This is a genomic window from uncultured Parabacteroides sp. (assembly GCF_947855115.1).
Lineage (GTDB): Bacteria > Bacteroidota > Bacteroidia > Bacteroidales > Tannerellaceae > Parabacteroides.
On record NZ_CANTZW010000011.1, the window covers coordinates 57,672 to 115,342 of the forward strand.

At 45.3% G+C, this 57,671-nt stretch carries 49 protein-coding genes, 1 tRNA gene and 1 pseudogene (2 of these 51 cut by a window edge); 17 read left to right on the forward strand and 34 right to left on the reverse strand.

Features of this window, described 5'->3' with window-relative positions; translation table 11 throughout:
• The 4 genes from Q0110_RS08740 to Q0110_RS08755 all read left to right on the forward strand — a co-directional run.
• Positions 1-452, forward strand: the 3' portion of a protein-coding gene (locus tag Q0110_RS08740) for an outer membrane beta-barrel protein (protein WP_297905793.1). It extends 226 nt beyond the left edge of the window; the window shows 452 of its 678 coding nt (coding positions 227-678); its start codon lies beyond the left edge, outside the window; its stop codon occupies positions 450-452.
• Between the two features lie 169 nt (positions 453-621).
• On the forward strand, positions 622-1,599 hold the full coding sequence (locus Q0110_RS08745) for a BamA/TamA family outer membrane protein (RefSeq protein WP_297905794.1): 978 nt from the start codon (positions 622-624) through the stop codon (positions 1,597-1,599).
• Positions 1,600-2,082: 483 nt separating this feature from the next.
• Positions 2,083-3,306: a site-specific integrase gene (locus Q0110_RS08750; RefSeq protein ID WP_032589089.1), complete on the forward strand. Its 1,224-nt coding sequence runs from the start codon at positions 2,083-2,085 to the stop codon at positions 3,304-3,306.
• Between the two features lie 25 nt (positions 3,307-3,331).
• Entirely contained in the window at positions 3,332-4,471 is a 1,140-nt protein-coding gene (locus Q0110_RS08755) for a PDDEXK nuclease domain-containing protein (RefSeq protein ID WP_032589091.1), read from the forward strand.
• Between the two features lie 168 nt (positions 4,472-4,639).
• On the opposite strand, the gene Q0110_RS08760 is transcribed toward Q0110_RS08755, so the two are convergent.
• From Q0110_RS08760 to Q0110_RS08810, 11 genes are all read right to left on the reverse strand, one after another.
• Positions 4,640-4,924, reverse strand: coding sequence for a hypothetical protein (locus Q0110_RS08760; protein ID WP_032589092.1), 285 nt, complete (start codon positions 4,922-4,924; stop codon positions 4,640-4,642).
• A 35-nt stretch (positions 4,925-4,959) separates the two neighbouring features.
• Positions 4,960-5,787 (reverse strand): RES domain-containing protein, encoded by an 828-nt coding sequence (locus tag Q0110_RS08765; protein WP_032589094.1) that lies wholly within the window; start codon positions 5,785-5,787, stop codon positions 4,960-4,962.
• 1 nt (position 5,788) lies between these two features.
• Positions 5,789-7,042 carry a retropepsin-like aspartic protease gene (locus Q0110_RS08770; protein ID WP_297905795.1) on the reverse strand — a complete coding sequence of 418 codons (1,254 nt, stop codon included), beginning with the start codon at positions 7,040-7,042 and terminating at the stop codon, positions 5,789-5,791.
• A gap of 368 nt (positions 7,043-7,410) precedes the next feature.
• Positions 7,411-8,130 carry a hypothetical protein gene (locus Q0110_RS08775; protein WP_032589096.1) on the reverse strand — a complete coding sequence of 240 codons (720 nt, stop codon included), beginning with the start codon at positions 8,128-8,130 and terminating at the stop codon, positions 7,411-7,413.
• Positions 8,131-8,134: 4 nt separating this feature from the next.
• Positions 8,135-9,061, reverse strand: coding sequence for a relaxase/mobilization nuclease domain-containing protein (locus Q0110_RS08780; RefSeq protein WP_032589098.1), 927 nt, complete (start codon positions 9,059-9,061; stop codon positions 8,135-8,137).
• Complete coding sequence (locus tag Q0110_RS08785; RefSeq protein ID WP_032589100.1) at positions 9,027-9,410, reverse strand: MobC family plasmid mobilization relaxosome protein; 384 nt, start codon at positions 9,408-9,410, stop codon at positions 9,027-9,029. The genes Q0110_RS08780 and Q0110_RS08785 overlap by 35 nt, the downstream gene beginning before the upstream one ends.
• Positions 9,411-9,557: 147 nt before the next feature.
• A complete protein-coding gene (locus Q0110_RS08790) occupies positions 9,558-10,523 on the reverse strand; it encodes a toprim domain-containing protein (protein ID WP_032589101.1) in 966 nt (321 codons plus the stop codon).
• A gap of 163 nt (positions 10,524-10,686) precedes the next feature.
• Positions 10,687-11,760, reverse strand: coding sequence for an AAA family ATPase (locus Q0110_RS08795; protein ID WP_007479977.1), 1,074 nt, complete (start codon positions 11,758-11,760; stop codon positions 10,687-10,689).
• Between the two features lie 5 nt (positions 11,761-11,765).
• Positions 11,766-12,053, reverse strand: a complete 288-nt coding sequence (locus Q0110_RS08800) for a helix-turn-helix domain-containing protein (RefSeq protein ID WP_032589103.1) — start codon at positions 12,051-12,053, stop codon at positions 11,766-11,768.
• Between the two features lie 124 nt (positions 12,054-12,177).
• Positions 12,178-13,086, reverse strand: a complete 909-nt coding sequence (locus tag Q0110_RS08805; protein WP_007479974.1) for a hypothetical protein — start codon at positions 13,084-13,086, stop codon at positions 12,178-12,180.
• 236 nt (positions 13,087-13,322) lie between these two features.
• Positions 13,323-13,406: transfer RNA gene (locus Q0110_RS08810), tRNA-Leu, on the reverse strand.
• A gap of 203 nt (positions 13,407-13,609) precedes the next feature.
• Between Q0110_RS08810 and Q0110_RS08815 the strand changes: the two genes are divergently transcribed.
• The gene (locus tag Q0110_RS08815; RefSeq protein WP_297905796.1) at positions 13,610-14,692 is read left to right on the forward strand and encodes a mannose-1-phosphate guanylyltransferase; all 1,083 of its coding nucleotides are present in this window, start codon (positions 13,610-13,612) and stop codon (positions 14,690-14,692) included.
• A 53-nt stretch (positions 14,693-14,745) separates the two neighbouring features.
• Here Q0110_RS08815 and Q0110_RS08820 read toward each other — a convergent pair whose 3' ends face one another.
• From Q0110_RS08820 to aroQ, 5 genes are read right to left on the reverse strand one after another with little or no spacing between them, the layout of a single operon-like run.
• On the reverse strand, positions 14,746-15,975 hold the full coding sequence (locus Q0110_RS08820; protein WP_297905797.1) for an FtsX-like permease family protein: 1,230 nt from the start codon (positions 15,973-15,975) through the stop codon (positions 14,746-14,748).
• A 12-nt stretch (positions 15,976-15,987) separates the two neighbouring features.
• On the reverse strand, positions 15,988-16,323 hold the full coding sequence (rbfA, locus tag Q0110_RS08825; RefSeq protein WP_297905798.1) for a 30S ribosome-binding factor RbfA: 336 nt from the start codon (positions 16,321-16,323) through the stop codon (positions 15,988-15,990).
• Positions 16,324-16,335: 12 nt separating this feature from the next.
• The gene (locus Q0110_RS08830; RefSeq protein ID WP_297905799.1) at positions 16,336-16,971 is read right to left on the reverse strand and encodes an O-methyltransferase; all 636 of its coding nucleotides are present in this window, start codon (positions 16,969-16,971) and stop codon (positions 16,336-16,338) included.
• A gap of 6 nt (positions 16,972-16,977) precedes the next feature.
• A complete protein-coding gene (gene pyk / locus Q0110_RS08835) occupies positions 16,978-18,435 on the reverse strand; it encodes a pyruvate kinase (RefSeq protein WP_297905800.1) in 1,458 nt (485 codons plus the stop codon).
• 57 nt (positions 18,436-18,492) lie between these two features.
• Positions 18,493-18,912 carry a type II 3-dehydroquinate dehydratase gene (gene aroQ / locus Q0110_RS08840; RefSeq protein ID WP_297905801.1) on the reverse strand — a complete coding sequence of 140 codons (420 nt, stop codon included), beginning with the start codon at positions 18,910-18,912 and terminating at the stop codon, positions 18,493-18,495.
• 100 nt (positions 18,913-19,012) lie between these two features.
• Between aroQ and xerD the strand changes: the two genes are divergently transcribed.
• Positions 19,013-19,918, forward strand: coding sequence for a site-specific tyrosine recombinase XerD (gene xerD / locus Q0110_RS08845; RefSeq protein ID WP_297905802.1), 906 nt, complete (start codon positions 19,013-19,015; stop codon positions 19,916-19,918).
• A gap of 48 nt (positions 19,919-19,966) precedes the next feature.
• Here xerD and Q0110_RS08850 read toward each other — a convergent pair whose 3' ends face one another.
• The 4 genes from Q0110_RS08850 to hflX form a co-directional block, all read right to left on the reverse strand.
• Positions 19,967-20,146 (reverse strand): hypothetical protein, encoded by a 180-nt coding sequence (locus Q0110_RS08850; protein WP_297905803.1) that lies wholly within the window; start codon positions 20,144-20,146, stop codon positions 19,967-19,969.
• Between the two features lie 10 nt (positions 20,147-20,156).
• Positions 20,157-21,416 (reverse strand): cellulase-like family protein, encoded by a 1,260-nt coding sequence (locus Q0110_RS08855; RefSeq protein WP_297905804.1) that lies wholly within the window; start codon positions 21,414-21,416, stop codon positions 20,157-20,159.
• 164 nt (positions 21,417-21,580) lie between these two features.
• Positions 21,581-23,569, reverse strand: a complete 1,989-nt coding sequence (locus Q0110_RS08860) for a DUF4954 family protein (protein ID WP_297905805.1) — start codon at positions 23,567-23,569, stop codon at positions 21,581-21,583.
• A gap of 21 nt (positions 23,570-23,590) precedes the next feature.
• A complete protein-coding gene (hflX, locus tag Q0110_RS08865; RefSeq protein ID WP_297905806.1) occupies positions 23,591-24,802 on the reverse strand; it encodes a GTPase HflX in 1,212 nt (403 codons plus the stop codon).
• 72 nt (positions 24,803-24,874) lie between these two features.
• Here hflX and Q0110_RS08870 point away from each other — a divergent pair, with 72 nt between their 5' ends.
• Positions 24,875-26,677: a T9SS C-terminal target domain-containing protein gene (locus Q0110_RS08870; protein ID WP_297905807.1), complete on the forward strand. Its 1,803-nt coding sequence runs from the start codon at positions 24,875-24,877 to the stop codon at positions 26,675-26,677.
• Positions 26,678-26,726: 49 nt separating this feature from the next.
• Entirely contained in the window at positions 26,727-26,942 is a 216-nt protein-coding gene (locus tag Q0110_RS08875; protein ID WP_297905808.1) for a hypothetical protein, read from the forward strand.
• A 563-nt stretch (positions 26,943-27,505) separates the two neighbouring features.
• On the opposite strand, the gene uvrA is transcribed toward Q0110_RS08875, so the two are convergent.
• On the reverse strand, positions 27,506-30,298 hold the full coding sequence (gene uvrA, locus Q0110_RS08880; RefSeq protein ID WP_297905809.1) for an excinuclease ABC subunit UvrA: 2,793 nt from the start codon (positions 30,296-30,298) through the stop codon (positions 27,506-27,508).
• Positions 30,299-30,677: 379 nt separating this feature from the next.
• Between uvrA and Q0110_RS08885 the strand changes: the two genes are divergently transcribed.
• From Q0110_RS08885 to Q0110_RS08910, 6 genes are all read left to right on the forward strand, one after another.
• Positions 30,678-32,207, forward strand: a complete 1,530-nt coding sequence (locus Q0110_RS08885; RefSeq protein WP_297905810.1) for a family 10 glycosylhydrolase — start codon at positions 30,678-30,680, stop codon at positions 32,205-32,207.
• A gap of 13 nt (positions 32,208-32,220) precedes the next feature.
• Positions 32,221-33,075: a helix-turn-helix transcriptional regulator gene (locus Q0110_RS08890; protein ID WP_297905811.1), complete on the forward strand. Its 855-nt coding sequence runs from the start codon at positions 32,221-32,223 to the stop codon at positions 33,073-33,075.
• A 132-nt stretch (positions 33,076-33,207) separates the two neighbouring features.
• Entirely contained in the window at positions 33,208-33,756 is a 549-nt protein-coding gene (locus Q0110_RS08895; RefSeq protein ID WP_297905812.1) for a DUF5119 domain-containing protein, read from the forward strand.
• A 16-nt stretch (positions 33,757-33,772) separates the two neighbouring features.
• Entirely contained in the window at positions 33,773-34,804 is a 1,032-nt protein-coding gene (locus Q0110_RS08900) for a DUF5119 domain-containing protein (protein WP_297905813.1), read from the forward strand.
• Between the two features lie 46 nt (positions 34,805-34,850).
• Positions 34,851-35,906: a hypothetical protein gene (locus Q0110_RS08905; RefSeq protein ID WP_297905814.1), complete on the forward strand. Its 1,056-nt coding sequence runs from the start codon at positions 34,851-34,853 to the stop codon at positions 35,904-35,906.
• Between the two features lie 938 nt (positions 35,907-36,844).
• Positions 36,845-37,981 carry a clostripain-related cysteine peptidase gene (locus Q0110_RS08910; RefSeq protein WP_297905815.1) on the forward strand — a complete coding sequence of 379 codons (1,137 nt, stop codon included), beginning with the start codon at positions 36,845-36,847 and terminating at the stop codon, positions 37,979-37,981.
• 29 nt (positions 37,982-38,010) lie between these two features.
• On the opposite strand, the gene Q0110_RS08915 is transcribed toward Q0110_RS08910, so the two are convergent.
• Positions 38,011-40,365, reverse strand: coding sequence for a lamin tail domain-containing protein (locus Q0110_RS08915; protein ID WP_297905816.1), 2,355 nt, complete (start codon positions 40,363-40,365; stop codon positions 38,011-38,013).
• A 153-nt stretch (positions 40,366-40,518) separates the two neighbouring features.
• Here Q0110_RS08915 and Q0110_RS08920 point away from each other — a divergent pair, with 153 nt between their 5' ends.
• A complete protein-coding gene (locus tag Q0110_RS08920; RefSeq protein WP_297905817.1) occupies positions 40,519-41,529 on the forward strand; it encodes an aspartate-semialdehyde dehydrogenase in 1,011 nt (336 codons plus the stop codon).
• Positions 41,530-41,615: 86 nt separating this feature from the next.
• Here the strand turns inward: Q0110_RS08920 and Q0110_RS08925 are convergent, their stop codons facing one another.
• Positions 41,616-42,836, reverse strand: a complete 1,221-nt coding sequence (locus Q0110_RS08925; protein ID WP_297905818.1) for a DcaP family trimeric outer membrane transporter — start codon at positions 42,834-42,836, stop codon at positions 41,616-41,618.
• Between the two features lie 22 nt (positions 42,837-42,858).
• A complete protein-coding gene (locus tag Q0110_RS08930) occupies positions 42,859-44,088 on the reverse strand; it encodes a DcaP family trimeric outer membrane transporter (protein ID WP_297905819.1) in 1,230 nt (409 codons plus the stop codon).
• A gap of 159 nt (positions 44,089-44,247) precedes the next feature.
• On the opposite strand from Q0110_RS08930, the gene Q0110_RS08935 reads away from it, so the two are divergent.
• Complete coding sequence (locus Q0110_RS08935; protein WP_297905820.1) at positions 44,248-45,612, forward strand: TrpB-like pyridoxal phosphate-dependent enzyme; 1,365 nt, start codon at positions 44,248-44,250, stop codon at positions 45,610-45,612.
• Between the two features lie 75 nt (positions 45,613-45,687).
• Here the strand turns inward: Q0110_RS08935 and Q0110_RS08940 are convergent, their stop codons facing one another.
• Positions 45,688-46,098 (reverse strand): DUF3836 domain-containing protein, encoded by a 411-nt coding sequence (locus Q0110_RS08940; RefSeq protein ID WP_297905821.1) that lies wholly within the window; start codon positions 46,096-46,098, stop codon positions 45,688-45,690.
• 353 nt (positions 46,099-46,451) lie between these two features.
• Between Q0110_RS08940 and Q0110_RS08945 the strand changes: the two genes are divergently transcribed.
• A complete protein-coding gene (locus tag Q0110_RS08945; protein WP_297905822.1) occupies positions 46,452-47,600 on the forward strand; it encodes a BPL-N domain-containing protein in 1,149 nt (382 codons plus the stop codon).
• A gap of 12 nt (positions 47,601-47,612) precedes the next feature.
• Here the strand turns inward: Q0110_RS08945 and Q0110_RS08950 are convergent, their stop codons facing one another.
• The 9 genes and pseudogenes from Q0110_RS08950 to Q0110_RS08990 all read right to left on the reverse strand — a co-directional run.
• Positions 47,613-48,284: a DUF2461 domain-containing protein gene (locus Q0110_RS08950; RefSeq protein WP_297905823.1), complete on the reverse strand. Its 672-nt coding sequence runs from the start codon at positions 48,282-48,284 to the stop codon at positions 47,613-47,615.
• Between the two features lie 37 nt (positions 48,285-48,321).
• Positions 48,322-50,526, reverse strand: a complete 2,205-nt coding sequence (locus Q0110_RS08955; protein ID WP_297905824.1) for a patatin-like phospholipase family protein — start codon at positions 50,524-50,526, stop codon at positions 48,322-48,324.
• 92 nt (positions 50,527-50,618) lie between these two features.
• Positions 50,619-51,452: a helix-turn-helix domain-containing protein gene (locus tag Q0110_RS08960; RefSeq protein ID WP_297905825.1), complete on the reverse strand. Its 834-nt coding sequence runs from the start codon at positions 51,450-51,452 to the stop codon at positions 50,619-50,621.
• Positions 51,453-51,501: 49 nt separating this feature from the next.
• Complete coding sequence (locus Q0110_RS08965; protein ID WP_297905826.1) at positions 51,502-52,485, reverse strand: aldo/keto reductase; 984 nt, start codon at positions 52,483-52,485, stop codon at positions 51,502-51,504.
• A 274-nt stretch (positions 52,486-52,759) separates the two neighbouring features.
• A pseudogene (locus tag Q0110_RS08970) lies at positions 52,760-52,978 on the reverse strand (6-bladed beta-propeller); the annotation flags it as partial.
• A 31-nt stretch (positions 52,979-53,009) separates the two neighbouring features.
• The gene (locus Q0110_RS08975) at positions 53,010-54,875 is read right to left on the reverse strand and encodes a tetratricopeptide repeat protein (RefSeq protein WP_297905827.1); all 1,866 of its coding nucleotides are present in this window, start codon (positions 54,873-54,875) and stop codon (positions 53,010-53,012) included.
• A 56-nt stretch (positions 54,876-54,931) separates the two neighbouring features.
• On the reverse strand, positions 54,932-56,755 hold the full coding sequence (locus Q0110_RS08980) for a M56 family metallopeptidase (protein WP_297905828.1): 1,824 nt from the start codon (positions 56,753-56,755) through the stop codon (positions 54,932-54,934).
• Positions 56,756-56,772: 17 nt separating this feature from the next.
• Entirely contained in the window at positions 56,773-57,135 is a 363-nt protein-coding gene (locus tag Q0110_RS08985) for a BlaI/MecI/CopY family transcriptional regulator (RefSeq protein ID WP_297905829.1), read from the reverse strand.
• Positions 57,136-57,229: 94 nt separating this feature from the next.
• On the reverse strand, positions 57,230-57,671 hold the 3' portion of the coding sequence (locus Q0110_RS08990) for an energy transducer TonB (RefSeq protein ID WP_297905830.1). 44 nt of this gene lie beyond the right edge of the window; only the last 442 of its 486 coding nucleotides appear in the window; the start codon falls outside the window, past its right edge; the stop codon is at positions 57,230-57,232.

Sequence of the window (57,671 nt, forward strand, 5' to 3'; positions counted from 1 at the left end):
TGAACTTGGGTATCGTACAGTCTTTCTCTGTGCAAGGAGAAATGTTATTCCATTACAAGAACTCTGATTTTGAATGGGACAATCAAAAAGGGGATTTCTCCTATTGGGGAATAGAAATCCCTATCTATGCCATGTATCACTACACCTACTCAAAAGGGAATCGTTTGCAAATCGGGATAGGCCCTTATACGGAGTTCGGCTTTGACGCAAAATTCAAGCACGGGGAAACGAAAGCAGACCTTTATCAAAAAGATGGAAGTACAGGATTACCGGCTTTACAAGACTCAAACACCGGATTCGGAGTAAAAATCGGATATGAATTTATTTCAGGCTTTCAAATTAACGCAAGCTATAAGGCAAGTATAAGCAATTTGCTCGACGCAAACAGCAGCCGAATAAAAATGCACCCTCATGCCATAAGTATCGGAGTTGCTTACCGCTTTGGGAAATAATATACTAAACCTTATAAAAATGACGAAGCAAATTTTGATTACAACCGTTTTACTATTGAGTAGTATATCTTGTTTATCTTCACAAGAAGCAGAAAATAAGAGATTCAAGAAATATTGGAATAGTCTCGTAAATGGAAATGTTGACAGAACCTTCAAAAAGAAAATAGACATGAGTTATATTATAGCTCCCTGCTATACCCGTGAAGGGAGTTTCGGGGTCGGTGGAGCCGCGACAGGGTTATACCGTCTAGACCGTAAAGATTCCATTATGCAACCGTCTGATATATCCCTATCCGGTAGTGCCACTATCAAAGGTTTTTATGGAATAACTGTCAGAGGAAACAATAACTTTAAAGGAAACAAAAGCCGCTTATCCTATCATCTACAATTCCAAAATAAAAATCTGGATTTTTGGGGAGTATCGTATGACGCATGCAACCAGAATCCCATTTCGGGTTATAAACGGCAGATGATAAAATGGGAATCGGATTATGTATATAAACTGACTAAAAACCTCCATTTAGGAGCCGCTCTTAACCTGAATTATACCAAAGCCTCAAACATAATAACCCCAACATATTTAGAAGGACAAAAAGATTCCTATTTTTTTACAGGAATCGGGGTTTCTGTATCATACGATACTCGTGATTTTATACTGAATCCGAAACGTGGTGTTTATTTCATGGTAAAAGAAGTATATTACCCGAATTTTGCAAGCACACACGACAAAGATATATTTGGTACGACTGTGATCTTCGACTGTTATCAAAAAGCATGGAACGGCAGCGTATTTGCCTTCGACCTGTATGGTCAGTTTAATGGTGATGTACCTTGGGCTTTGCGTGAGGAATTAGGAAGCGGAACTAGCCGTATGCGCGGATATTACGTAGGGCGTTACATTGATAATAATCAAATTTCCGCGCAACTGGAACTTAGGCAACATATTTACAGCCGTATCGGATGTGTGGTATGGGCTGGTGGCGGAACAGTATTTCCTTCCCTCGACAAACTAAAATGGAAGAATATCTTGCCCAATTATGGTTTAGGATTAAGAATTGAATTTAAACATAACGTGAATATTCGTATTGATTATGGATTCGGAAAGGAAACCGCAGGATTTGTATTCCAGTTCGCAGAAGCATTTTAATTGAAAACTAAATGGAAAGAACACATTGGTATCGGATGGGCAGTTTATGCATGGTTACAGATGGCACATGGCCACGGGTGTCAACTGAGCCACCACAATAGATGTACCTATCAATTAAGCGATTATCTGTAAAATTCTTTAGTCATTCCGTTTTTACATTGACCCGGAATAATTTTTGAGAAAAGAAAAAGTCCTAATAATCATATGATTACTAGGACCTTTAAGTACCCAGACCCGGTACAAGCCATAGAAATCATAGGAAAATAAAAGAATTTATCTTCCTTATTATCAACTATTTGAATATTTCCTATTTTCTCTATTTTTGCCATATTTTGCCCATTTTCCGTTATTCAGTACACTTTTAGTACACTTTGAAATATCATTTTCTTTTGTACCTTTGCAATATCGGAAAACAAAAGAAAATCAACTATTTAGCGTAATCACCCGGTTATGGTACCTAAATCGGGATAAAACCTCTAAACAATGGCAAAGTTAGAAAATAAAACGAAAGAAAACCCCAAGTTAGAGCAAAATAAGCTCTCGGATGGTAGAATTAGCCTTTACTTAGAGTATTATTTAGGTAGAGAGGAAAAGCCCGTATTAGATGAAAACGGCAATCAAGTGTACTATGATAATGGAAAGATGCAAGGTAGGCCCAAGTTTGCAGTAAAGCACAACAGACGAAAAGAAAACCTTAGTCTGTATCTGATAGATAAGCCCCGCACCCCAGCGGAACGCCAGCAGAACAAAGAAACGTTGGAGCTTGCCACAAAGATACGTGCGGAACGTGAACAGGAATTTAAAGAAAGCATGTTGGGCTATCGGTTGAAAAAAGATAGAACGGTCAATTTCTTAGATTATTTCCAAGCCTATATCAACAGTTATACCAAGAAAGATATTCGCATGGTACAAATTGCGCTTAGCCGTTTTAAGGACTTCTTAAAAGAGCAATACCCCATGAATGAGTTTAGTATCAAACCGGAACTTATCACCAAAGAAATGATGGAGCAGTTTGTAGCCTATCTGCAATCCCGAAGTGTGGGTGAGGGTGCTAAAAGCATTTACCAGCGTTTCAAGAAAGTTATTCGATATGCGATTGACCACGATGTAATGTTGAAAGACCCATGCAAAAGTGTTGTCTGCAAAGTGGATAGCCAAATGCTTCGGAAAGATGTTCTTTCTCCCGAAGAAATCCAAAAGTTGGCGGCTTGCCATTATGACAACGAGAACCCGAATGTCAGACGGGCTTTTATCTTCTGCTTATACAGTGGTTTGCGTTTCTGTGATGTAAAAGACCTTACCTATAAGAATGTGGATTACGCTAATCGGTTATTGAAGTTTGAGCAAAGCAAGACAAAGGGACATTCTGCCAGTAGCGGTGTGGTTATCCCTCTGAATGACGGTCTGCTATCTATTATTGGTGAAGCTCCGGCAGACAAAGATTGCTTGATATTCGATTTGCCCTCATACGAAAGCTGCTGCAAGTCGGTAAAGCGTTGGGTAAAAAGAGCTGGGATAGACAAACATATAAGCTGGCATTGCGCCCGGCACTCGTTTGCCGTGAACATCCTGAACAATGGGGCAAATATCAAAACCGTAGCCAGTCTTTTAGGACATAGCGGATTGAAGCATACAGAAAAATACACCCGTGCGGTGGATAAATTGAAAGAGGAAGCAATAAACAGCCTACCCGAACTAAAGTTTTAACCACAAAAGACTTATCTTTGTAACTATGAACTTTGAAGCATTAGTAAAACATATCAGTACGATACAGAACACGTTGCAGGCACAAGCCGCACACGCTGTAAACCTTGCCCTTACTTCCCGTAACTGGCTTATGGGGTGCTATATCGTAGAATTTGAGCAGAACGGAGAAGACCGTGCCGCCTACGGTGAACAACTGTTGAAGAAGCTGGAACAACAACTGAAAACAAAAGGTCTGAATGAACGTAGATTCCGTGAATTTAGGCGGTTGTACCTTATTTATCCACAACTAAAAGAACCTGTTACACAATATATTGCATCACAAATTCAAATTCGGCAGTCATTGACCGCCGAATTCACAGAACCAATTCGGCGGTTAGTGACCGCCGAATCTGAAAATGGCGTTTGGAAACTATCAACAGAATACCCACAAACCGAAACATGGATGATTCCGGCTGATAGATTATTCAACAGATTATCTTCCACCCATTTAAACACTATATCGGGAATTGAGAACCCGGTAAAACGTGCTTTCTATGAAATGGAAACTATTCGTGGCTGCTGGTCTGTAAAGGAGTTGGAGCGACAAATCGCATCTTTATATTACGAACGTAGCGGACTATCCAAAAACAAAGAAGCCCTCTCCGCTTTAGTCCAGCAACAAGCAACCTTATTACAACCTAAAGATGTTATCAATACCCCTGTTACTTTGGAATTCTTAGGGTTGAATGAACGTGCATTAGTGACGGAAAACGATTTGGAACAATCCATTCTTGACAACTTGCAACGCTTCCTATTGGAAATGGGACATGGCTTCTGCTTTGAAGCCCGGCAAAAACGCATCTTGATTGATGAAGATTATTTCTTTGCCGACCTTGTGTTCTATCACCGTATTTTGAAATGTCATGTTATTGTGGAATTGAAGATAGACAAGTTTCGCCATGAATATGCTTCGCAACTAAATATGTATCTGAACTATTTTAAAGCAGAAGTGATGCAGCCGGATGATAATCCGCCTATCGGCATTTTGCTGTGTACCGAAAAGGGAGATACATTAGTTAAGTATGCCACTGCCGGATTAGACCCGAATATTTTTGTACAGAAATACATGATAGAACTTCCAAGTGAGGAAGAGTTAAAGAAATTCATTTCCTCCTCAAACTATTAAAGACTAAAAATGTTAAAAAACAAAACTAGCGAAAAGAGGAAATCGATCCCTCTTTTCGCTAGTAAATATGGAGATCTTTGAAAATAAGTTTAGTACATTTTGGCTATATAGACAAAAGCATAAACCAAACCAAATTCTACAATCTTTAATTTATATTCCTTTTTTAATTTACCAACTATCTACTGGTAACATATATCCAAAAGGAAAAACAGAATGTGTTCCCATTTTTGTTGTTACTTGATTATAGCCATTTATTTGATGAATATTCACATCTACTGTATTGTCTATGCTTACAGAACCTGAAACATCTGCTTTTATGGTATTTGCTACATTTGCATCCACTTCGTTCACAACCCGAACTTTTTGAATATTAGGTATTAACCCTAAATTTTGAAAAACAAGTGTCCAAACGCCTATAGCAATCGCACTTAAAATTAATTTTAATGTCTTCATCCTATATAATATTATATTAATTAACCATCACACTATTACCACAGAATATTATCTCCATCAAAACGACAAGTAGAATATTGTTTTATTATGATTGGATATTTTGTTATATCACTTTCATCAAAAACAACTTTATATTCCGACACTTCTTCCAACTGTAAACTATTATCTTCAAATAATTGTGGTGATAAAGCGTAATTAAATCCTTTGTATAAATAACGAATACTAGGATAAATAATACCTTTGATTTCTGTCTTATGAAGTATTTGATTAGAATATCGTGCTGTTATATAATAATCCATATCACTTGAAATTTCTTTAGCAAATTGCTCTGCTATAAATTTAGTTTTCAAGTACCATGTTCTGTACATTTTTTTAGGCAATATTGCTTTTCGTTTTGATCTACACCTTTCATAATACAAACTTAAATCAGTTCCTGCACTTTGAGCCAAAGAACTACTATTGATAATTTGAACTGAGATTTTTTTTTGAATTTTCCATTTAGATACAGTCAATTCAAAAGTCCGTTTATTTGTCGCTTTTAATTTATCATGACAAGCTTCTATTAATGCAATATCATAATCACAAGCATAATATGCAACAGCCTGCCCTTTAAGATTTGCCCTAGAAATATATTGAGGATTTGGATTGAATGCAATTCTACTTATTTTCTCATAATGAGAATCTGGATTATTTATTACAGCTCTATAAACATAATTAGTTGAAGTTGGTTCTAAATCAAATACCTCAAAAGGAATTCTATTAAGTATTTTTATTTGATTAAAATATCCTTTTTTATACTTAGAAAAGTCCAAAGTACTTAGCCGCTTCAAAACTTTAGCCAAATATTTATTACTCTTTTTCATACTATCTGATAATTGTTAATGTAGAATTATTATAATCTATTTGTATTTTTCCCAATTTACTTAATGCACTTTGTCCTAATAAAAGAGGTGCATTATCATTGTTTATAATTGAGGCATTAACATTATATAAGACTAAGCCACTAATTTCAATTTTCTTCAGTTTAACAATAGTTCCCACAGCTATATTTCCATCAGCTGTTTGAAATGATGCTTGCCCAATAATATCATCAGTAGATAAATATCCATTACTTAACATAAATGCAGCTTCCTTTTTAGATAATGTAACAGAAGAAGCCCCAGTATCAAAGATAAAATTAAGGGGCAAACCATTAACTTTACAAGCTATTAAATATGTCTCTCCTGCCATTTTCTTCATTTGAATAACTTTACGCCCTTTTTCATTATTAGTACCTCCTGAATTAATAGATAAGCTTGTAGTTTTTACGTAATTCTTATATATCAGCTCAACCTTAAAAGAATGCTTCTTGTTTTCTATATTAGAAGACGCTTTTATAGGAATATTTACATCTGTTTCTGTATAAGATGAAATTTTATCCACATTTACAACCTGATCATAATATAAATTATCAGATCTAGCACCTATTTCTGTTAAAAGTACTTTGATACCATACGCATCATTTGTAGAATTATTCTTTATACGTACTTTTATACAACCAGTTTCATTTTTATCAAGTTGATGATTTGAATTAGGTTCAGTGAAACTTACTGCAATTAAAGTAATTTCTGCATTATCTAATGGATGTACAGGTGTAGGAGCTATTTTTTGTTCTTTTATCGCTGCTTGAATAGCCAAAAAGCCATTGATTAAACGATCAGTTAAAGTTACATTGCCCGTTTCCAAAGACCAATATGATAACATTTCCTTTTTAGGAGTCCCATATACTCTTCCATCTTCCCAATATGAATTTTCTAGATAATCTATTCCTGTTTTCGAATAAATCGACAATTTACGTGCATCAGAAAAATATCGTTCAAATTGACATTTCTGAACATCAAAAGATACAGAACATTTCCTTAATACACTTCCCGGTTTTATCTCATAATAAATATTTAGCTTTGTACCATTTATTGCTACTTTCATATTCTTTACTGACGTAAAAGAGTTTCCATAATTGAGCGCTTTAAAACTAGAATATGAATTAAATAAAGAATTCATATCTGTAATATTTGTTTGTACTTGTGCGTTTGCAACTAGAGTAACCACAAAAAAAATTAAAAACAACACGTACTTCATAAGCATTCTCATATTTTCTATCAGTATATACCTCAAAAATAATAAAGCGTGGAACATTCCCTACGCTTCTGAGGCTTTGGCGAGCCTGTACTGCAAATAAGGAAAGCCCACGCTATAGCGCAGGCGTTCACTTAAATTCATTGCAGTACTTAAAATCGCCAAATTTCAGAAGCAAGAATAAAAGCTAACGCTTTAATATATAACATTTATAGACTTCAAAAACTCAAAGTCTATGCAAAAATAAGAATTTTTGGATTTAAATTCGTAATAAATGATTTTTTTCTTTTCGCCCTAAATATTTTTCTAAGTTAGACTAAATATAACCAGCCGAAGCAATGAATGTTATTCATCGCTCCGGTTTTGTACGCTTATGGTTTACTTAGCTTATCAACTTCCTTTCTCAACTGTTCAGCTTGTTCATTGAGTAGCCTTGCACGTTCCAGTGCTTCCGCCTGCTTTTGGCTGCGGTATTCAAAATCTATCACTGAATCGGTCAGACTTCGGATAAAACCGTTATCCCGTTGCCACCTGAACTTGTTTTCCAGCATATCAAAAGTTTCCCCGTCTGCCTGTCCTTGCATCAGCAAATAGCGGTATTTCATATCGTTGTCCTGCAACTGCTGCATACGTTCAGCCAAACGGACATTCAAGAATATGGAAACGGAACAGATAACCAGCACTGCCGAAAAAAGGAACAATCCCGGACGAATCCAAGAAGCGACTTTGTTGTAAATCCGTTGATAGAGCGGTAAGGGCGCAGCTTCCTCTTTATCCGTTTTGCAAGAGCCCAAAGCGTCAATCATAACCTTGAAACAACGATAGGTTTCCAATACTATTTTCTTGGTGTCCTCGATATGTTTCTGCTGACCCTGCATCCTGTTCCTTATCTCGTCAAGCTGGCTTCGGATAGCCTGCAAATCCTTTTCGGGAGCAGCCGGGTTGCTGTGCAGTTCCGACAATGCCTGTTCGATTGCGTTCAGCCTTTCAAGAGTTTCCTCCCGACTGGCTGGCGTTACCTGTGCTTCCTGCTTCTCTTTCAGTTCTGTAACCATTGAGAGAAGCCCCTCTAAAATCAAATTTTCCTCCATACGCTTATAACTTTAGTTGTTTTTTCTTTTTTTTCTTCTTCTTTCTCAAAAAGGAATCATCGGGCATTTCATCAGCCGGAGAGGATGAAGCGGAGAACAGACCGCCCAAGCCTGCCAGTAACGGATTGTCGGCTTTGCCCGGTGTCTGCGCTGGCTCCTGAACAGGTACGGAAACTGTCTGTCGGTAGTTTCCGGCAGTATTCAGTCCTGCATCCCCGAAACATTTATCCAGTTTGGAGAAACTGAAACTGCGGTCTATCTCCGAACCCTTGAACGTGTATTCACCTTTGGAAAAGGATATGCCCTGCACTTCGTTTGTCTGCCCTTTGTACTTGAACCGGATAGTAATACCCTTTTCCGCTAACCGCCCCTGTAACTGCTGCCAGTTTCGGGATTTTCCGATTTCATTCTTTACAGCGTGGTAAATCTCGTATTTCGATTTGTCCGGCTCTTTCAAGCGGTGCTGCTTTACCTGTTCTTTCCCACCAGCGAAATAAAGCCCGTGTTTGGCTTTCAGCTTCTTGCATACCTGCTCGTTGCGGTACATATCGTTTTTGTCCGAAATGGTCTTGCCATTGTTGTCTATACGGTTGAACACGATATGCACGTGCGGATGCTCCCGGTCTTGATGGCGCACGATGATATACTGCGTATCGGTGATTTTCATCTCACGCATATATTCCTGCGCAAGCTGTATCATCTTCTCGTCTGTCAATTTGGGCGCATCCACTGCCGAATAACTTAGCGCAATATGTCCGACTGGCTTTTTCAAGTCAGGGTTCATCCCGGTCTGCATACAGAAGCTGCGGATTATATCTCCCCGGCTTTCTGTCAGTACCCCTTCCGCATGGAGCAAAGCCGCCTGTTCCTTGCCCAGCACATAGTTCACGCAGCCCTTAAACCCGCTTCCCTTTTTTATTTTTCCAATCATCCGACAACTGGTTTATAATTTCGACAATCCTGTTTTTGAGTTTCACCAGTTCCACCGCCACCAGTGTGAAACCTCCGGCATTTGCCCGATGCGCCAACTGGTTGATGTTGTTGGCTTCCCCTGCCAGTTTGCGGATGGTGTCCACATCCTGCCTGTTCAGCCGGGGTATGACCTCCGCCGAAACAACCGCCTGCCGGACATACTCACTGACACGCAACCCGGCTTCCCCGGCTCGCTTCCTGATGGCGTAATACTGCAACTCGGTCAGCTTCGTGCTGACTACCCGTTGCTGCTTCTCTATCCGTTTCTTTGCCGGACGTCCTCCCGGCTTATCCTTTATATTCGTCATAGGTTTTTACGTTTAAATGGTGTCTTAAAAATTGCGACCAACGGGAGAAATTTTCTTTGCTGTCAAGCAAAGCAAGGTAGTTTCGGTTTACCGAAACATAACCTTGCTCTCCAAATCAAACCGCCTGCCGCTGGTAATCCTGCCGGACTAAATACCCCTGCCCCTTTTCTGTCTTGGGGCGGCACGTTGTCCGGTTTCCTGCTTTATCTCCTGCGCTTGGCTGGTGCTGTTCTTCTGTTCCTGCTTCCTGCCGCACAGGTAATCGTTCAAGTCCGAATACCCCCTGTAATTGCCCGAGAAGTCACGCACACGGTAGGAGTATTCCAATTCGATAGCCCGTGTCGCTTCATATCCTGCCTTGTCATTGTCAAGCATACAGTGGATGCGTTCATACGGGTACAGCACGTCAATAGCTTTCGGCACATTGACAGTAGAGTTGAGTATAACATAATCCTGCCTGTCAAGGTCGGGCATGGTCGGGCAGTTCTTCATCCGGAGCGTGAGGAAAGAAAGATAGTCCATAAAACCCTCGAATACCAAACACTTCTCTCTCGGCTCTCCCTGCTGCCGTATATGGGTGATGTCTTTCGGGGCGATGCAGCCTTTGAAAAAGGAATTGCGAACCTCGTAACCTCCTGCTATGTTCGGGAAACCGATAGCAAAGAACGGTCTGCCGTTATTGGTAAAGTGGAGTTCCTTACATTCTCTTTTTGCCAGTTCGATATTGATACCCCGTCCCTCCAAGTAACGGAGCAATGCGGGATGGGTAAGGTTACGGACTTCCAAATGTTGGAAACTCGGTTCTGTCCTACGCTGGGGAAAAGAAAAACTGACCGGGCGGACGTGCGGTGTCTGTTCCGCTATCCGGTTTAAAAGGTATGGCAGGCTGTCGGAGCAATAGAGTTCCTTTGCCAATGCGATGATGTTACCGCCCTTGCCTGCACCAAAGTCATACCAAAGGTTGCGGTCAGTGTTCACCTTGAAAGACGGTTCGTGTTCCTCCCTTAACGGTGATTTGTACCATAAGCCGTTGCCCTGCTGCTTGACAGGAGAGTAGCCTAAACTGTGCAGATAGTCTGCGATGGGTATTTGTTTCACATCTTCGATGTTCATAACATTTTCTTTTTTTGGGATTAAAAAATAGTTGAAAAGTGCGCCAGTCCTGTTTAGTCCGTTATATATATACCCGTACCATACTAAACCTGCCTGTTCCGATACAGGGAAATAGTAAGTCCGTTCCTCTTATATATACACCCGGACTAAACCAAACTGACTTTTAATAATGGAAATCGGGATTATAGCGGTAGCCCTTGCCCTCTTTCACAATCATACGCTTGTTCACAAGGAACTTGTTAAGTGACACAAGGACATTGCGTCCACGCTCGTAACCGATACTCGCATAACCCTGTTTCAATGCCGCTATGACATTGGAATAGCCTTGTACCACCTGCTTGCCGAAACCGTTCTCCAACGCTTCCCGGTGTTGCTGTTCAGTCAGTTCCGTAAGCGGAAAGTTCCTGTCCTGCTTAGGTTGTTGGAATACATAACCGTCCACGATTTCGGGCAAAGCGTTGTCATTGATACGGAATGCGAACGGGTCAAACTCCCGGTCACGTATGTGCATCGCCTTTACCTCGCTTATGTTGCCGTCCTGCTGGCTTTTCGTGATTTGCAGGACGGTTTCAGCCTTGTTGTTCAGTTCCGTACCGATATGCCCCCTTGTGTTGTCATCCCCCTTGTTCAAATGCAGTACGGTATGGATATGCAGATTATATCCACTTGACCAGCGCATCAAGAGGTTGATTAGGTCGGTTGATTCGCTGGGGCTGTTGATGTCGTACATCAAGTCACGGATTCCGTCAATGATGAGCAACCCCACATCGGGCATATTTTCAAGCATATAGCCGATAATCTGTTTCCGCTTGTCGGGAGTCTGCTCCCTTAACACAATGAAAACAAAATCGTCCCTGTCCTTGTCGGTAGGCAGTCCGGCAAGTCGCAAAATACGCTCCATGACCTTGTGGCAATGGTATTTGCTTTGTTCGGTATCTACATAGAGGATTTTCCGTTTGTTCGGTGGCAGGTATGCCGAATACTTCAGTACCTCGTCATTCTTCAACGCTGCCGCAACGATAGCGGAAATGTTGAATGTCTTTTTGCTCTTGGCTTTACCCGTGGATGCGCTGAAATTACCCAGCGTGCCAATGGTAGAGCCGTTCACCCAGAGTATTTCGGGCGGCACCTCGTAAGTGTCCGTTACCTTTAGATGAATGGTTTTCCAAAGGGCTGCGAAATCCTCTTTCTGCATGGTGACGTCCTGTCCGGCTTCTGTCGCTTTTCTATTTTCCATAGCCGTTATTTCTTTAGAGGACGGTTAAGGATATACTTCTGCGCTTCCTGCTCTATCTGCACCTGCGTCTTGACCGGGTTCTGACGTAACCATGCTTCCAACTCCGCTTTCTCAAAATAAAGCATTTTGCCCTGCGGCTTGTAATGGGGTATCAAGTTACCCGAAGTCAGCTTGTACAGGTAACTTTTAGAAAGGTTCAAGAACTTGCTCGCTTCATCGAAGCTAAGCACGTTCTTTGAAAGGAACAACATCTTTTCGAGTTCGGAAACTCTTAACTCTAAATTTTTTTCCATATTGTTTAGGAATTTAGGTGAAACAATATGAAGGTGCGCACCCTCGTTTTTTTGTTAACGGGGGCAAAGTTAAGAGCTTGAAAATGAAGTCTAATTGACCTTTGTTTGAGCGTTCAATCTATGCTCAACCTTTTTGCAGTTGTTTGATGTATTTGTCTATGATTTCATATCCTTTCGGATAGATGTTTTTCGCTTGGTCTGTCGCACTCGACAGGTCAGTACGTGTAAGCGGTTCACCTTTTATCTTCTTCAATATCAGCTTATTGTTTGCTATGACAGACTGCCATTCATAAACGATGTAATTATAACAGCTAAGTTGCATCATAAGATAGGCTAACAGACGGGTATTATTAACTTTCAATACCCCATTCAGTTTGCAGTTGAAAAAATCGGTAAGTATTTTGGCACTGACGGTAGTAGTAAACATATTCGCTTCATTCACACAGTCGGTCAGAAGTTTGATTTCATTAGCTTTCAACGTGGACTTGAAAGGATTGCTTTTGCCCACAATCTTGGTTGGATTAGTATCTGCACTTTCCTCTTTCTCTTTTGGCAAGGCTTGCTCTTGGATGGCAACCGCATCTGTATGGTAATTGCTTTCCTGTTCTTGCAGATAGCGCAAATATTTGGAAAGCACGACAAGATTAACGATAATGGACAAATAAGGAAGCCGCCCATCATAACAGGACGGTTCATGCAAATATGCATCCATATCAAAATCAGAGCAGCGGAAACCGATATACTTTTTTCTTTCATCAGAATTCAAGTCCTCAAAATAACCACTTTCCCACAAAAAATCGGGAATATCCATGTCCAATACAATGTTACGCACGACACGGTATTTTTGTTGGATGGCTACAATATTTTCAGTCACACGGAAAATTTCTTGCCGCAAATAATCCTTTAGCTGGGCTTGCGTCAAATATTCACGTTTTAAAAATAGTGCATCTACTTTAGTTTTATAGTCATGCGCTATACAACTATCTAATATCTTCTGTATTTCTCTGAAATTGGTTTCTATATGATTTTCCATAATCGTGTGCCTTTAAACGTTCTTACTACAAATATAAGGTAAGAATCTCACTTTTCCCGAAAACATCGGCAATAATAAGGAAGAAAAGATAAGGTAATAGTTAAGAAATCATAAAGACGCAGGGAGAAAAACTATAAAAGTACACCTTTTCTTTGTATTCGTCATTCAGTACACATTTAGTACGCCCTATGAAAGTAGAAAACCCTGATAATCAAGCGATTATCAGGGTTTATTCGTACCCAGAGCCGGGATCGAACCGGCATGGAAGTGAATCCACTGGTGTTTGAGACCAGCGCGTCTACCAATTCCGCCATCTGGGCATTTTTGATTAACCTCTTGACTTTAGCAGTAGGTTTATTTCTCAAATGCGTTGCAAAGGTACAGCTTTTTTTTAAACAAGCAAACGTTTGGGCAAAAAAAATCAAATATTTTTCCGCAAAAGGGAATATGCGTAGGATTGTTTCGCATAAAAAGATTATTTCGTTACATTTGTAAACGTATAATCATAATAATAGCCAATATCATGAAAGATAATTATTGCGTCATCATGGGAGGTGGAATCGGTAGCCGTTTCTGGCCTTTCAGTAGAGAAAGTTACCCAAAGCAATTTCTCGATTTTTTTGGGAGCGGACGGTCTTTACTACAAATGACATTTGATCGCTTCGCAAAAATCATCCCTACTGAAAATATATATATCGTCACCAACGAATCTTATGCGGACTTAATCAAAGAACAGTTGCCGGAACTAGCGGAAGATCAAATCTTGTTGGAGCCGGCCCGCCGTAATACAGCACCTTGTATCGCTTATGCGGCTTATCATATCAAGGCCTGTAATCCAGACGCTAACATTGTCGTAGCTCCTTCCGACCATTTGATCCTAAAAGAGGATATTTTCTTGAGGGATGTGCAAAAGGCACTCGACTTCGTGAAAAGGAACCGTGCGTTGGTAACCTTGGGAATCAAGCCCAGCCGCCCGGAGACAGGATACGGATATATCCAAAGCAGCGATACGGTAGTAGATGATTTCACAAAGGTGAAGACCTTTACAGAAAAGCCCAATCTCGAGTTGGCAAAGATATTCATGGAAAGCGGAGAATTCTTCTGGAACTCCGGTTTGTTCGTATGGAACGTAAACACGATCCTAGAGGCGTTCTCCAAATATCTCCCGGATATCAGCAGCCGCTTCGATCTGGGCAAGGATAAATTCAATACCCCGGAAGAAAAAACGTTTATCCAAGAGAACTTCCCTTATTGCCTTAATATATCTATCGATTACGGTATCATGGAGAAAGCGAACAACGTGTATATGCTATGCGTAGATTTCGGTTGGGCCGACCTCGGTAGCTGGGGATCTTTGTTCGACCTCGCGAATAAAGACGAGAACGAGAACGCGATCCTGAAAAATAACGAAGCGATGCTATACGAATGTTCCGGCAACGTGATCGCGTTGAATAATCCGAAACGTCTAGCCGTTATCCAAGGGTTAAAGGATTGTATCGTGGCTGAATCCGGAAACGTATTATTGATTTGTAAAAAAGATGATGAACAACGAATCAAACAATTCGTAGCCGACGCCAAGATCAAATACGGAAAAGAATACAATTAACTAATCATTAAAAAATAGAGAATTGAGAATGAATACCACTTGTCGGGTAACTCTCAATTCTCTATTTTTAATTTCTTAGCGAGGTAGCGTACAGGATACCACGCAGCTAAAAAGCCGATCGCCAGTACTGTTACAAAGACGGTTATTATGTCAACAGGAACCACACGCACCGGATAAGCCTCTATAATAAACGCCCCGGCAGCTTCCCCCAACTTTATAAAGCCCAGCTCTTGTTGCAGCAAGCAAAGCGCAACCCCGATCAAGACTCCGATCAAAGCGCCGAAAGCAGAGATCATCCAACCCTCAAATAAGAAAATACGACGGATCAGGCTATCATTGGCTCCCATATTACGCAACGTGCTTACATCTCCTTGTTTCTCGATCATCAACATAGAGAGAGAACCTACCACATTAAATAAAGCGATCGCCAATATGAAGGTCAAGATCAGGAAAGTCATCCACTTCTCGACTTGCATCATCTTGAAAGAAGCCTCTTGTTGCTCGAAGCGGTCTTGCACAAGATACCGATCGCCCAAGGTACGCTGGATCTCTTTCTTTACCGAAACGATATCTTTGCCCCTTTCCACCTTCAATTCCACCGCCGTCACCTCTTTATCATAATTAAACAAGGAACGGGCCAACGATAAGGGAACGATCATATACGAATCATCGTAAACCTGCTGGTTCGTACGGAAGACAGCGCCCATATAAGCATATTCCAAATTGAAGGAAGAGGCAGGATTCGCCATATTCACTTTCTCCTCCCGCTTCGGGGCATAAATCTCCAACGGAGAGACAAAGCCGGCATTTATTCCTAGCGAGAAAGCCAACCCGATCCCTAGATTCGCATAATTCGCGACCTCATCGCTCAAAAGGAATTTACCATCGATCAAGATACTATCGATCTGAGCCAGTTTCTCATACTGGCTATCCACCCCTTTCAAGGTAGCTACACCTTGGCGATCTCGATAACGAACCAAGGCATTGTCTTGCAACACCTCGCTAAAACAAACGATACCGGGCAATTCCCGCACCTTACGCATCTCTTCCGAGGTCGGATCGAAAACCTTCCCTTTCCGGGGCGTGATCTTCAGCTCCGGGTCAAAATTGCTGAAAAGGGAAGAAACCAAGTCATTGAAACCATTATAGACCGACAAGGCGCATACCAAGGCGATCGTGGCGACAACAACCCCACACACCGATACCATCGATATGATATTTATGGCATTATGAGATTTCTTCGAAAAGAGATATCGCCGGGCTATATAGAACGGAAGATTCAAGGTAGCTCTCGATTACTTATGCAAAAGATTGTCGATATTCTCTATATAATCCAATGAATCATCGATAAAGAAGCTTAACTCAGGGATCTTCCGTACCTGCAAACGGATACGTTGCCCCAAATCGAAACGGATCGCCTTCGTGTTGCTCCGTATAGCCTCCAACAGTTCCTTCGACTTCTCCGACGGGAAAATGCTTAAATAAGCTTTCGCCACACTTAAATCCGGGCTCACACGAACCACGCTGACAGAGATCAGCACGCCATGCATCCCTTGCGTCTGCTTCTGAAATATATCACTCAACTCCTTCTGAAGAAGGCGTTCGATCTTTTGTAATCTAGTACTTTCCATACGCTTTATTATTTACTTTTTCCAGATCATCGTCAGGCCGTCGCGTAAAGGGAGGATCACCTTCTCCACCCGATCGTCTTGCTTGATCTTTTCATTAAAAACCAGTATCCCCTTCGTTTGTTTATCGGAGGGATGTACTTCCTCCACCACTTTGCCGTCCCAGAGCGTATTATCAGCGAGAATCAAGCCGCCCGGACGAACCAGCGGGAACACCAAATCGTAATACTCGGAATACAGCCGCTTGTCGGCATCGATAAAGACCATATCGAACGTCTCATCCAAACGGGGGATAATCTCCATGGCATCCCCGAAATGAACCCTTATCTTGTCCTTATGCGGCGATCGGGAAAGATATTTCATGATAAAATCCTCCATCTCGTCATTGATCTCGATCGTATGGACCAGCGCCCCCTCGTCCATGCCTTCCGCCATGCATAAAGTGGCATAAGAGGTATAGGTACCGATCTCCAAGACCCTTCTCGGACGAATCATCCGGCAAAACATCTTCAATATCCTACCCTGCAAATGCCCGGATAACATACGCGGACGGAGAAGGTTTACGTTGGCATCGCGATTCAACGCCGACAGCAAATCCCCCTCCTCGTCTATATGAGAAAGAATATATGCGTCAATCTCTCCCGTAAACATGCTTTTTTACTCTTTAAAAGTAGGCAACTGGTAGCGCGTGCCGGCATCCAGCACCTTTCCCACGTTATTAATCTCCAAGAAACTGGTACCACCTCCTTCGCCAAAGCTACCGCTCAAATACGCCACCATATCGTCGCGAGTGATACGCCCGCTATGGATCAACTGGTTCAAGGCATCATAGAAATACCCTCTACGGCTGTCGTTGTACGGCTGATGAACCGCCCATACGCCATAAGAAAGCCCCAGCATACGCATCACACGTGGATTATAGCAAATAGCGAACACGGTAGAGGTTCCGCGGAAAGCGGCCAAATAACGAGCCGTGCGGCCTGTGTAACTATCCGTGATAATCGCTTTCACATGCAATTTCGAGGAAGATTTAACGGCTTGTTTCGCCAAGAAAGAAGTCACGTCTAAGTCATTCCCCTCGATAGGCACGCGGATATCATTCGCGGAAAGCTTGGTCTTCTCGGCCTCACGAGCCACTTTCGTCATAGTCTGCACCGCCTCGACCGGATATTTCCCGTAGGCCGTCTCGCCGCTCAGCATCAAGGCATCCGTACGATAATAAATAGCGTTGGCGATATCCGTGACCTCGGCACGAGTAGGACGGGGATTGTTTATCATGGAGTGAAGCATTTGTGTAGCCACGATAACCGGCTTCTTCACCTCCACGCACTTACGGATCAACATACGCTGGATACCGGGGATCTTCTCGGCCGGCACCTCGATACCCAGGTCGCCACGGGCGATCATGACACCATACGCCACCTCCAGGATATCGTCGATATTATCCACACCTTCTTGGTTCTCGATCTTAGCGATAATCTTGATAGGACTGCCATGCTCGTCCAGGATACGTTGGATATCTAACACGTCTTGTTTGCTACGGACAAATGAATGAGCGATAAAATCCAAGTCATGCTCGATCGCCCAAAGGATATTATTACGGTCTTTCTCTGTCAACGAAGGCAAATTGATACGTACGCCCGGCACATTTACGCTCTTGCGGTTACCCAGCGTAGCATCGTTCTGGACCTCGCAAAGCAAGTAATCGCCGGTTTTCCCGGTAACCTTCAGTTCCAGGTCTCCATCATCGATAAGGATATCACTACCTACCGCCAGATCGTTCACGAAATTCCTATATGACACACAAATACAATCATGCGAAGTTTCCTGATCGGGATTACCGATTACTTTCACGATCTCTCCAGTCTTGAAAGGGATCGGCTCTTTATCTACCGCGGTCGTGGTACGTACTTCCGGCCCTTTCGTATCCATCAAGATACCGATACGGTCGGATACGGCACGGACATTATTTACCACACGGGTCAACCCCTCTTCCATCATGTGAGCCGTATTCAGGCGCACCACATTCATTCCCGCCTTATACAACGCCTCAACGAACGCGACATCGCAGCGCTGGTCGGAAACTGTAGCAACAATCTTCGTATGCTTTAACATATACCTTAAATTATTATAACCTAATTATTAATTCTATTTGATAACCTTCTAACCCTTTTATCGCATGAACGACTCGATCGCCAACCGATACGAATCCAGCCCAAACCCAAGAATCACTCCCCGGCATGCCGCCGATATCATCGACACATGGCGAAACGACTCGCGGGCATGCACGTTCGAGATATGCACCTCCACGACCGGCGTAGTGACCGCCTTGATAGCGTCGTGCAACGCGATGGAAGTATGTGTATAAGCGCCGGCATTCAGCACGATACCGTCATACTCAAAACCCACCTCATGGATCTTGTTGATCATCTCTCCTTCCACGTTGCTTTGATAATAAGAGATCTCACACTGAGGGAAGCGGGCGCGCAACTCGCTCAAATAGCCCTCGAAAGAGGCATTTCCATATACTGTCGGCTCTCGCTTGCCCAACAGATTCAAATTAGGGCCATTGATGATCTGAATCTTCTTCATTCTTACTGTAAGTTTATTACCTTTGTACCGCCCGTTGGGGCCGGAATTATCCGGCAAAGGTAAGGATTTTATTTGACACATTCATAACGACATACCGACAATGCGACAAGGGAAAGATATAATAAACCGATATAAGACCTATTTACGGCTAGAAAAATCGCTCTCGGCCAACTCTATCGACGCCTATCTGACAGATCTCGACAAATTGCTGCGTTTCGCCGAGGACGAGAAAAAGGACGTCAAGGAGATTACCTACGACGACTTGCAACAGTTCGTCGCCCAATTACACGACATCGGCATCCATCCCCGGTCTCAAGCACGTATCATCTCGGGGATCAAATCGTTCTATCGTTTCTTAATGCTCGACGATTATATAACAAATGACCCGACTGAATTGTTAGAGTCTCCCAAAATCGGATTGAGGCTACCGGAGATACTAACCGTCAACGAGATAAACAGCATTCTCGACACGATAGACCTTACGCTTCCCGAGGGGCAGCGGAACCGTGCGATGCTGGAAGTCCTATATAGTTGCGGGCTGCGTGTATCGGAGCTTACCAGCCTGCGTTATTCGGACGTATATCCCAAGGAGGGTTTCATCCGGGTAGAGGGGAAAGGGAGTAAACAACGGCTCGTCCCTATCTCCGAGGTCGCCTTACGGGAAATCAAGAACTATCTGTACGACCGGAATTCAATCGCGGTAAAAAAAGGGTCCGAGGACATTCTATTTCTGAGCCGGCGAGGAACGGCCCTTTCCCGTATCATGGTTTTCCATATCATCAAGCAGCAGACGGAGGCCGCCGGCATCCATAAAAACGTAAGCCCCCACACCTTCCGTCATTCTTTCGCCACCCATTTACTGGAAGGAGGAGCCAACTTACGGGCTATCCAAGAGATGCTGGGACACGAGAAAATCACCACCACCGAGATTTATACCCACATCGACCGCGAGCTCCTTCGTAAAGAGATATTGGAGCACCATCCCCGAAACAAGCCTAGAGCATAAACATCCTTGGTGTGATTTTTAGCCTTGAAGATCTTAAGCTCGCTCCTATCAAAATCCGGGCGCTTGTACTTTCGCGCTAAATCCGACAGGAAGCTCGCCCATGGTTTTCTCTATTTCCCAGAGCCCATTTAAGCTTACCACTTGCCGTTTATCTTTCTTACTACCACAAGCGGACAATATTATTCCTAGGCAAAGAATAAATAAACTCTTATATCTTGATCGTCCCATACGAACCGTATTAAAGCCGTTTCAATAATTTGGCCGCAACCTCATTATTCTTCATGAGAGACTCATCAATCGGAGAAGAACGGATGATAGAAGTCAGGCGTTTATGCCATTCCACATCCCGCCACATTCCCACAAACTGAGGCCCGCAAAAATTACTGGTCGCTATGCCGACCCACATACCCGTACGAGCGGCCGTAACAGCCCCCAACTCGCAGAGATCTTTCACCCAGTCCCATTTCAATAAAGGCCAATCCTTATAATCCACCAGTCCCCAACACTCCGTCGTAACAAGAGGACGACAATTCTTCCGGGCAACAGAAGCCATAAGCTCGATTTTATCAGTCAACAACTTCTGCCAGTATTCAGGTCTTTCCCGATAAACCCGTTCTGCGTTTTTCACGACGTTCTTATAATCATCCGGTGAAAAACGATCATAGCCATATCCTACCAGTTTATAAAATTCGCCACCGTTCTGTTGCGCCATCCAAATATGATGCTCATACAAATCAAGAAAAGAGCAATCTACCTTTTCATACTTATTGACATCCCCATGATCAAAAGAATATAAGAATGGCATATCCGGGTATGTTTCCCGCATTTTCGCCAAAGAGGTCTTCATCCACCGCAAGGACTCCTCCTTATACCAATTTCCCCAACCGACATTCGGATATGTTTTAGCGAAAAAAGGAGCCCACGAATCACCGGGCCATTCATTGCAAAGATCCACATAAAGGATCGTATCTAATAATCCCGCATCTTCGATCGAACGAAGGGTTGCCAACCAACAATCCGCCAATTTCTCCGGCGTATCCAAATTCAAGCAAACCTCATCTACGTCAAGACGATACCAAGAAGAAAGCCCGACCTTAATGTCTCGTTCCTTACACTTCGACAAAAACAGATTCAGATTCGGTTGAACTTGTACCTCATTCATATCCGGACTCCCCCAATCTTGTTGATTCCAGACTTCTTTAAGCAACCATTTTTTTGTTGGATTCTCCGCAATCAGATGAGGATAAGCGTCAATACGTATCGCATTATACCCCCGTTCCGAGAGTTCATCCAATACTTGGTCCCAGTCTTCATAACCAGCTCCGGGCCAACGTCTTTCCAACCAAGAAAAATCCCACATGGTAATTGCCCGGGGCGATATTTTACTTTTCTCCGTAAAAGTCATCTCACTTTTAGCCGAAGCTTCCGATGAATCGAATGCGGCTAAACTGCCTAACGCCGCGATCGCTGTTTGCCTAATAAATACTCTTCTATCCATAATTATATTATTTTATCTTCATCCACCTTTTCTCCCAAAAGCACGATGTTCTTCCTTGCCGACATCCATAGCGACCGAGTAAACCTCTTCCACCCCCGATTGTCATCATGGGATGTGGCTATCTATCGGAAAAGGCAGTTCTTGAAATAATGGCTTCATAAGCTTTATACTAAAGGATTTAATCGTTCAATCAATTCATCTCCCAGCGCCCGTTTATTTACGATATGCTCTCGCACGGCGGTAACAAACGGATTATTCTCGAAATCTCCCCGGACTCCCTCGAAGTCTTGTTGTTTTTCCTCGTTGGAGCCATCCACACCAAAACCGGTCATAGAGGTTAAGGAGAACTCCTTGCGGGCATCCTCATACAATAACTCATCCAAACGAATCACGGATTCTTGCCAACGACGTACGAGCTTGATGATCTCGGCCGCCGGGATCGAGCGAAGATCCACCCCGTAATAACGTTCGATCATCTCATACGCCCAAGTCCATTCCAATGAGTAATAGCGGCCATGTACCAAGCGGAAGAAACATTCCACCTCTTCCAGCGAGGAGACTTCCCCTTGCTCGATATCCAACAATAAGGCATCCAGCGGCTCTTTCGGAAGGATCAGACCCGCCAGATCCAGCCACTCGCCAGAACCCTTGGATTCCGTGGGGAGCAATTGTTCCCAAACCTCTTCCATCGAATGGAATTCAGTGCCTTCCAGACGCTTGATCAAAGAGTTTCCGAAAAACTTATTAATAGCCATTCCATAAAAATTCAAGGCGTTACGTAGAGAAGAACCTTTAATACGGGTATTCTGGTAATAATAAATCTCCGATGTCTCACCAACCAACGCTTGCAGATTCTTCAAGATATCGACCGCCTTGAGCATCTTATGGATCGTATAAGGACTCAACAAATTGTAGTTGATCATATCCAAGCGATCCGGGTCTGTACGTTTATCACGCTTCGGCCATTTCTGGGCATCACGGATCGTACCCACGCTGCGAAGGTTAATTCCCGGAACCAAATAGGTCTCATCATCCTTCTCTATCAAATAGGAGAATGGGATATCGGACGTATCGCTATGATGGTGATGGCGCCCCATTACCAAAGAGAACGCGCCGACACGGGCCGGCCAGAGAATATACGAGTCGCTGGTGGTCTTGGAGCCACGCTCCACGATCCCTTGATGGATCGGTCCCAGCTTATACATATGGTTACTCTGGTTGGAACCGCTTCCCGCGTTCAAGAACGAATACATTCCCGCTATCAACAAACTGCTTTTATGCATAGACACCGTGAACGGACCGGCGAAAATAGCGCAAGCCTCTCCGTTCTCGAAAGCGCAGTTGCTGAATAACAAGGAATCATGCGCCGAAAAGTTATGTGTCACTTGGCAAGCCTGTCCGATAAAACAACGGATGATCTTAGCGGCATCCGCAATCTTGGCTCCCGAAGAGACAATGAAATCTTGCGCGATCACGCTATCCCCGATAAATACCGGAGCCTCTTTCTTGCTATTTACAGAGCCATTTTCCAGACGCGCGCTATTCTCTATGGTCGCATGATCGCCAATCTTCACGTTACGGATCGTACCGGTATTGATGATCTTTACTTTATCACCAACCGTCCCCTTCGTAGAGGCGATGCTCTCCGTATAAGCGGTAATCATGTCTCGCAAGCGTTTGATCAAAACCGGGCGGTGCCGGTATAAAGCGATGATATAAGCTAATGAGGCCGACAGGCCATCGTAAATCGGAACCTCGCGCCCACCGGTCTCATTCAAGACCGATACCTCTACGTTATTCCCGAACGCAGCTTTACCTTCCACCAACATAACATTTATATTCTGGATAAAGCAGTCATTACCGATCCGGTAGTTAGCGATATAATTCTGTACGTTCTCGATCAACACATTATCTCCCAACGTACAATTATGCAAGGTAACATGACGAAGTCCGCTATGCTTCACCAGTCCTCCCGGCAAGGTAAACGCTTTACGGAAAGCCCCTAACTTAACCACTCCTGAAAAACGCACGTGGTTCACATATTCAATATCAAACACTTCTGGAACCCAAACTTGGCTCCAATCATCGGCCCGGCAAGCCTGAGATCGCAAGGTGGCGATCTCATCCGGCCGCAAATTTCTCAAATGCTTCATTGGTACTAATTTTGAAAGACTCTACTCTTCGTCGTATTGCTGAAAAAGGAAGTCATTGTAGGGGAAACGGGTGATATGGATTTGCTTGACCCGTTCATACAACATCTCTTTCAACGCCTCTATATTCGTACGTTCCTTGGCGGAAATAAAGATACAATTATCTTGCAATTTCCCCATCCATGTACGTTTCAGTTCATCCAAATCGATATTTTCCCGGCTACGAGGGGTCAAATCATCCTCGTCTTTCGGGACAAAGGTAAACGCGTCTACCTTATTGAAGACCATGATCATGGGTTTCTCGGTCTTATCGATCTCTGCCAACGTACGGTTCACGACCTCGATTTGTTCCTCAAAAGTCGGATGCGAGATATCTACGATATGTACCAGCAAATCCGCCTCTCGTACCTCATCCAAGGTAGATTTGAAAGATTCTACCAGCTCAGTCGGCAATTTACGGATAAACCCGACCGTATCGGACAGCAAGAACGGCAAGTTCTCGATAATCACCTTGCGCACGGTCGTATCCAAGGTAGCAAACAACTTATTCTCGGCAAAGACCTCACTCTTGCTCAATAAGTTCATCAACGTAGATTTACCTACGTTCGTATATCCGACCAACGCCACACGTACCATCTTACCCCGGTTTTTCCGTTGCACGCTTTTTTGCTTGTCGATATCCACCAACTCTTTCTTCAATCGTGCGATCTTATCCAAGATGATACGTTTATCAGTCTCCAACTGTGTCTCACCCGGACCGCGCATACCTACACCGCCTCGCTGACGCTCCAAGTGTGTCCACAAACGAGTCAGACGCGGCAACATATATTTATATTGCGCAAGCTCCACCTGTGTCTTCGCATGGGCGGTCTGCGCACGGCTGGCGAAAATATCCAAGATCAAACTCGTACGATCCAATATCTTCACCTGCAATTCTTTCTCAATATTACGGAGTTGTTTCGGGGTAAGCTCATCATCGAAGATCACCAAACCGATCTCGTTTTCTACCACATACTCCTTAATCTCTTGCAATTTACCGGTCCCGACAAAAGTGACGGAATTCGGGTAATCCAATTTCTGGGTAAAGCGCTTCACCGCATTCACCCCCGCCGTATCAGCCAAGAAAGCCAATTCGTCCAGGTATTCCTTAACTTTTTGCTCATTTTGCTCAGGGGTAACCAAACCCACCAAAACGGCCTTTTCGGTCTGTGCCTCAGATATGATAAATTCTTTCATGCCACAAAGATATATTTTTTCAATTATTTACGTATATTCGCAGACGTATTTACAATATAAATCAACCTAACTATGAAAAAGAGATTCCGGCATCTATCCAGATGTGTTATCGCTTGTACGACATTCCTATTCGTACAACAAATAATCCAACCACAAGTTTCAAATCCATCCACATGGGCAAGTTTCGTGCAAAGCAGCTCTAATATATCCGTTCGGGATACGTTCCGGATGCAGACATTTATGGGGCTTACTTCCGACTGTTGGGGTTATACCATTACAGGAGAAGCCTCTATAAAAGATATTTCCAACGTGAAAGAAATACCCGACAGTCATGGAAGGTACGGGCTACGGATGCCAACGAATACGCAAGTGGCTTTCGAGCATTTCACGCTAACGGATTATCAGGATATAAAAATCAGTGTGCGGAAAGGGGGGATACGGCTGGTGGAAGGTGAAAACATGAGAGCCAAAACCTATCGGGAAGGCGAAACGAGTTATTCCTCTTTAGTATCGATCATTGGTAAGAATGGAATAATACCGTTCAAAACCACGGATATAAAAAATAATCCCCCGGGAGTGGATCTTATCGTACCAGCTCCCGCCGCTACTACAAAAAATGGTTATTATTATGTAGACAGTGTCTATGCGCACGGTATGATCCTCTCCTATTCCCTATTTACGGGAAACGGAGATTGGAACGATTCGGCACATTGGAGCCACCTGCCTGCTTACCGCCACCGTAAGGCCCTGATACATGGCATTATCTCCGTAAATACGGATATTTGCTGTGGAGAGGTCTTCATCGGTGACGGGAATATACATATCTCAGCGGCAGGAAACCTATCCGCAGACAACCTTACGATTTATTCCAGTGATGACATCCCGGCATCTTCTTCCGCCTTACAATCATCCGGGCATATCGACATCGCCGGGCGAATAACGATAGAAAAGACCTTCGCCCAAAAAGACAAATGGTATTTTATCTCCTTCCCCTTCGATGTATATGCTTCCGGTATAGACCCGAAATTCCAACTCGGTGACAATAAAAGCAATACAAACGGTAATTATTTCTACATACAAACCTACAACGGAGAGAAACGAGCCAACTCACAAAGCCTTTCCGACAACTGGGAAGTTATACCACGGACAATAGTCAATACCTCCCAACCCATATTCAAGAAAAATAAAGGTTACCTGATCGCTCTCGACGCTTCCGCGAACCGCCAAACTCTTCGTTTCGCCTCTAAAGAAAGAGATATCCCTTCTGATTTCGGGAAAAGCGGACAAGTCTCCATTCAAATAACCACAAACACCCAAAATAAGAACCAGAATCACAACGGTTGGTATCTATGCGGAAATCCCCTCCCGGCCCCTTTAGCCCTTAACCAGATAGAATCCAATCCCTCCCTAGACGGATATATCTATGTATACGATGGCTCAACCTATCGTCCCTATACGATCGGTAGCGATCTCGCTATCCCCCCATTCTCAGCCTTCTTTGTCAAAGCTAATAAAAACACCAATTTATCCATACACGGCACACCTCAAGCGGCTAATTATAAGTTATTATCAGCGAACGTTCCGATGTCTTCCCTGCTTTTGGAACCTCAAGTCCAGCAAGAATCTCCCGTTTCCAATCCCGCTTTTTCTTTTCCGGAATTAAGATATCATCTAGGAAACAGGAATTTATACATAGATAATCTCCCATCACCCGGGAAGGTATGGTTATTTACCCCGGCAGGCATACCTGTATTCACGCAAGCGGTACAAACCGGGAGCTCCACCATTCCACTGTCTCTTCCACAAGGTTTGTATCTCCTGATCATTCAAACAGGGCACTACCGGACGCAATACAAATGCGCCTTAACCCTATAAAGCCCGAAACAATCTTATATCTTTGCCTTGTTTTTAGAATAAAGCGCATATGAGAAAAATCAATATCACAACAATTGCCTTACTCATCTACCTGCTCGTGATGAGTATCATCGGTTGGCCGGGGAAGAATCCGGGAAATAGTTATACCGAATATTTCTTGATGATCGGAGCTACGCTTATCATTATCATCCTTCTACGCTATTTGCAAATCAAGCGTCTGAAAACGCGGGATAAATGGAATAAAGATAACGATCAGGCCAAGTAATAAAAACACAGCCTGTTTTTCTTCACAGAAGAACAGGCTGAATGAACTTTATTTTATTACACTAGTATTAATATTACTGCTTTTTCACCTTCACAGGCTACTTGAATGTCTCGTCAAGACCACACACAGTATAATTACTCGATTATAAATAAGTAAAGTCTTAACAGGAGAGACGCTTCACTTGTTTCGCTTACATTCTTTAAATGAGTTACTTTCATTATTCTTACATTTTATTCACTAGTGCTAAAAGTACACTAAAACGTGAAAGAGATAATGGTTAGCAAGAGAGGATACTTGGATTCGATGATTAGGAAGGCTTATTGTATATGTCCGTATACGCATTTATTCCCGGCTGTATGATCCGGTAAAAACACGTACGTATTTCCCGAAAAACAGGTACGACTTTTCACGGAAACATGTACCTGTTTTCCATGAAATATAATCGTCTTTTTAAGATGTTATTATTCAATGGTTTATAGTGGTTGTACCATTCATATACTTATTGTATGGAATTTAAGTTACTATTTTGAGGGGATGAGACGCAGCACGCTGCGTCTCTACAACTAATGGCATTCTAATTTTTCTCTTAAGAACTTTCCGGTATAGGAGGTCTCGCAAGCCGCTATTTCCTCCGGTGTACCGGCACAGACCAATTGCCCGCCGGCCTTTCCTCCTTCCGGACCTAGGTCGATCACGTAGTCCGCACATTTGATCACATCCATATTATGCTCGATGATTACCACGGTATGACCTTTCTCGATCAGGGCGTTGAAAGCTTTCAGCAAGGTCTTGATGTCATGGAAATGCAAACCGGTCGTAGGTTCGTCGAAAACGAACAAGGTAGGTTGCTGTTTTTCTTGGCCTAAGTAATAAGCCAGTTTCACACGCTGGTTCTCACCACCGGATAAAGTAGAGGATGTCTGCCCTAGCTTGATGTAACCCAAGCCCACGTCGTGCAGAGGCTTCAGGCGTTTCACGATCTTCTTCTCTTGGGAACCGGAACCTTTCTCGAAAAACTCGATCGCTTGATTCACGGTCATTTCCAACACATCGTATATATTAACTCCTCGATACTCCACATCCAATACATCCTGCTTGAAACGCTTACCGTGACAAGCCTCGCATACCAAGGTGATATCTGCCATAAACTGCATCTCCACCGTGATCTTGCCTTCGCCCTTACATTCCTCGCAACGGCCTCCTTCTTTATTAAAAGAGAAATAGGCGGCGTTGTACCCCATCTGCTTCGCCAAGGGCTGCTCTCCGAATAGTTTACGGATCTCGTCGTAAGCGCCGATATATGTCACGGGATTCGAGCGGGAACTCTTCCCGATCGAGTTTTGATCCACGAACTCGATTGCCTGTATCATATTCAAATCTCCACTGATACCGGAACAATCCACGGTCAGGCGGGCGGCATCATCCAAATGGCGCTTCACGCCCTCGTAGAAGATATCGCGAACCAAGGAGCTTTTGCCCGAACCACTCACACCGGTGACCACCGTCATCACGTTCAACGGGAACCTCACGTCTATACCCTTTAAGTTATTTTTCCGGGCCCCCGCCACCTCTATATAATTATTCCACGGACGACGATAAGGCGGGATCTCGATCTGATCCTCACCCGTCAAATAACGCACCGTATGGCTATCGCTGCATTTCCGGAGGTTATTCACGTCGCCTTGATAAACGACCTCACCCCCTAAACGCCCCGCTTTCGGGCCGATATCGATGATATAATCCGCCGCACGTATAATCTCCTCATCGTGCTCCACCACGACCACGGTATTCCCCAAGGCTTGCAACTGCCGCAATACCTTTATCAGCAAATCCGTGTCCCGGGAATGCAGGCCGATACTCGGCTCATCCAAAATATACAACGAACCTACCAAACTACTTCCCAACGAGGTAGCCAGGTTGATACGCTGGCTCTCTCCCCCGGATAAAGAAGACGAAAGGCGGTCGAGCGCCAAATACCCCAATCCCACATCCAGCAGGAATTGCAAACGGTTATTGATCTCCGTGAGCAAACGTTTAGCGATCGCGGCGTCCGTCTCGTCCAGCTCCAGTTGATCGAAGAAAGCTTTCACCTCCGAAACCGGCATCGCTACCAGCTCGGCGATGTCTTTACCACCCACACGTACATACAGTGCCTCCGGCTTCAAACGGCTCCCCTTGCAAACCGGGCAAATCGTCTTCCCCCGGTAACGGGCCTGCATCACCCGGTATTGTATCTTATACAGGTTCTCTTCCACGAACTTAAAGAAATCGTCGATACCATGCAGACCTCTCGCTCCATGCCACAACAAATCTTTTTCTTTCCGCGTCAGATCGTAATACGGGCGATGGATCGGGAAGTTGTATTTCTCGCTCTTCGCGATAAAGTCTTTCAGCCATTCCCCCATCACCTCGCCTTTCCAGCAAACCACGGCTCCTTGATAGACAGACAGGCTCTTATCGGGCACTACCAGATTCTCGTCGATTCCCAGCACCTTGCCGAAGCCTTCACAGGTCGGACAAGCGCCCAACGGGTTGTTGAAGCTGAACATCATATCGGTAGGCTCCTCGAATGTCATTCCATCTGCCTCGAATTTCTTCGAGAACTCTTTCACGACGACTCCTTCCTCCGTATAAATGCGGACCAAGCAGGTACCATGGCCCTCGAAGAAAGCGGTCTCGGCCGAATCTGCCAAACGGCTTTTCAGGGTCTTATCGTCCGATACCGTCAGGCGGTCTACCAGCAATTCGATCGGGTAAGACAACAATTCCTCACTCGCCAAGACCTCCGAGATACGATATACCGTATCGTTTACCGACAGACGGGCATATCCTTCCTTCCGCAAGATCTCCAACTGTTCCTTCATATCCCGGCCCTCCGGCAAGACTACCGGCGCGAACACGGCAAAACGAGTTCCCGCGGGATACCGCATGACTTCCTTTATGATATCGCCTACCTGATGTTTCTTCACCTCGGTACCGGAGACCGGCGATATCGTTTTTCCGATACGGGCGTACAACAAGCGTAAATATTCATAAATCTCGGTAGATGTACCGACCGTGGAACGCGGGTTACGAGTATTCACCTTCTGCTCGATAGCGATCGCGGGCGGTATACCTTTAATATAATCACATTCCGGCTTACTCATCCTACCCAAGAACTGGCGGGCGTAGGCAGATAAGCTTTCCACATACCGGCGCTGCCCCTCCGCGTAAAGGGTATCGAAGGCCAATGATGATTTTCCGCTTCCCGACAGCCCGGTTATAACCACCAGCTTATCTCGAGGAATCTCTACATCTATATTTTTCAGGTTGTTGACACGTGCTCCCTTGATGAAAATCGAATTGCTCTCAGACATATTATCTTTATCTTTTTCTTTAACGCAAAGATAGCCAAACTAACAGATTCCTCCCAATCTTCATTGAACTAATTCACACAGTTGTAGAGACGGGGCGTGCCCCGTCTCCCACCGCTAGACCGCACATATTCCTTTCCTGGCAGGAAACTAAGAAATGTACACCGTATTTTTACTAGAGGAAAGAAGTTATCATTTTTAGAAGTTGGCATTTTTCAGAAGTTGCCGTTTTTGAGAAGTTGCCGTTTTTCAGGGGATGAGACGGGGCACGCCCCGTCTCTACAACTAGATATATAAAATAACAAGGGTGAAATATTTTATATTTACAGGGAATCTTCTACATTTGTTGAAAATTTCATACGACAAATACAGCAAGGCACCCATGTACATCAAATATCTTCGCTTCTTGATCGCAATCCTCTTTTGCGCGATCACTTCATGCTCTATGGTTCGCGAGACACCTCGCCCGGTCGCGAGTACCGTCAAAGAGGCCAAGCGAGAGTTTAGGGGAGCATGGATACAGACCGCTTTCCAAGGCGAGTACAAGGATATGACCCCGGCCAAGATGAAAAAGGATTTCATCCGCAAGCTCGACTACCTGCAAGCGTGTGGCATCAACGCTATCATCTTCCAGGTCCGGCCCGAGGCAGACGCTTTCTATAAATCCGATATCGAGCCGTGGAGCCGTTTCCTCACCGGAGAGCAGGGCCTTGCCCCGGCAGGGGAGTTCGACCCGATGGCTTTCTTGATCCAAGAGTGCCATAAACGGAACATGGAGTTTCACGCCTGGCTGAACCCTTACCGCGCCAGCACAGCGGGAAACACCCGTTTCGCCGATTCCCATATCTATCATAAGCATCCCGAATGGTTCGTCGTTTACAACAAACAGATACTTTTCGACCCGGGATTGCCGGAAAGCCGCCAGTTCATCTGCCGGGTGGTACGCGACATCGTCAGCCGCTACGACATAGACGCTATCCACATGGACGATTATTTTTATCCTTACCCAGCGGCGGGCCTGCCTTTCCCGGATGATAAGAGCTTCCGGAAATATGGCTTGCGCAAAGGCTATAGCGAGGCGCAAAGGAACGACTGGCGCAGGGAGAACGTGAATACCCTGATCCGGGAACTAAAACGTACCATCTTGCTCGCCAAGCCTTGGGTACGTTTCGGCATCAGCCCCTTCGGGATCTACCGCAACAAGAAAAGTACCCCGGACGGATCGGGTAGCGATACCAACGGCTTGCAAAACTATGACGACCTCTACGCCGATATCACTTATTGGGTGCAACAAGGCTGGATCGATTACAACATCCCCCAGATCTATTGGGAGATCGGACATCCGGCGGCAGATTATGCCACGCTCATCAAATGGTGGGATAAAAACGCCAACGGAGGCCATTTGTACATCGGCCAAGACGTGGCCCGCACCATGAAAGCGAGTCAGCTAACCCGTAAGATGCGCTACGAACGCTCCTTGCCTCACACGAGCGGCAACTGCTTCTGGCCCGCCAACGAGATCTTGTGGAACAACGAGGGCGTAGCCGACAGCCTGCGACGGAACTATCACCGTTACCCGGCTCTTATCCCCGCCTACACCCATATGCATAACCGCCCGCCTAAAGACGTAAAGAAACTGAAGGCCGAATGGACAGCTAAAGGCTTCCTGCTGCATTGGAAAGCGGAGCAAAGCCCCACGAATCCGGAACTAGCCTCTTATTTCGTGGTATACCGTTTCGACGACAAGGAACCGATAGACACGAGCGACCCGTCGAAGATCGTAGCGATCACCCGGGAAACCGGCTACTTGATGCCTTATAAGAAAGGCAAGATCAAATACCGTTATGTAGTGACCGCCGTAGACCGTTTCCATAACGAGAGCGGAGGCAAGACCAAGAAAGTAAAATTATAAAAACAATCAAACCATGTTAACCGGCAATCGCTGTACCAAATATACCGACTGCTCCTCTTGTAATTTCTACCAGAGGGACATATTCAAGTTCCGTCTTTACCCGAAAGGATACGTGATCCCCCAGACAAGATGTATGCAGAACATGATCTTCTTCCTTATCAAGGGGGAGATCTGGCTGAATAGCGAGGAGCACCCGGATACCACGTTCAGCAGCGGGCAATTCATATTGCAGCCGATCGGATCGAAAGTGGAGTTCAAGATACTCGACTACGCCGAATGCATCATCTACCTCTTCGAGCGTCCGCAAAACATATGCGACAACCGTTTCAACAAAGGAATCTCGATCGTGGAAAACGAGCGCCAGCAACCGATCGTGATGACGATGGTCGCGCCGATGCAACTCTTTATCGAGGGGATGAAGCTTTATCTCAACAATGACCTAAGATGCTCCGGGCTGATGCAAGCCAAACGCACGGAAATGGTCTACTTGCTGAATTGCTATTACCCCATCAAAGAGCTAGCCGCCTTTTACGCCCCGATCTACCGATATAGCCATAGCTTCCAGTACTTCGTGATGCAGAACTACCAAAAAGCGAAAGACGTGGAGACATTCGCCCAGATGGGAGGCTACAGCGTCCCCACCTTCCGCCGTATCTTCAAGGATACGTTCGGAGAGCCTGCTTATCAATGGATGCTAAAGCGCAAATGCCAAGACATCCACAACGATCTTACCATGACCGAGCTTTCCATCTCCGAGATCTGCTACAAATACGGATTCGAGTCGCTCTCGAATTTCTCGCATTTCTGCCGGTCGAACTTCGGTCAATCTCCCCGTTCCATCCGTTCCCTGAAAGATGAGAACACTTAAGGGTCAACCACTTCCCACAGATATTCCATCATTTGCAACTCTTTGGATAAAAATAACAATGAGGCCTTTTCTCATTCCCTTTACATTCGCGTATTGAAAGTCAAGAAATATTGATTTTCATACAATAATTGAATGTATAAATATAGTAATACTGGCATTATCCTAAAGATCTCGATCGTTGTCTTATTCATTATCGGCATAGCGCTGGAATGTAGTTGCGAGAGATCCGAGGAACCGAAAAAAGGAGGCACCGGTTATATCACTTACACCCTTTGTTGGGACAACGTGATACCCGGTCTATCGACACCTGAGAAGCTTCGTTATTGCGTCTACCCATCGGAGGGCGGTCCGATGATACAGACAGATGGAGACGCGAATGGCATCACCTTATTCCTACCTCCGGATAAATACAACATGCTGATCTTTAATTACGACACGAAAAACATAGATTTCCGCAACATGTCTAAGTTCGAGGAGGCCGAAGCGTATATCTCCTCGATAGAGGAGGAAAATCCGGACAAGGCAAATCCTTTATATATCATCTCCATCCGTTTAGTGGAGGTAAAGGCAGATATGGAAAATCATAAGGAATTGACCTTATCACCATTCTTCCTGTCAAAAGATAGCTCTTTGAACTTAAGTAACAACAGGAAAATAGCGCGGGCAATAGCGACGGATTAAAAGAAACAAGGACCTGATGAAAGAGAACCGATTATTTATCTTCCTTATATCGCTCATCCTGGGATTGCCGGGATGCTCGAAAAAGACGATAATCGACGAGTATGCAGACCGTTGCTCCGTACGCCTCGATATAGACTGGAGCCTTTGTGGTATTGACGTGGATGGGATGACCGTGCTTTTTTACCCCGTTGACGGAGGAGAACCGAGCCGTTTTCTTACCAATACGATCACGGGTGATAAGGTACAGCTAAAGAGCGGGACCTATGACGTAGTGGTATTTAATCAGGCTGCCGAAGAATACAGTTACCTTACGGTAGAGGGGCAAGAGCGATATAGTAGCCTGTGCGTCGTGATGAAAACGACACAAAGCGATTGGTACACGCCCGCAGCAGAAGAGCGGCTAATCTACGACCCGGAACCTTTCGCCACGGCTACATTAGAGAATTTCGAGATCACGCAAGAGATGATACAGACGAGTGCAGAAGAGGGAAAAGAGTTTTCCTTGACTTGCCAGCCGGAGAAGGTAATCTTCACGACCCATCTGTCCTTGCAGATAAAAGGCTTGCACAATGTCCGGGAAGCAAGGGGGGCGATCAAAGGGGTGGCCGATACATATTGGATAGCGGATGGCAAGACCGGAAACAGCGTGGCAACGCAACTCGTGGATTTCCCGGAGAAAACTTTTCACGAGAATTCAACGACAGATGGTGTCTTATCCGGCTCTTTCCTGACACTCGGCATACCGGACGCTATATCGAAGGCCACGGACGAGACCCATAATTTGCTCACGTTGTCAATCCTATTGGTCGATAACAAAACGGTAATCTCGAAGCAATATAACATAACCCGACGTGCCATTGTCAACAACGGCACAAAAGAGATTGAAATTGCGCTCGGCACCAAGGTTGATCCGGACAAGGAAGAAACCCATGAGGATATTCCATTGGAATTGCCGGACGTGGAACCAGCAAAAAACAATGGCGAAGGGGGATTCGACGCTAGCGTAGACAATTGGGGCGAGGAGACTGATATAGAAATCCCTATATAAGCATCAAAAAACAGAAACGACATAAAACAACTTAAAACAAAGTGTTATGAAGACAAATTTATTTATCGCAGCATTAAGCCTAGCAGTGTTGGCCGGCTGTTCAAGTGAAGACGAGGTTGGCCCATCAGTGGCTAAAAGTGATAACGCAATTAATTTCGGTACTTATGTGGGGAAACAGACGAAAGCCGATGTCATGAATGACAAACAATTACAATCTACAGGATTTCAAGTCATAGCGACTTACACTGGTGAAAAAGATTGGGCAACAGCAGGTACAGGTATAGCTCCAAATTTCATGTATGACCAAGCTGTCACATATTCTGGTGGATGGACTTACTCTCCTACAAGATATTGGCCAAACGAACAAAACGAATCCGGCACTTTAGGTAAAGTTACATTCTTCGCCTATAGCCCTAAAAAAGAAAAGGTTACAACCTTATCCGCACAATCAAAAACAGGACTACCTACCATTAATCTTGTTGTTGCTGATAATATCAATCAACAAATAGATTTAATAGCGGATATGATTACAGATCTTGATAAATCAACGACTAAGATCGATGAAGCAATTGTAACAGCAGGTACTGTTAAATTCAAACTGGATCACCTCCTTTCTCAAATCAAGTTTCAAGCGAAACTCAATGCACAATATGCAGAAACCACCCAAATTACTGTAACCGGTATTAAGTTGGCATTTAAAGAGAATACAATCAAAAATGAAGGAACGTATACTTTTAATACAGATAACTCCCAAAGTGCAATATGGACACTTGGAGCAAATACCTATCACAAGAACGCTATAGAACGAACAGATTTATCTTTAGAACTTGATAATAGCGCAACTCCAACAGCGACAGGGCTATTATCTCCTATGTTTTTACTTCCTCAAACATATACAGCAGGAGACCTTACCGCTGTGATTAGTTACACTGTTACCACAGACACAAGTGACGTAAACAATGTAAAGAAAATCGATTTACCGGTAGTTGCTGGAGGTTGGGTACCTAATAAACAATATCTATATACTTTTGATATCGAATTAACAAATGTAACAGTTGATGTGAAATCTGCTGATTGGGGAGAAGAAACCAATGCTAAGTAAATAAATATTATCCTTATTTGTACAGGATCGAGGGATTAGTTTTTTCTAATCAGAAAAAGCTAATCCCTTAATTAACGATTTAGCGATCAATCTTCATCGTATTCTCTTACTTCCATCCACAAAATCCATTCTTATTAAAACAGACCCACCTTATATCTTGGGTAAAGACTAGTTACGATAAAACAAATCTCAAAAACCTTTCTGTCAGCGAAACAGACAATACTCTATCTTTTCAACTGATATAACGTATATATCATAACATAGCCTTTCTGAGAGAATTGTAAAACAACAGGAAGGGTATGGCAATAAATAGTGTTTTCTATGGAAAAAGAGCGTTTTTCACACACAATAGGCCATGAAAGCCGACTCAACAGGTGGCATCAGGCAACGCCAATGGTCGCGTTAGGCATCGCAAGCGGTCATGAACAGCGTCGTAAGCGGTTAAGAATGGTGTTATAACCTTATAATTCGCCTACCATACCCCTATAAAAAAGCCTTTATAACCCCCAAAGCATGAACTACGATGAATTAGTTTCACTAGGAGAAAAGGCCGTTTTCCGACATCTTCCTGTTTATTAAACGATTGCTGTTTTTTTCTTGCGTATTTAGAAGCAAGCCGTACATAGGCTTGGAATGAACGTTTCTCCGGCACTTCCTTTTACAAACTGTCAAAAAGACAATCGCCCACTCAATCACGCCATTCGTCGCAAAACTTACCGATAGGCACATCCCCTTTAGGGAAAAGGTTGATAGGAAGAGCACTTGCGGTAAGTATAATTTATTCATATCTCTCGATTCATAAGCTTATTGTATGAAGGAACAAACCGTACCAAGCTATAAATATTATTTACCGGCCCTATCGTACATTAACCCCTATAATATCTACGATTTACAAACGAAAAGCCTTACCTTTGCAGGACAAATCCAGAATAGAACCCATGAAGGCTAAACATATCATACTATTCCTCCTGTCGCTACTCACGTTTATCGCTTGCGACAAAGAGGATGTAACGATCGAGACTCCCGCTCCCCGCACAGTTCTTATCTATCTCGCCGGAGATAACAACCTGAGCGGATTCGTGAGCCAAAACCTGAAGTCGATCAAGGAAGGAATCAAACAAGACGGGTTGAACAACGGCAACCTGCTGATCTACGCAGACCAATCAAACGATACCCCCCAACTTTTCCAACTAAAACTGGAGGCTGATACCATCCAACAGATCGTGCTCGAAACCTACGAGCCCAACCAAAGCTCGGCCTCTACCGAGACCCTGGCGCAGGTAATCGACAAAGTACAAAAGGAATATCCCGCAGATAGCTACGGGTTGGTACTGTGGAGCCACGGAACGGGATGGCTTCCCTCGGATATCTATGGCTATCTACGCTCTTTCGGGCAAGACGGAAACAATAATTTCATGGAGATCAACGACCTGGCTACCGCTTTATCGAAATATCATTTTGATTTTCTCCTGTTCGACGCTTGCTATATGTCATGTACCGAGGTAGCTTATGCCCTCCGGGGATGCGCGGATTATATCATCGGCTCGCCTACGGAGATATTGGCGAACGGTTTCCCCTATCAATCGATCATAGGCGACATGTTCAAGAAAGAGGCCGATGTGGTAGGGATGGCAACACATTTCTACGAGTTCTACAAAAACTACAGTTATCCCAGCGGAACCATATCAGTCATCAAATGCGATGAATTAGAGGCGCTCGCAGCCAGTTGCCGCGCCATATTCCGCGACAAGACGGAAAACGACCTTTTCACCGTACCCGTTAACGAGCTACAGGTCATGGAGTATTTGACACGGAATTATCATGCTCTATACGATTTCGACGACTACATAAGCCGCCTGGCCACAACCGAGCAATACGCCACATTCAAGCAATGCATGGAAAAAGCCGTTATCTACAAGGCATCCACCCCTCAAGCGTTTTACGCCTACAATGGGGGTAAATGGATAAAGATCGATAAATTCAGCGGGGTATCTATCTATGTCTCCCAAGAAACCTTGCCCCAGTTGAATGAATGGTACAAGGATCTTGAGTGGTACAAAGACGTATATCAATGATCGGAGAGATAAAACATCTCACAAATGATTTATCTTACTAAAAACACCTCCTTATATCGTTTTACCTGCCCTTGGGGATGAACCAGCTCTGCGTAGAAAATATAAACGCCGGCCCTTACTCTTGAGCCGTTCGAGGCAAGCCCTTTCCAGGCAAGTTTTCCCTCCGTACCAAGCAAATCATGGTTGACCACCTCGCAGACACATTTCCCAGAAGTATCAAATACCCATGCCCCGCAAGTATAACCGGATTTATCAAGACGATAAGAGATCGTATATTCCCTGGTTGCCTCAACATACACGGGAGACTCTATGCCCATGATTCCATCCCCATCCGGCCTTCCATATTGGGAATTCCGGTAGCCGGGCGTACCGTATCCTGCCGTGGCCGAGGCTGAGGTCCAGTTCGCCTCATCCTGTGTATCACCCTCCGGGTCAATCCGTTCCAAGGCAATCCCCTTCTCGTTTTTCACGGATGGAGCATGCCATTTAGAGGAATAAAACACCTCGTCAATCACGGCCTCATCTTCCGTACGAAACAAGACCAAGGCAGCGGATGTATTCGCCAAGACCGGAATCTTTAATTCGTGCAAGGCCTCCGGAGAGGATACCAGATAAAAATCATCCACACCTTCTACACTTTTAGTCAGCAACGCATATCCCTGTGGTTCCAACGAAGAGCTTATCGAAAATAATGGATAACGTGTACTCAATGTCCCGTCGGATTTACGGGTAGCGACAGATAAGCCCGCCAAAGGCAAGTCCCGGCTTGAGCGGTTATAGAGTTCGATATACTCGCTTCCTCCCGGATAAGGCTCCGGCAACAATTCATTAAAAATGATCTCACCGGGCAAGACGGCAATATCCGCAGGAGCCACCGGCTTATCAGGAGCCACCGGAAGGTTCGGCCCGGTACCGGGAGAAGAGTTCTCGGACCCCGGTGTGCCACCCCGCTCATCCGTTGATAAATAAAAAGCCGTGCCGGAACGTTCCCATGCGCCCCCGGCATTCGCTTTCTCATAAGCTATCCGGTCAATCTCCTTTCCGGAAGGATCCAACAACGCAAGCTCTTTCCCCGTGTTCGCCAAGGATACCGGGAATTTACCCAAAGGCAAGCCTTGCCCGGAAGGATCGATATGGATATCCCGTCCGGACCGATAAAGTACCACATATCCATCCGCATCTAAAGGCAAGGCGGTCAATACCGTAGGTTTACCGTCATACATGAGCGACCAGCCTTTTAACTCGATCGTTTGGTTTGTCGTATTGTAAAGTTCCACGTATTCGGTCTGCGGAAAAAACATCTGTCCTTTCGGGTCGGGCATCACCTCATTGATACGGACACTACCGGAAGGGAAAGAAGGGGTGTCCGGTTCCTCGGGATCGTCCGGCAGGTCCGGATCTTCCTTATATTTCAGCCAGACCTCAGTGGATTCCTCCGGTATCTTATTCCCCGCCGGATCCATCAGCTCCGAGCACAACAAATCATAACCTACACCAATCTCCAGATTCTTATCGAAACTGATATTCACGTATGTCCGCGTATCATCCGCATAGGTCATACGAGAGGCCTTGCCGATACCCGGTATGAAGAACACCGCCTCACGGATATCCACCGGGAGATTGTACTGTAATTGGATAATAGATTGAGAGAGCGGCTGGACAACCAGAAGAGAAGGGAGCGCCGGGGGCACACCGGGCTTCTCCGGTTCTTCGGGGGTATCCGGCTCTTTAGGTACGGTTGATATCTTATCCGATACAAGGATATAATTGCAGGCAAAATCTTCTACTTTCGTTTTGGTGTAATGGCATTCGAAACGAAGCGGCCCTCCTTTACACAAAGAAGAGACTTCGGACTCACAGCTCCCGATCGATACAAACCTGTCCTTCGACAAGACATATAAGTTCCACGTCTTACGATTCTCCAAAGTGAGTCTCACTGTCAAATCCACGGCCTTCGACAAGGCCTCAAGCTCCTTCTCTATCAAGACCTCCGGATTATTCCCTGTCCCGGAAATTTTCCGAAGAGTTACCGTCCTCTTATTACTGCCGATTTGGACATAATAATCCGTTTTAATCCCAAGCGCACCCCGATCATCCCAATAGACATGTAGCCGGATATGGTTCTGATTGCTCGGCTTAAAATCCATCCGGGTCTCAAACTCCCATTCCATCGTACTGGAATAAACAAGCGGAACCTCTATAAAAGCCTTTCTCCGAACCACGTCCGCACGAGAGACCAACCACCCGTCATCAATCGTGAAACGACTTAAATCGCCTGTCCAAGGGTTATCCGACGTAACCTTCGGCCCATTAAACGATTCTTTAAACTGGGGATAAGCGCAAATCGGAAGTAAAAACGAGAGAATTAATAATAATTGTTTCATAGCTATCTGGTTTTAGTTATAATTTTATCTATCTTTGCACCCTAATAACTAATAACTGTAAACTAAAGGGTACAAAAGGTCAAAAATCGAAAGCCCTTTCAAGCAGCAAAGTTATAATTATTTCACATTATTCAAATTAAATCAGTGCTCAAAATGAAAGTAGCAATTGTTGGCGTAAGTGGAGCCGTAGGACAGGAGTTCCTGCGTGTACTCGACCAGAGAAACTTCCCGATAGATGAGCTTGTACTTTTTGGCTCATCTCGCAGTGCCGGACGTGTTTATACCTTCCGTGATAAACAATATACCGTCAAGGAACTGAAGCATAATGATGATTTTAAGGGAATCGATGTTGCTTTTGTTTCAGCCGGAGGAGGCACTTCCAAGGAATTCGAGAAAACAATTACGCAACATGGTACGGTGATGATCGATAACTCCAGCGCATTCCGCATGGACAACGATGTTCCGTTGGTCGTTCCGGAAGTAAATCCGGAGGATGCCTTGAACCGTCCTCGCGGCGTGATCGCCAATCCGAACTGTACGACGATCCAGATGGTCGTAGCGTTAAAGGCAATCGAGAAATTGTCTCATATCAAACGTGTTCACGTATCTACTTATCAAGCCGCCAGTGGCGCGGGCGCTACCGCCATGGCCGAGTTGGTAAAACAATATGAGCAACTATTGAAGGGCGAGGAGCCTACGGTAGAGAAATTCGCCTATCAATTAGCATACAACGTAATCCCTCACGTAGACGTATTCACGGAAAACGGTTATACGAAAGAGGAAATGAAGATGTATAACGAGACACGCAAGATCATGCACTCGGATATCGAGGTGAGCGCTACATGTGTTCGCGTACCGGTTATGCGTGCGCATAGCGAATCCACTTGGGTAGAGACAGAGCGTCCGATCAGCGTGGAAGAGGCTCGCAAGGCTTTCGCGGAGGCCGAAGGCGTGGTATTGCAGGATGAGCCGACAAACAAGGATTACCCGATGCCGTTGTTCGTGGCAGATCACGATCCGGTTTACGTAGGCCGTATCCGCAAGGATATCAGCAACCCGAACGGATTGACGTTCTGGACCGTAAGCGACCAGATCAGGAAAGGCGCCGCTTTGAACGCCGTTCAGATTGCCGAGTATCTGCTAAAGGTTGGCAATATCAAGTAATAAACAACTTTGTAAACTATATATACGAAAGCGGGATCAAGAGGCGACTCTTATCCCGCTTTTCTATTCTTTATCTACCGCTCCGGTTAAAACATATAAATCAATACGCCCAAAATCCGGTGGTTAGTCACCGAATGCGTGTCATGGATACGCCCGCCATCCTGCAGATCCACATCGCCGTACCATGCAACGGAAGGACTGTACTCAACACCTAGTTTCCAATGCGGAAGGTTATACGAGAGTTGCAGATTAGCCGTAAATACCTGGTCGACATCCAAGCCTACACCATACGTCTTACCCACCAGCGCCTCATTCGCTCCCAAGTTCTTCAAATACCCCAAGAATAAACCCGGTTTCCATTTCTTACCGTATACGATATTCAACCAGGAGGTAGAGAAGAGATATGGTGAGTATTCTTGCGCCCCGGTATGCGGATCGATAGAGGTGACACCATAACCGCCCAACATACAAGCCTGCGTCAAGTTTGAGGCCAACAAGGTTTTCGCCATCACCAACCAGTTCGCATCCTGATATTTGACGTGCGCCTCTCCGGATACGGAGGTTACCCGCTCACTGACTTTATAAGTCTTGCCATCCACCTCATTCTGCGTTCTCGGTACCAACGACAAGATTTCCATCCCGGCACCTACCTGCCAACCGGGTTTCTTATAATCCACCCCAAGGTAGACCTCCGGTATGCAACTGTTCTTGATATATTCCTCGCTCTTTCCGTTTGGCCCGGCCGACAAATATTGCAACTGCCACATAACCGCACCGGTCAACTGCCAACTGTTGTTCGTATAACGATAACGAATTTGCGGGCTGCGGTTAAAGGGCTGGAACGGAGCGCCGGTAGAAAGATTCAACATCTGCGGGAAGACCTCGCCGAACAGCGGATGCCATGTCTGCCCGACCAACACGGCAGACTTGCCCCAATCCAGATTCACGTAGGCATGACGGATACGGAGCACCGCCCAATTACTGCCCGATCCCCGGAAATCGGCCTCCAATTTCAAGGAAGTCTCGGCCGAACCTACTTTTGGCCCTTGTACATCGATCCCCAAACGGGAGTAAAGCAGGTAAAAACTGCCGTTCGGACTAGCATTCAGGTCTTTACCATCCGCATCTAGCGATACGTCTTTCGGATACAAGTGGAATAATCCATCCACGATCTCGGAGTTCGCACGGGAATTATAAAACAAATCCCCGCGCACCTGCCCGTAAAATTTGTAAGAGAAGTTTTTCTTTTGCGCCTGTACGCATACCACCATACACAGGCCGATCAAAAGAAACAAGTTTCGTTTCATTTTCATTCCGGTCAATCTATCTTTAAAAATAATACATCATCAAACCCAATATACGATGGTTCGTTATCGCATGCGTTTGTTCGATACGTCCGGTCTCTAAGTGGGTCGTGCCATAATAAGCAGTCGCCGGGCAATACTCGAAACCAAACTTCCAATGCGGCAAATTATACGATAAGTTCAGGCTGACGGTTATCAATTGATCGATATCCAGCCCCATACCATATACTTTATCCGCCGAAGCCAAGGACTTCCCGGTTCCTAAGTTCTTCGTATATCCGACGAAAACCCCCGGTCTCCATTTCGTACCATAAGCGAAATTCACCCACGTCGTAGAATGGCGAAAAGGCGTATATTCCTGCTCGCCCGTACGCGAATCCACCGAGCTTACCCCATAGCCCCCCAATAGAGCGGTATGGTCTAGGGCCGAGGCCATCAAGGTTTTCGCCGCAAAGGTATAGTTTCTTCCGCTATACTTCAAATGTGCCTCGCAAGAGAATGCCGTCATTCGCTCATTTACCTTAAAGGTTTGTTCTTTCCATTCCGACACGGTACGGGGTTTCAGGGAGATCATATGAGCGCCAAACCCGGCCAGCCAACCCTCCGCAGGAATAAAGTCAGCCCCCACAAATACCTCCGGGACGCAACTATTCTTGATATAATCCTCGCTCATGCCTTTCGGCCCGCTGGAAAGGTACTGCAATTGCCACAATACGGAAGCCGTCAATAGCACCCGGCTATTCACTTTATACTGGTAACGGATTTGCGGGCTACGGTTGAAAGGCTGGAACGGAGCGCCGGTAGAAAGGTTCAAGACATCCGGCATCACGGTTCCAAACAAAGGATGCCACGTGATTCCGACCAATACCGCCGATTTTCCCCAATCTAAGTTTACATACGCCTGCCGGATGCGTAACATCGTATTACTGCCGGAGAAACCGCCAAAATCCGTCTCTATCTTAGCCGAAGAACGAGCCTTCCCGATATTGGGACCGGTCACGTCCAAGCCTAAGCGGGAGGTGAACGTATAGAAGCTACCGTTCGGCGTAGCGTTCAAGTCCTTACCATCCGCGTCAAGGTTCTTGTCTAAAGGATAAAGGTAAAAGTTCCCGTCGATCGGAGCCATATTAGCCCGGGAATTGTAGAATAGATCTCCACGAACAAAGCCGTAGAATTTGTAAGTGAAGTTTTTTCTTTGCGCCGCCGTAGAAAATAAGGTCAACATCCCCACGAGCAACAGGGTAATCCGTCTCATTATAATTCAGTTTGTTATTTTTCTTTTCTCATAAGCCGCGAATGTATATATTTTTATGGATTCAATTTGAAGAAACGAAATATTATTTGTTCCTTTGCTTCCAAGTTGTAAGCCTTAAAGGTCAAATTAGATTAATATTGTAAACACCAGATAAAAAAAATGAGTACTAAAAAGTTTTTGCTAGAAGAAAAAGATATACCTACGGCATGGTATAATATCGTAGCGGACATGAAGAACAAACCGCTGCCTATCCTAAATCCACAAACCAAACAACCCTTAAAAGAGGAAGATTTATATCCTCTATTCTCGAAAGGTGTCTCTCACCAAGAAATGAATACGACAGACGCATGGATCGAGATACCCGATGAAGTACGCGAGCTTTACAAGGTATGGCGCCCGACCCCGCTGGTACGTGCCACCGGATTAGAGAAAGCGCTGGATACACCCGCCCATATTTATTTCAAGAACGAGAGTGTCAGCCCGATCGGTTCGCATAAGTTGAACTCGGCCTTGGCCCAGGCTTATTATTGCAAGCAAGAGGGTACGACAAACATCACGACCGAGACAGGCGCCGGACAATGGGGCGCCGCCCTTTCCTACGCAGCGAAGGCCTTTGGCCTGGAACTTGCCGTTTATATGGTAAAGGTAAGCTACCACCAGAAGCCCTACCGTCGCTCGATCATGCAGACCTTCGGGGCACAAGTGATCGCCTCCCCGAGCATGAGCACGAAAGCCGGACGTAAGATATTGACAGACCATCCGAATTACCAAGGTAGTTTAGGAACCGCGATCTCCGAGGCCGTAGAGCTGGCCATGCAGACCCCGAACTGTAAATACACGCTGGGTAGCGTGCTGAACCACGTTATGTTGCATCAAACCGTTATCGGCCTGGAAGCCGAGAAACAAATGGAAATGGCCGGCGAGTATCCAGATGTCATTATCGGTTGCTTCGGTGGCGGCTCCAATTTCTCCGGTATCACGTTCCCGTTCTTGCGCCATAAGCTAACGGAAGGTAGAGATATCCGCATCATAGCGGCAGAACCGGCTTCTTGCCCGAAACTCACAAGAGGCCAGTTCCAATATGATTTCGGAGACGAGGCGGGTTATACCCCGTTAATCCCGATGTTTACGCTCGGTCATAATTTCTCTCCGGCAAATATCCATGCGGGAGGCTTACGTTATCACGGCGCCGGTTCCATCGTCAGCCAATTGATGAAAGACAAATTGATGAGCGCGGTAGATATCAAGCAATTGGATACCTTCAAGGCCGCTACCTTATTCGCACAAGCGGAAGGAATCATACCCGCCCCGGAATCATCTCATGCCATTGCCGCGGCCATCCGCGAGGCAGAACAGGCCAAGATCGAGGGTAAACCTCGCACGATCTTGTTCAACCTGTCCGGTCATGGATTGATCGATATGGCGGCCTACGACCAGTATCTATCCGGAGATCTAACGAACTACGAGGTGACGGACGAGGAAGTAGCCAACAATTTGAAAGATTTAGAGAAAATCATCCGATAAAAACAAGAAAAGGGGCGATTTCGTATCGCCCCTTTCTCTTATTTATCTGTGAAAGTTTCAATTAAAAAATATGTATTATGAGAAAATTTCCTCGTAATTAGCGCTCGGGATAACCATGTTTTGCACATTCAAGCTAAAGTTTTTCTTCCTCTTATCCCACATACCATAATTGGTCTTTATCTCTCCACTCTGCTCATCATATTGATAAGTGATCTGATAAAACGGAACCCACTCATCGTTTGTCCGGTCCCAACGAAACGCCTTTTTCTCGGAAACCTTGCCACTCTCGTTGTACTGGAACTCATACCTTACCTGTTTGTTCAACAGCCCGTTCTCTTGCAAGAATACCACTTTAGAGATAATCTTACCGTTCTCCTCTTTCGTATCGTATAGATAATCTTTAGGAGATGCCGCGCTTATAGCCAAACCGCACATGAAAGTAAAAACAAGCGCAAGAATACTTTTACTCCAAACCGATGTTTTCATACTATTTTAATTTATAAGGTTACTGTCATTTTGTACCGCGAAGTAGAGAAGTTTTCCGGTAATCTCCAAAATAAAAGTAGCAAATCGTAAGCAATATTGCAATATTTAACATATTTAAGTCCCATATATCTTCCCATACCCCTATGAAAACCGACACTTTGCAAAACAAATCGTAACTTTCCCCGATTTTTTAATATCTATCATTTATCACGGGCCGGATACAACTTTCAAAAGAAAACTTTAGGTATCGCTTTTTTAATAAATCAAAAATCTATCGATTCATAAATATATTCTTACTTTCGCGGAAGTAGAACGCAAATCGATTTCTACAGAACTAAAAAATCCCCTGTGAAATGAAAACAACCGCCATCTTATTTTTCTCCTGTCTGGTTTTATGCATTCGATGCTCAGTCCCGGAAAACAAGAATACGAAAGAAGAGGCAAGCGCACAGCCGATAAAAGTGGGTGTATTCGACGGACACGGAGGGGCCCAGACCTGCATCTGGGAAACGGTCGCCGCCATCCGGTTAGACCCGGAGATGGAGGTACGTACCATCACGACAGCGGATATCGCCAATAACGTGCTCGACTCCATCGATGCCATCGTTATCCCCGGAGGAAGTGGCAAAAGCCAGTATCTAAACCTAGGAACCTTGAACCAGCAACGTATCAAAGACTTTGTCGCCAAGGGCAAAGGAGCCGTCGGGATCTGCGCCGGAGCCTACCTGTTCTCGAACACTCCCGGTTATACCTGTATCCGGCTAAATGGGCAACAAGCGATCGATATCGAACATGACAACCGAGGGCATGGATTAGCGAAGTTCACCTTACGCGAGGAAGGTAAAAAGATATTTCCGGAATTGGCCGACCGTGATACAAGCTTCGTCATCTATTATGAAGGCCCGGTATTCGTGAGCAACCCCACAGATACGATCCAAGGCAATACGCTAGCCATCATGGAAAGCGATGTGCACGAGGAAGGGAACGCTCCCGCCAATATGACAAACGGAAAGCCATTCTTCGTCGCCAATCACTATGGGAAAGGACGTGTCTTCAGTTCCATCGCCCACCCCGAGGGTACTCCCGGCATGATGTGGATGGTTCCCCGGATGGTACGCTGGACCTTGAACAGGCCTTTTATCTCTTATCAAGCCTCTGCCGTACAGCCGGATCTATTCAATCATGAATTATTAATGACCACCCGCGACTTGAAACAGGAGGAAAAAGCTTTCCAGCTCCTTTTAAACGGAGAGAGTGAACAAAAGATCGCCGCCTTGGACTGGCTGGAAGCACATCATTCATGGGATGCCAAACGATGGGTACAAGGGTTGCTTTACGACGCATCACCCGCTGTCCGCGTCCGGGCCGCCCGATATATAGCAAATACGCATTACTTACCTTTCCTGCCCGATTTGCAAGCAGCCTGCCAGACCGAGACCGATAAGGCTACCCGAGAAGAACTAAAGACGCAACTAGAGAAATTAAAAGCCTTGCTTCCTTAGGAGAAGGGAGGTTTAAACCCTCCCCAGATACTCATCCACCGTATAATTCAAGAAGCGATTGAACGGCAACAGCAACTTAAAATCATCCACCGCCTTATCCATCCAATCCTCAGCGTAAAAGAAATCATCCGGCTTATAGGATACCACGCTGAAATCCTTATGTTTCATGATATAGCCATACGGAGAATCCGTCGGATAGCCGGCAGGCATGCGTTTCAGCATCTCTCCTTCTAATACCGGAAATGTTTTCTTAAACGCAGGTGCTTCGATAATAGCCGTAAATTCCTCGATATGATCGTATATATCCTGACGAAGCTTCTTTAATAACGCAGGTGGCGGGCACCATACACCTCCGGAGAGCAAGCTACCTTCCGGCTCGAGATGGATATAATAACCACCTCGCTCACTGGCCCGGCCGCCTTGGGATATGTAAGCGGCGAAATGACATTTATAAGGGGTCTTATCCGGAGAAAAGCGGATGTCTCTGTAAATCCGGAACAAGCAATCCTTCGCCTCCACCCCGGCTACCTCCGGGTCGAACAAGGAGATACGGCCTATTAAATCTTGTACCTCATCGATAAAACCCTTACGAAGGACATCATAACGATTTTTATTGTCCTGGAACCATTCCCGGTTATTATGGCTCCTCAACTCTGTCAAGAATTCTATTATCTGCTCATTCATAACTTTCTATTTTTATTCCTTACAAATGTAAGAAATATTAGAAACTGTACCCCAGATTCAGGTAAAATTGCAAGTTATTATTCCGGTTCGATAACCCGAAATTCGTATTCATCGGACCTACTATACTGTTATAGGCATAACCGATACTACCTCCCCATACGCTTTCTCCCTTGAAAAGATCGAAGAAATTATCCTCATGGATCGCATAATTGGCGATCAAGGAGATGTAATGCCGCTGCCCGATACGCTGGCGCAGGTTTAAACGGACAATCGCCACGGAATTATCGAATATCTCCATATGGTTGATCCCGGCAAACGGTAGTTGCTGGGGAAGATACCGTTCGGGCATATCGCCTCCCAGCGTGTTCAAGAAGGGATAGGCCGGGTCTTTCCCGATCAGCACACGGCCATCGATAGAAGGTAGCAGGCTCAAATGGGAAGTCAACGGCAATACCGACAGAAAACTGAGTTTCAAGGCAGAAAAGAAGGTATGTCCTCTATAGGTAACGAAGTTATCCGTATACATGGAATAGTCTGCCTGCAGGGAAACACCCTTGCTCGGGAAGTAGCGACGGTCCAACGTCTCCAAGTGGGCCTGGGCGAAATAGCTGATGAAGCCCTCCGGTCTCACTTGATATTTCTGGTTCTCCGCGGTATAAAGAAATGAGTTATAATCGAAATACTCGTAACGGGCCCCTAGTTTCAACTTAAAGTTCAGCCAGTTCATATCCGAGTATCCGAGTTCCACGAAATGATGGCGGTAAGTCGTATTCACGATCTTGTCGCCCCGGTTATATACATCGAGATCATGGTACGTAAACATATAAGACAGGTTGAGGTTGCGCAAGGGGTTACGCTCTATCGCATAATCCACCCGCCCGTACATACGTTTACCGATCCTTCCGGTCACGGAGAATTTCGAGTGGTAGCGGGCCCGGTTGTCGAAAGTGACATTCAGCAACAAGGCGACGATATCCTCACTATTGAAATTCAATCCCACATTAATCGCGCTGCTCGATTTCTCCTGTACGGTAAGCACCAGATCCTCCTGCCTCTCGCCCACCAGTTTATAGCTGACATTCGAGTAAAGGTTCGTACCGATCACGATAGACATCGCTTCCTGCAATTTCTTCACGGTCAGCAGACTATTATCTTTCAAGCCACTAATCTGCGACAACCACTTCTCGTCACGAGGATCTACGCCCTTAAACAAGACACGCCGAATATAGAACGTATCGGTAGGAGCCACCGGATACGAGTGCGCAGACCTTGTCCGGCACACATCCGGGCCATCAGGCAAACCGATTTTCTCTTTCAAGGCCAAGATCTCGTCCCATCGCTCGCGCGCTACTTGCTCGCCCCGGTTAATCAAGGTATCCAGGGCGGCCTCGCTAAAACTAGCGGAAGTATAAGGGGCCGTATTCGGCCGGAGCAATAAATCGGTTAATCTCTTATTCGGCTCATATTTCTCATATCCATGCAAGGCGATGATCTGCCCTATGATATCCCAAGGGGCATTAATCCGCTCCAGTTGTTTCAAATCGCTAGTCCCCAAATCTACGCCAATAATGATATCCGCGCCCATATCCCGTACCACATCCGCCGGATAGTTGTTCTTGATCCCCCCATCCACCAGCACCATGCTATCCAGACGTACCGGGGCGAACACGGCGGGTATCGCCATGCTAGCGCGCATAGCCAATGGAAGACTTCCGTGCCGAAACACATATTCTTGTCCATCCACCACGTTCAACGCCACACAGGCAAAAGGAATATTCAACTGCTTGAAATCCACGGAATCATGATAGCCGATCGAAAGGTTCGAGAAAAGGTTTTGGAGATTCTGCCCTTTTATCATCCCTTGGATCGCGATCTCTTTCTTACTTCGGCCGAAAGGGAGTGAAAACACATAACGCTCGGAATTCTCTTTCTCCGGGAAAGTAAGGCTGCTGCGCTTCACCCGATCGCTCAGCAGCATGCTCCAGTCTTGCAACCTCACCATGCTGTCGATCTCGGCGGCGCTATACCCTATGGAGTATAAGCCTCCAACGATAGCCCCCATACTGGTTCCGGCAATATAATCAATCGGTATGCCGGCTTCTTCCAGCACTTTCAGCACCCCGATATGAGCGACTCCCTTCGCTCCACCTCCACCTAAGACCAACCCGACTTTTTTCCGTTCGGCCAGTACCGAGGGCATCAGCATCATCCCGATCAACCACCATACAAGAATCTTCCTCATCTACATATTCTTTAACAGCAAAAGTAACAGGTTTCCATGAAAGTACAAGTGGACAGATGGAATAAAAAATGGTTTAAAACAATAGTCGCCTATCATCCCGCCCCTTTCCGGTAACTATCCGTAGGACTGATCCCGTAAACGGATTTATAGGCCTTGGAGAAATGGGCCAGATTCTTAAACCCGACATCGGCACAGATATCCTTGATCTTCCCCCGCCGATTGACAATCCGATCATGAGCCGCCTCCAGACGCTTCCTGACCAACCACTTCCGAGGCGATAAATCACTGATTTTCTTGAAATCTCTTTTCAACGAGGACAGGCTGCGCCCCGTATACAAGGCTAGTTCCTCCTGTGAAAGCTCATACATATAATTCGCTTCCATAAAACCCAGTAAATCGATCTTCCAGTATTCCGAGAAATCGAAAAGCGAAGCATATACATGAGAGGCTGTCTTTAATACGATATAAAGCCCTTCGTTCATTTTCATACGCAACCATTCCGCATCGGGCTTCTCTTCCGTACGGAAATAAGGACGGATAGACTCAAAGAGACTTACGACATCCGGCCGCGAAGGTATCTTCATCACGCTTACCTTACTTCGTTTCACCTCTCTGGGCCATTCCGACTTATCGCACTTCCGATAATAATCCATCAAGAAACTGCGGGAGAACCGCAAAACGATAGACTGGTAAATCCCATCCGCGGCAGAACCGTATTTATCCATCCGGACCAGATGGTCGCGCCGGATGAAAGCGCATTCACCCTCTTTCACCCGTATGACTTTTCCCTGCTCCGATAAGACAACCTCTCCCGAACAGACATAAATAAGCGAATGCTCCTTGATCCGAGGATCGCAAACCGTATCTCCCATATGATAGAAATTCAGGAAGATATCGGAATAATTTATCGTTCTATGCCCTTCCATACCATTTGATTTCCACAAATATACTCAAGATTAAGGGTTTCTTCGCCGCTTATCTATATAAATTCGCGATATCCTCGTCCGTCCGGTTTCCCCGTATATCTATTTTAGCCAATTCAGCCTCGATCCGGTCAAACTCTTCTTCCGTCAAATCCACATCTGCCGCCGATAGGTTCTCGCGAAGTCGCTCCAACTTCTTCGTTCCGGGAATCGGCATCAAGAAATCATATTTATGCAGCATCCAAGCGAGAGAAAGCTGCGCCGGCGTAACATTTTTCAAAACAGAGAATTCCTGAAGCAAATCCACAAGCGGCTGGTTCGCGATGATATTCTCGTCTTTAAAGCGAGTAATGCCTCGCCGCACGTCGTCTCCGGTATAAGTCGTGCCCGCCTTGATCTTTCCACTCAAGAAACCACCGGCCAGCGGGCTGAACGGGATAAAGCTAATCCCCAGTTCCCCGCATACCGGGATAACGTCACGCTCAAACATTCTTTCCATCATCGAATACTCGCTTTGGATAGCCGTAAGTGGCGTGACAGCGTGGGCACGGCGTATCTGATCCGCGGTCGATTGAGATTGCCCCCAGCCCAATATCTTGCCTTCCTTCATAAATTCGCCCATGCAATACGCCACTTCCTCGATATTTTCCGAGCTGACACGATGCTCATAGTATAAATCGATATGATCCGTATCCAAGCGTTTCAGCGAAGCCTCCAGATGAGAACGTATCTCCCGCGGAGAATATACTTTAGGCACCATTACCCCATTCACCATTTCCGCTCCTCCAAATTTCGTGGCCAGGATCACATGGTCACGAATCGGACGAATCGCCTCTCCGACGATCCTCTCATTATCACCCGCCCCATAACCTTCTGCCGTATCAAAGAAATTGCATCCCAGCTCATAAGCTTGCCGTATCAGCCTTATAGAGTCGTTACGCTCCGGAACAGCCCCGTATCCATGACTCAATCCCATACACCCATAACCGATGGCAGACACCTCCAAATTCGTTTTACCTAATCTACGAGTTCTCATTGTTTTTTCTCCTGTTTTTTAATTATTACGATCGTCTTAAACTCGATGACAAAAGTAATGAGGAGTTTTTCAAAGAACTTCGCTGTAAAGTCCAATTTACTTTGCCGGAAAGCCCATTTATAAGGTCGCGAAAAACATGTACGTGTTTTTCGGAAAACACGTAAAAGAATTTACAAAAACACGTACATGTTTTTTAATCAGGTTTTAAACCTTCCTAAATCTTCGGTTTCAACAGCATGATCACGGGGTTTGATTCCTCGTTCAAGCTCGCGGCGATCGCTTTCACGACCCCTTGGGTAATAAACTCATCAGAAGTTTCCAACGCGATATATTCCACATCCATGAAATCCTGCAAGATCATGTCCTTCTTGGGATAATCCGCCGCGACATCAACCGTAACGAGATCATCAACCGGGTTACCAGATTGCTTACATCCGGCATATCCTACCAACAGAAGCAAGATGATCCCTGTGCCTATAATCGTCCTTTCCATACTTCTACAATTTTTCGCGATTAATCTACATTTAATTCTTCTTGTTCTTTAGTTCTTTCTCTCTCTCCATAATCCGGATCATCTCTTTTACCTCATCGGAAGTATTCGGCAGCTCTTGAATCAAAGACCGCAACTCGTCTATGGAGAGTTGGCTTTGCCGATTATCCGGAGACAATAAGACCTGCCCCGTTACCCCGCGCCCAGACATATCCGCATATAAAGATTCCAGGAAAGGACGGGTAAAAGTCAGATTACTCATATCCAATCCATTCTTTAACAACTCCTTCGCATAAGTCACCTGCGCGAAAACACCTCGTTGCAAATCCCCGGCATTCTTGGCATACGAGATATCCGGGTAACTATATAGATTGGCGATCTCGCGAAGCAACTCCACACGAGTACCTTTCACCTTCCAGGCCCGATAAAACAGACGAGCGGCCTCATCGGTCTTACCCGAGCTTTTCGCGTTAACCGCACGAAGCTCTATCACCATCTCAGATTCCTCCGGCAGTTGATTGATTAAATTACGTAAGTCCACGATAGAGACCTTGCTCTTCTTTCCGTCCGGATCGATCACGGTCTCTTCCGATACGTTACGGAAAAACATATCCTCATAAAAAGATTGCAAAAGCGCCCGGCTAAACACCAAAGTCCTTTCATCCGCCTTTTTCTTCAAGCTCTCATTCATATAAAGGATCAAGATAAATAATCCTCGCCGGCGTTCCTCCTCATTCCGGAACTTTGACACGTCAACCTCACCATACATACGCGCGATCGCTCCCAGAAAATCCAGCCGGTCCGGATTCTCTTTCCATGCCTCGTAGTACAGGCGGGAGGCCTCCTTGTATTTCCCATCTTTCTGGTAAGTCTCCGCACGGAAAACCAATAATTGATTTACCAAGAAACGATTAGGTTCCATGCCCGCCTCCGCTTTATCAAACAACTCATACGCCCGTCTCCGGTCGTATGTCTTTCCCAACGCGGAACCCAGCAAGAGGCACACCTCGACCGAGGTCGTATCCTGTTCATAAGCCATTTCCAGGATATCCACCGAGGGTAAGTAAAGACCGGCATAATACTTCGAGGCTCCTCCATATTTCAAGGTAAGATAGGTAGAATCGCCACCAGCTAGCAAACCGGAATAGACAGAGTCTGCCCGAACGAACTGTTTCGCCATATACAACCCCAGCCCCTTACTACGCAACAACTGGCGGTTTCCGGGATTATAAAACAAGGCCGTATCGCAAATCGCCACACCTTCCGATATATAATCCGGGCTGCTAGCCCCCATACGATACAATGAATTCACCAACGCGACCGCCAATCCCGCATTCTCGCGATTCAAATTATACGCCTGAAAATAAGCGGTCGTAGCGGAAGGGTATTGTTCCATACGGAAATAGCAATCGCCGATCGCCCGGTATAAGGCGGTGTTATCCTCGTTCCAGGTTTGCAGTTTCTCATAAGTATCAACCGCTTTCTCGTATTCCCCCAGCTGGAAATACAGGCGTGCCAACTGGTAATTGGCGTAGAAGTTCGAGCTGTCGGCAGACAACACTTGATGGAAATATCGCTCGGCATCCTTCGCTCTACCTAAATTCGTAGCTGTCCGGGCCAAAGTGTTCAAAAGATCCAGGTTCGCCGTATCCATGGAGAGGCAAAGACGATAATAATCGTATGCCTTCCGATACCGGAGCATACCCTCATAAGCCTGTCCGATAGCGCTCATAACCTCATAACTCGAGGAATCTGCCGGCGTAAGGCTATCGGCGCGGGCGATCACTGCCGCATACTGCTTACGGCTTACCAGGTCCTGCCAATTAAAATCCTGGGCATTCCCGGGAAAAACAAGGCAATAAAGTAGCAGAACTGTAATAAAATTACATTTCTCATTCATATCTGTATGTATTTAAGATTACTGAATCAAACGGCCGGCACAGCCTCTTTTTTATCTCACTGTAGCCGGAAAGTAATAGGTACCGTATACAAGACACGGACACGCTTACCATCTTGGCGACCCGGAGTCCATCGAGGCATCGTCCCGATAACCCGCAACGCCTCCGCGTCCAAGGAAGGATCTATGCCCCGTATGATTTTAGGTTCCACGATATTTCCTTTTTTATCCACCACGAACGAACAGATCACACGGCCTTGTATTCCCGCCTGCTGAGCATCCACCGGATATTTTATACTTTGGGCGATAAACTTCAATAACTCCTCATCCCCTCCGGGGTACTGCGGCATCACGTCTACGACCGTCAAAGTCCGCTCCCGCTTTTCCTCAACCGGCCCTTGCAGACGGAATGTGATCGGGACCGTATATTTCACGGCTACCGGCTTACCGTGTTGTGTTCCCGGGCTCCAGACAGGCATATTATTAATAACCCTCACAGCCTCCTTATCCAGCTCCGGAGTCACTCCCCGGAGTACCTCCGGGTTACTCACCGAACCGTCACGCCCCACGATAAATGAGCAGATCACACGCCCTTGGTCTCCCCGCTCTCGGCTCTCCTTCGGATATTTGATGTTATGGGCTATGTATTTCAACAATTCCGCGTCTCCTCCCGGAAATCTAGGCATCTTTTCTACTACGGTAAAGACTTGTTCGTCTATCCCTTGAGATTTTGAGGATAAGGACAAACGCGCATTATTTGTCATATCAGCGGCCAAAACCTCTTGAGACTCTTTTCCTTGATAACTGCATCGCAAAGTCGCATTAGCAGGAACCTTCAATGTAAAAGCACCTCTCATATCCGTTATAGTCTCTTCCGTACCGTCTTTAACCGCAACCGATGCCCCGATCAACGGATGTCCCTCCTCATCGACCAGCACGCCCGTAGCCGTCATCATCGTATTCGAAACCGTAGCCTCATTTGCCAAACGGACAGTCAAACGGGCCACCGCCTCGATATTACTCAGCAACATCAAGATGCCCGCCAAGGGTATAAATATCAAATATTTCGTGCGTACGATACCCGGACTACGTTTCTTGTTCATCATGATAATCCGGTTTTTCAGATGCAAAACGTTGAAACTATTGTATAAGGTAGTAACAGACTGATGATGAGCCAATCCCAACAGGTGATACTGATAGCTTTTACTATCGTATCCGGACTGGATAACCGTATTATCCGCCAGGTACTCCAGATTATGCCTTACCTCGCGTTTTAATAACCATACGAAAGGGTTGAACCAGCAAGCCATACATATCAACTCGCTAAAGATCACATCAATCGAATGCCATTGGGAGACATGCGTATATTCATGTGTCAAGATCTCGTCCGTCTCTTTATCCGAATGGCTTTCCGGATGCAAGAAGATCATACGGAAAAAAGAGAACGGCCCGGCGGCTTTTCGCAACGCATAAACCGGAGTTCCATGAATAAGCACAGGATCGCTGGTATGAGCCAGCCACAAGATACTGCCCAGTTGTACGAGAAACCGCCCACATAAAAATATCACGACTCCCCAATAGATAAGTCTCCAAGAGCCTAATATCCATCCATACCAATCCACGGAAGCCACCGTAGCCGCTCTCGCCGTCGCTTCTGGCAACATCGCGGAATACATGTAAATCACGTCCGCGATAGGTTCTTGTTGCCTCACCCAATCCTGTATGTTCAGTAAAGGATAGAACAGGGCCAAGCCAAAGAATGCCAGCAAGATCGCACGGCGCAGCTTGAAAAATGTGTCCTTATAAAAGAACAACCGGTAGAAGGCGTAAAAGAGTACAAAGGCTACATTTACCTTCATTAAGTAGGCAAATTCCGGTGTCATGGTATGTGGGATTTAGGTTATTCTTTTCCTTTCTCAATCAAATCGATGATTTCTTTTAAATCATCCGTAGAGATTTTCTGGTCTTTCGCGAAGAAAGAAACCATTTCCTTATACGAGTTCGCGAAATAATTCGTCACCACGCCGCCAAGGAATGTACGTTTATATTCCGTCTCCTCGATCAGCGGACGGTATTCATACGTATTTCCGTAACGTTTCGCTTTCACGTATTTCTTTCGTTCCAAATTTTTGATCACGGAAGCGAGCGTCGTATAAGGAGGTTTCGGATCCTCGTATTTTGCCAGCACATCCTTCACAAAACAAGGACCAATCCGCCATATCCAGCGCATCGCCTCTTCTTCTTGCATCGTTAGCTTCTCCATAAATCTTACTCTTTTTATTAGTGAATACTTACAAAGCTACGAAATAGTCGTAAACACAATATGGAAAGGATGTTAATTAATATTAATCTCACGTTCACTGCAATTTGAACGTGATCGGAACCGTATATTTCACGGCTACCGGCTTCCCGCCATTTGTACCCGGAGTCCAACGAGGCATTGTTTTTAAAACCCGGATAGCCTCTTTATCCAACAAAGGGGTTACGCCGCGCACGACCTTGAAGCTCCTTAACGAGCCGTCGCTAGCCACAACGAATGAGCATATCACACGACCTTGCTCCCCCTTACTCTGACTTTCCTGCGGATATTCGACATTCTTGGCTATATATTTCAGCAATTCTACGTCTCCACCCGGGAATTGAGGCATTACATCTACCACGGTAAGCACGTCCTCATCGTCTTCCGACTCAGACCCGCTCTCCTCTTTTACTTGCGTTTGCTCTTTCGTTTCCGTTACCTCCTTCGTGACGCTCTCCTCTTTCTGCTTCGAAGATTGACTGCATCCGACGCCTCCCGCT

Excerpts from the sequence above, each read along its gene's own strand:
- Q0110_RS08800 (WP_032589103.1), bottom strand. The coding sequence starts at position 12,053 with ATGGAAAAAAATTTAGAGTTAAGAGTTTCCGAACTCGAAAAGATGTTG.
- Q0110_RS08855 (WP_297905804.1), bottom strand. The coding sequence starts at position 21,416 with ATGGATAGAAGAGTATTTATTAGGCAAACAGCGATCGCGGCGTTAGGC.
- Q0110_RS08930 (WP_297905819.1), bottom strand. The coding sequence starts at position 44,088 with ATGAGACGGATTACCCTGTTGCTCGTGGGGATGTTGACCTTATTTTCT.
- Q0110_RS08950 (WP_297905823.1), bottom strand. The coding sequence starts at position 48,284 with ATGAATGAGCAGATAATAGAATTCTTGACAGAGTTGAGGAGCCATAAT.
- Q0110_RS08900 (WP_297905813.1), top strand. The coding sequence starts at position 33,773 with ATGAAAGAGAACCGATTATTTATCTTCCTTATATCGCTCATCCTGGGA.
- Q0110_RS08765 (WP_032589094.1), bottom strand. The coding sequence starts at position 5,787 with ATGAAAAAGAGTAATAAATATTTGGCTAAAGTTTTGAAGCGGCTAAGT.
- Q0110_RS08940 (WP_297905821.1), bottom strand. The coding sequence starts at position 46,098 with ATGAAAACATCGGTTTGGAGTAAAAGTATTCTTGCGCTTGTTTTTACT.
- Q0110_RS08920 (WP_297905817.1), top strand. The coding sequence starts at position 40,519 with ATGAAAGTAGCAATTGTTGGCGTAAGTGGAGCCGTAGGACAGGAGTTC.
- Q0110_RS08830 (WP_297905799.1), bottom strand. The coding sequence starts at position 16,971 with ATGTTTACGGGAGAGATTGACGCATATATTCTTTCTCATATAGACGAG.
- Q0110_RS08790 (WP_032589101.1), bottom strand. The coding sequence starts at position 10,523 with ATGAACATCGAAGATGTGAAACAAATACCCATCGCAGACTATCTGCAC.
- xerD (WP_297905802.1), top strand. The coding sequence starts at position 19,013 with ATGCGACAAGGGAAAGATATAATAAACCGATATAAGACCTATTTACGG.
- Q0110_RS08945 (WP_297905822.1), top strand. The coding sequence starts at position 46,452 with ATGAAAACAACCGCCATCTTATTTTTCTCCTGTCTGGTTTTATGCATT.
- Q0110_RS08785 (WP_032589100.1), bottom strand. The coding sequence starts at position 9,410 with ATGACGAATATAAAGGATAAGCCGGGAGGACGTCCGGCAAAGAAACGG.
- Q0110_RS08775 (WP_032589096.1), bottom strand. The coding sequence starts at position 8,130 with ATGGAGGAAAATTTGATTTTAGAGGGGCTTCTCTCAATGGTTACAGAA.
- Q0110_RS08960 (WP_297905825.1), bottom strand. The coding sequence starts at position 51,452 with ATGGAAGGGCATAGAACGATAAATTATTCCGATATCTTCCTGAATTTC.
- Q0110_RS08985 (WP_297905829.1), bottom strand. The coding sequence starts at position 57,135 with ATGGAGAAGCTAACGATGCAAGAAGAAGAGGCGATGCGCTGGATATGG.
- Q0110_RS08760 (WP_032589092.1), bottom strand. The coding sequence starts at position 4,924 with ATGAAGACATTAAAATTAATTTTAAGTGCGATTGCTATAGGCGTTTGG.
- Q0110_RS08770 (WP_297905795.1), bottom strand. The coding sequence starts at position 7,042 with ATGAAGTACGTGTTGTTTTTAATTTTTTTTGTGGTTACTCTAGTTGCA.
- Q0110_RS08755 (WP_032589091.1), top strand. The coding sequence starts at position 3,332 with ATGAACTTTGAAGCATTAGTAAAACATATCAGTACGATACAGAACACG.
- Q0110_RS08815 (WP_297905796.1), top strand. The coding sequence starts at position 13,610 with ATGAAAGATAATTATTGCGTCATCATGGGAGGTGGAATCGGTAGCCGT.
- Q0110_RS08745 (WP_297905794.1), top strand. The coding sequence starts at position 622 with ATGAGTTATATTATAGCTCCCTGCTATACCCGTGAAGGGAGTTTCGGG.
- Q0110_RS08870 (WP_297905807.1), top strand. The coding sequence starts at position 24,875 with ATGAAAAAGAGATTCCGGCATCTATCCAGATGTGTTATCGCTTGTACG.
- Q0110_RS08805 (WP_007479974.1), bottom strand. The coding sequence starts at position 13,086 with ATGGAAAATCATATAGAAACCAATTTCAGAGAAATACAGAAGATATTA.
- hflX (WP_297905806.1), bottom strand. The coding sequence starts at position 24,802 with ATGAAAGAATTTATCATATCTGAGGCACAGACCGAAAAGGCCGTTTTG.
- Q0110_RS08875 (WP_297905808.1), top strand. The coding sequence starts at position 26,727 with ATGAGAAAAATCAATATCACAACAATTGCCTTACTCATCTACCTGCTC.
- Q0110_RS08935 (WP_297905820.1), top strand. The coding sequence starts at position 44,248 with ATGAGTACTAAAAAGTTTTTGCTAGAAGAAAAAGATATACCTACGGCA.
- Q0110_RS08895 (WP_297905812.1), top strand. The coding sequence starts at position 33,208 with ATGTATAAATATAGTAATACTGGCATTATCCTAAAGATCTCGATCGTT.
- Q0110_RS08980 (WP_297905828.1), bottom strand. The coding sequence starts at position 56,755 with ATGACACCGGAATTTGCCTACTTAATGAAGGTAAATGTAGCCTTTGTA.
- rbfA (WP_297905798.1), bottom strand. The coding sequence starts at position 16,323 with ATGGAAAGTACTAGATTACAAAAGATCGAACGCCTTCTTCAGAAGGAG.
- Q0110_RS08925 (WP_297905818.1), bottom strand. The coding sequence starts at position 42,836 with ATGAAACGAAACTTGTTTCTTTTGATCGGCCTGTGTATGGTGGTATGC.
- aroQ (WP_297905801.1), bottom strand. The coding sequence starts at position 18,912 with ATGAAGAAGATTCAGATCATCAATGGCCCTAATTTGAATCTGTTGGGC.
- Q0110_RS08885 (WP_297905810.1), top strand. The coding sequence starts at position 30,678 with ATGTACATCAAATATCTTCGCTTCTTGATCGCAATCCTCTTTTGCGCG.
- Q0110_RS08750 (WP_032589089.1), top strand. The coding sequence starts at position 2,083 with ATGGCAAAGTTAGAAAATAAAACGAAAGAAAACCCCAAGTTAGAGCAA.
- Q0110_RS08860 (WP_297905805.1), bottom strand. The coding sequence starts at position 23,569 with ATGAAGCATTTGAGAAATTTGCGGCCGGATGAGATCGCCACCTTGCGA.
- Q0110_RS08850 (WP_297905803.1), bottom strand. The coding sequence starts at position 20,146 with ATGGGACGATCAAGATATAAGAGTTTATTTATTCTTTGCCTAGGAATA.
- Q0110_RS08965 (WP_297905826.1), bottom strand. The coding sequence starts at position 52,485 with ATGAGAACTCGTAGATTAGGTAAAACGAATTTGGAGGTGTCTGCCATC.
- pyk (WP_297905800.1), bottom strand. The coding sequence starts at position 18,435 with ATGTTAAAGCATACGAAGATTGTTGCTACAGTTTCCGACCAGCGCTGC.
- Q0110_RS08905 (WP_297905814.1), top strand. The coding sequence starts at position 34,851 with ATGAAGACAAATTTATTTATCGCAGCATTAAGCCTAGCAGTGTTGGCC.
- Q0110_RS08780 (WP_032589098.1), bottom strand. The coding sequence starts at position 9,061 with ATGATTGGAAAAATAAAAAAGGGAAGCGGGTTTAAGGGCTGCGTGAAC.
- Q0110_RS08795 (WP_007479977.1), bottom strand. The coding sequence starts at position 11,760 with ATGGAAAATAGAAAAGCGACAGAAGCCGGACAGGACGTCACCATGCAG.
- Q0110_RS08910 (WP_297905815.1), top strand. The coding sequence starts at position 36,845 with ATGAAGGCTAAACATATCATACTATTCCTCCTGTCGCTACTCACGTTT.
- uvrA (WP_297905809.1), bottom strand. The coding sequence starts at position 30,298 with ATGTCTGAGAGCAATTCGATTTTCATCAAGGGAGCACGTGTCAACAAC.
- Q0110_RS08890 (WP_297905811.1), top strand. The coding sequence starts at position 32,221 with ATGTTAACCGGCAATCGCTGTACCAAATATACCGACTGCTCCTCTTGT.
- Q0110_RS08955 (WP_297905824.1), bottom strand. The coding sequence starts at position 50,526 with ATGAGGAAGATTCTTGTATGGTGGTTGATCGGGATGATGCTGATGCCC.
- Q0110_RS08915 (WP_297905816.1), bottom strand. The coding sequence starts at position 40,365 with ATGAAACAATTATTATTAATTCTCTCGTTTTTACTTCCGATTTGCGCT.
- Q0110_RS08975 (WP_297905827.1), bottom strand. The coding sequence starts at position 54,875 with ATGAATGAGAAATGTAATTTTATTACAGTTCTGCTACTTTATTGCCTT.